This is a genomic window from uncultured Porphyromonas sp., from assembly GCF_938046015.1.
In the GTDB taxonomy this organism is placed as follows: Bacteria; Bacteroidota; Bacteroidia; order Bacteroidales; family Porphyromonadaceae; genus Porphyromonas.
In genome coordinates, this window is sequence record NZ_CALIXW010000004.1 from 1 (window position 1) to 44,432 (window position 44,432).

The window sequence follows — 44,432 nt, forward strand, 5'->3', positions numbered from 1 at the left end:
AATAAGAAACTGAAATGCCAGGTTTATTAGGAAAGAAAATCGGAATGACATCCGTTTTCAGTGCCGAGGGGAAGAACGTCCCATGCACTGTTATTGAAGTAGGACCTTGCGTAGTGACGCAGATCAAGTCTCTGGAAAAGGACGGCTACGAAGCTCTTCAGCTGGGCTTCGTGGATGCTAAGGAAAAGCACACGTCCAAGCCCCTTCAAGGCCACTTCCAGAAGGCCGGCGTCGCTCCCAAGCGCCACTTGGCCGAGTTCAAGGGTTTCGACTGCTCTCAGTACAATCTGGGAGATGTGATCGACGTCAACTTCTTCGCTGACACGGTCTTCGTAGACGTCGTCGGTACGTCGAAGGGTAAGGGTTTCCAGGGTGTAGTCAAGCGTCACGGCTTCGGCGGTGTCGGTCAGACGACCCACGGTCAGCACAATCGCCTCCGTGCTCCCGGTTCGGTCGGTGCGTGCTCCTACCCTGCGAAGGTCTTCAAGGGGACGCGCATGGCGGGCCAGATGGGAGCTGAGCGCGTGACCGTTCAGAACCTCGAAGTGATCAAGGTAATGCCCGAGCACAACCTCCTGCTCGTCAAGGGGAGCGTGCCTGGTGCTAAAGGTTCAATCGTTGCAATCGAAAAGTAAATGGAACTGAGCATATATAATATCAAGGGAGAAGATACCGGTCGCAAGATCGTCCTCGATGACGCGATCTTCGCCATCGAGAAGCCAAACGACCACGCCATCTACTTGGACGTAAAGCAATACTTGGCCAACCAGCGTCAGGGTACGCACAAGTCTAAGGAGCGTAGCGAGATCTCCGGTAGTACGCGCAAGCTCATCCGCCAGAAGGGCGGTGGCGGTGCTCGCCGTGGGGATATCAACTCGCCCGTGCTCGTCGGTGGTGGTCGTGTCTTCGGCCCCACGCCCCGCGACTACAGCTTCAAGCTCAACAAGAAGCTCAAGGCGCTGGCTCGTCGCTCCGCGCTGACCTACAAGGCTCAGAAGCAGGAGATCATCGTGGTGGAGAACTACGACTTCGCTGCCCCCAAGACTAAGGACTTCATCGCCCTCACGAAGGCTCTGAAGGTCGAAGGTCAGAAGGCGCTCTTCGTAGTAGAAGCCCTCACGGACAACCTCGTCCTCTCTTCGCGCAACATCCGTACGGCTCGCGTGATGAACGCCTTCCAGCTGAACACCTATTCGGTGCTCGACTGCAAGAAGCTCGTCCTGAGTGAAGCGGCTGTAGCTGTGATCAACGAACAGTTTAAGGCATAATAAAGGAGATACGAAGAATGGGAATCATCATCAAGCCCGTAATCACGGAGAAGACTACTGCCCTGACGGAGAAGAAGGCTGAACGCTACGTCTTCCGCGTCTCTCCCGATGCCAACAAGATCGAGATCAAGAAGGCTGTCGAGGCTCTGTATAATGTAAAGGTCGAGAGTGTAAACACCGTAAACTATAGCGGCAAGCGTAAGGCTCGCTATACGAAGAGTGGACTCATACGCGGCAAGTTCGCTGCGTTTAAGAAGGCGGTCGTTACCCTCCAGGATGGTCAGACCATTGACTTTTACGCTAATATCTAAGTAAATAATGGCAATACGTAAACTGAAGCCCACTAGCCCGGGGCAAAGACATAAGGTTATTGGTGCGTTCGATAACATCACTGCCAGCGCACCAGAGAAGTCTCTTGTCGTAGGTAAGAGAAAGTCCGGTGGTCGTAACAACACCGGTAAGATGACCATGCGCTACATCGGTGGTGGTCACAAGCAGAAGCTGCGTCTCATCGACTTCAAGAGAAACAAGGACGGTATCCCTGCTACGGTCAAGAGCATCGAGTACGACCCCAATCGTACGGCTCGTATCGCTCTGCTGTACTACGCCGACGGTGCGAAGGCCTATATCCTCGCTCCCAACGGCCTGCAGGTAGGTCAGACAGTGATGTCGGGTGCTGAAGCTGCTCCCGAAGTAGGGAATAGCCTGCCACTGGCTAACATCCCTGTGGGTACGATCATCCACAACATCGAGCTTCGTCCAGGTCAGGGAGCCAAGATGGTCCGCTCTGCGGGTGTCTTCGCTCAGCTTACCTCTCGTGAAGGTCTTTATGCGGTCATCAAGATGCCTTCGGGTGAAACCCGTCGCATCCTCTCCGCATGTAAGGCTACCATCGGTGCCGTAGGTAACTCCGACCACGCGCTGGAGCGCTCCGGTAAGGCTGGTCGCAGCCGCTGGCTCGGTCGCCGTCCTCACAACCGTGGTGTCGTCATGAACCCTGTTGATCACCCAATGGGTGGTGGTGAAGGTCGCGCAAGCGGTGGTCACCCACGCTCTCGTAAGGGTCTCTACGCTAAGGGTCTCAAGACGCGTGCTCCTAAGAAGCACTCGTCGAAGTACATCATCGAGAGACGTAAGAAGTAATCTGATTAAAGCAAAAGAACTATGAGTCGTTCACTAAAGAAAGGTCCATATATCAACCTGAAGCTCGAGAAGAAGGTCTTGGCGATGAATGAATCTGGCAAGAAGGTCGTCATCAAGACTTGGGCTCGCGCCTCGATGATCAGCCCTGACTTCGTCGGTCATACGATTGCCGTACACAACGGGAACAAGTTCATCCCCGTGTTCATCACGGAGAACATGGTCGGTCACAAGCTAGGGGAATTCTCCCCCACGCGTACCTTCCGTGGTCATGGTGGCAACAAGAAGAAGTAATTCGGCTGGAAGTAATTCACACTTCAGACCTCTGAACTAAGTAAGATTAAAGAAATGGGTGCAAGAAAGAAAATATCAGCCGAAGGAAGAAAGGAAGCCCTGAAGTCCACGTACTTCGCTTCCCTGCGCAACGTCCCCACCTCGCCTCGCAAGATGCGTCTGGTGGCTGACCTGGTGCGCGGTATGGAAGTAGGTCGTGCCCTCGGGGTACTCAAGTTCTCTAACAAGGAAGCTGCAGCACGCGTGGAGAAGCTCCTCCGCTCGGCTATCGCTAACTGGGAAGAGAAGAACGGACGCAAGGCCGAGGATGGCGAGCTCTACATCTCGCGCATCTTCGTCGACGGAGCAGCTACGCTCAAGCGTATGCGCCCCGCCCCTCAGGGTCGTGGGTATCGCATCCGCAAGCGTTCGAACCACGTCACGATCTTTGTCGATTCAATAACCAATAAAGAGAACTAAACCAGATGGGACAAAAGATTAATCCTATTAGCAGTCGTTTGGGATACATCCGTGGATGGGATTCCAACTGGTATGGCGGTCGTAAGTACGGTGAGAAGCTTCTCGAAGATAGCCGTCTGCGTCGCTACCTGAGCGTCCGTCTGGCTAAGGCAAGTGTCTCTCGTATCGTTATCGAGCGTGCCCTCAAGCACGTCACCATCACCATCTGCACGGCACGTCCTGGTGTCGTCATCGGTAAGGGTGGACAGGATGTAGATACGCTCAAGGAAGAGCTGAAGAAGATCACCAACAAGGATGTTCAGATCAACATCTTTGAAGTACGTCGTCCAGATATCGACGCTGCGATCGTTGCTGATAACATCGCTCGCCAGCTCGAGGGGAAGATCGCGTACCGCCGTGCAGTCAAGGGCGCCATCGGCGCTGCTATGCGTGGTGGCGCAGAAGGGATCAAGATACAGATCTCTGGTCGTCTGAATGGTGCTGAAATCGCTCGCTCCGAGATGTACAAGGAGGGACGTACTCCTCTGCACACGCTCCGTGCCGACATCGACTACGCTCAGGCTGAAGCTCTGACGAAGGTCGGTATCCTCGGTATCAAGGTGTGGATCTGCAAGGGCGAAGTCTACGGCAAGCGTGATCTCGCTCCTTCGTTCACCAACCCCCAGCCCGGCCAGGCAGGTCGTCGTGACGGCCGTGAGCGCCGTGACGGTGGTCGCCGTGACCGTCGTGACGGTCGTCGCGGGGGCAATCGCTAACGTATAAGAACAGAAGACAGCAATGTTACAACCTAAGAAAACCAAGTTTAGAAGAGTCCAAAAGGGTCGTGCTAAGGGCAACGCTCAGCGTGGCAATCAGCTCGCCTTCGGTTCTTTCGGGATCAAGTCCCTCGGCACACGCTGGATCACTGGCCGCCAGATCGAGGCTGCTCGTATCGCGGTGACGCGCTACATGCAGCGTCAGGGTCAGGTATGGGTACGCATCTTCCCAGATAAGCCCATCACCAAGAAGCCTGCCGACGTCCGAATGGGTAAGGGTAAGGGTTCGCCCGAGGGCTTCGTCGCCAACGTTACTCCAGGTCGTATGCTCTTCGAGATCGAGGGTGTATCCTTCGAGATCGCTAAGGAAGCACTTCGCCTAGCCGCTCAGAAGCTCCCCGTAACTACCAAGTTCGTCGTCCGTCGTGACTACGATATGTCCAACACCAACCTGTAATAGAAGAGATGAAGTTAGCAGAGATCAAGGCGCTCACCACGCCCGAGCTACAGGAGCGTGTGGTAGCTGAGGAAGCAGCTTACAACAAGAAGCGCATCGACCACGCGGTCACGCCAGCTGATAGCCCAGCTGAGATCCGCCGTATGCGTCGTACGATCGCTCAGATGAAGACCGTTCTTCGTGAGCGTGAACTCAACAATAATTAATGTGTCCTCCCGATGGAACAGAGAAGATTAAGAAAAGAACGTGTAGGCGTTGTTTCTTCCAATAAGATGGACAAGACCATCACGGTCGCGGTCAAGTGGAAGGAGAAGCACCCTATCTATGGTAAGTTCGTCAACAAGACGAAGAAGTACCATGCTCACGACGAGAAGAACGAGTGCAACATCGGTGATACTGTCCGTATCATGGAGACTCGCCCTTTGAGCCGTACCAAGAGATGGAGATTAGTCAATATTATCGAAAGAGCTAAGTAGTATATGATCCAGCAAGAATCAAGACTCGTAGTAGCTGACAACAGCGGTGCTAAGGAAGCCCTCTGCATCCGCGTCCTCGGAGGTACGCGTCGCCGCTATGCCTCTGTCGGTGATATCATCGTAGTAGCCGTCAAGAGCGTCATCCCCTCCTCGGATCTGAAGAAGGGTGTCGTCTCTAAGGCTGTCATCGTCCGCACGAAGAAGGAAGTACGTCGTCCCGACGGCTCCTACATCCGCTTCGATGACAACGCTTGCGTCCTCCTGAACGCCGCTGGCGAAATGCGTGGTAGCCGTATCTTCGGTCCTGTAGCTCGTGAGCTGCGCGCCACGAATATGAAGATCGTTTCTCTCGCGCCTGAAGTCCTCTAATCCTAAAGACGAAGAAGAAATGAGTAAGTTACATATCAAGAAGGGCGACCAGGTCGTCGTCCTCAGTGGTGCTGACAAGGGCAAGAAGGGCCGCGTCCTCGAGGTCCTCGTCGACAAGCAGCGCGCTATCGTCGAGGGTATCGCCATCGTCGCTAAGCACGCTAAGCCCAGCGCAAAGAACCCTCAGGGGGGTATCGAGAAGAAGGAAGCTCCTATCCACATCGCTAAGCTCAACGTCCTAGATCCTAAGACGGGTAAGGCTACGCGTGTAGGTCGTCGCCTCAATGACGAAGGGAAGCTCGTACGTTATTCCAAAAAGTCAGGAGAGGAGATCAAGTAATGAGCAACACTGCAAGTCTTAAGAACGAATACAAGGAACGCATCGTTCCTGCCCTGATCGAGCAGTTCGGCTACCAGTCCCGCATGCAGGTGCCCGTCCTCAAGAAGATCGTCATCAACCAGGGGCTTGGTATCGCTACCGCTGATAAGAAGATCATCGACGTAGCTATCGCTGAGCTCTCCGCCATCACCGGTCAGAAGGCTGTCGCTACGGTCTCGAAGAAGGATATCTCCAACTTCAAGCTCCGTAAGAAGATGCCTATCGGTGTCATGGTGACGCTCCGCCGCGAGCAGATGTACGAGTTCCTCGAGCGCCTCATCCGCATCGCCCTGCCTCGTATCCGTGACTTCAAGGGGATCGAAAGCAAGTTCGACGGCCGTGGTAACTATACCCTCGGTATCAGCGAGCAGATCATCTTCCCCGAGATCAACCTCGATGGCATCACGAAGATCCTGGGTATGAACATCACCTTCGTGACCTCCGCTCAGACGGACGAAGAAGGCTATGCGCTGCTCAAGGAGTTCGGCCTCCCATTCAAGAACGCTAAGAAAGGCAACTAATATACTATGGCAAAGGAATCAATGAAGGCACGCGAGGTAAAGCGTGCGAAGCTCGTCGCTAAGTATGCTGCCAAGCGTGCTCAGCTCAAGGCCGAAGGTAACTACGAAGCGCTTCAGGCTCTGCCTAAGAATGCTTCGCCCGTACGTCTGCACAACCGCTGCAGCATGACGGGTCGTCCTAAGGGCTACATGCGCCAGTTCGGTATCTCTCGTATCCAGTTCCGTGAGATGGCTTCTGCCGGTCTCATCCCTGGTGTGAAGAAGGCTAGCTGGTAATAGTGCCTTATCCCCAATGATAGCGCCCCTCACTCCGCCGTACGGCAGGGTGAGGGGCGCTTCCTTTTTCCCTCCTTCCTATGCTTATCAAGAAGCGTTTCCTCTATGCGCTCCTCTCGCTTGTCCTCCTCGTGGGGGCGGGAGCGAGCTGCTATTATGTCTACGCCCAGACGCTGGAGCGTCGCGGCTGTACGGGTAGCAAGTCCTGCCGTGTGTGCAAGAACTGCCGCTACTGCCGCCACTGCTCTCTGCCAGGGAATAGCTGCGGTGTCTGCCGTCGCTAAGCTCAGCCGTCAGCCCAGCCTTCTCTAGCTTCTCAGCTTTGCCCTCCGCTTTTCCCTCTCTTTTCCACGCTACATATATATAGGGCCTCTCTTAGCTCACCTCCCTCGTTTGCTACGTGTCTCAGGCTTCGTCTCGATGGGCCAAGCCCCCGAATAGGACTGGCCTTGAAGCGTCCGTGCTGTCCCAGCCTAGCGCTCTTGCTCGGCTCTAGAGGCTGGGCAGCGTCTTTAGGAGACGTGAGGAAGGTCGGCAGCGTCGGGCGTAGCCCAGCAGGCTGCCTCGGGTAGAGTTCTTCGGATAGGATGGGGCGGAGTAGGGGGGCGGCAGACGCGGAATACACGGGGCTAGCGCCTCGGGCAGCGTGGTGCGGTGCGGCCTCCGAGCCTTTTGCGTATCTTTGTGGTGCTAAGTGGCGCCTTTACAGGCGCTCACCGCACGTCTGTTCACTATACTAGACTAGGATAAGACCTACCGAATGATTACCTTCTTTCGCCAGCCTCAGCGCGCTACCCTCTACGTGGTAGAGAGCCAGGAGGCACTAGATCCCACCTCCCTTGATCGTCTGATATGGCTCTTCGCAGGGGCCGAGCCTCTGGCCGAGCGCGAGCTCAAAGGACACTTCGTCGGTACGCGCCGCGAGCTGGTGACCCCCTGGAGCACCAATGCCGTGGAGATCGTCCGCAATATGAACATCCCCGGCGTGAAGCGCATCGAGGAGTTTACGGAGGTCGCCACGGCGGACGCCGCCTACGACCCCATGCTGCAGCACCGCTATGAGGGGCTAGATCAGTCGGTCTTCGTCACGGATTTCAGCGCGGCGCCCATCGCCTCCGTTACGGATATCCGTGCCTACAATGAGGCTGAGGGCCTCGCCCTGAGCGAGGACGAGATCGTCTACCTCGAGGAGCTGGCGCAGCGCCTAGGGCGTCCGCTCACCGATAGCGAGCTCTTCGGCTTCTCGCAGGTCAATAGTGAGCACTGCCGTCACAAGATCTTCGGCGGTACCTTCGTCCTCGATGGTGAGGAGCAGGAGCGCTCGCTCTTCTCCATGATCAAGGACACCAGTGCTGCCAACCCTAACCACCTAGTCTCTGCCTACAAGGACAATGTCGCCTTCATCGACGGACCACAGGCGCTGGAGCAGTTTGCCCCCGCCTCTGGGGATAAGCCCGACTACTTCGTCCGTAAGTCTATCGACAGCGTGCTGAGCCTCAAGGCCGAGACGCACAACTTCCCCACCACTGTCGAGCCCTTCAACGGCGCAGCCACCGGTACGGGCGGCGAGATCCGCGACCGTATGGCGGGCGGCCGTGCGAGTGTGCCCCTGGCGGGTACGGCCGTCTATATGACCAGCTACCCCCGCAGTGAGGCAGGGCGTAGCTGGGAGCAGCATACCGAGGCGCGCCCCTGGCTCTACCAGACGCCGCAGCAGATCCTCACGAAGGCCTCCAATGGGGCGAGCGACTTCGGGAATAAGTTCGGCCAGCCGCTGATCTGTGGCTCGGTCCTGACCTTCGAGCAGGACACGCCCCAGGCACGCTATGGCTTTGACAAGGTCATCATGCTCGCTGGGGGCGTCGGCTATGCCCGCCGCAGCGATGCGCAGAAGGGCACGCCCAAGCCTGGGGAGCAGGTCGTCCTCCTTGGCGGGGACAACTACCGCATCGGTATGGGCGGTGGCGCCGTCAGCTCGGTCAATACGGGGCAGTACGCGGGTGCCATCGAGCTCAACGCTGTCCAGCGCTCCAATCCCGAGATGCAGAAGCGCGTCCAGAACGTCATCCGCACCCTCTCCGAGGGCGAGGACAATCCCATCATCTCCATCCACGACCACGGCGCGGGTGGGCACCTCAACTGCCTCTCCGAGCTCGTCGAGACGACGGGCGGGCACTTCGACCTCACGCGCTTCCCCGTCGGCGACGAGACGCTCTCCGACAAGGAGATCATCGGCAACGAGAGCCAGGAGCGTATGGGGCTGCTGGTGGAGAAGGAGGCGCTGGAGCGCATCGCCCGCATCGCCGAGCGTGAGCGCGCGCCTATGTACGTCGTCGGGGAGACGACGGACGACATGCACCTGACCTTCGAGAACGGTCGCGGCGAGCGTCCCATCGACCTGGCGCTCTCAGATATGTTCGGCTCGGCGCCGAAGACCTATATGCGTGATAGCCGTCAACCCCAGGAGCAGCCCGCGCTCCGCTACGAGCCCAACCAGCTGGAGCAGTACCTCGATGCCGTGCTGCAGCAGGAGGGCGTGGCCTGTAAGGACTGGCTGACCAATAAGGTCGACCGCTCCGTCACGGGGCGCGTGGCGCGCCAGCAGTGTCAGGGCCCGCTGCAGCTGCCGCTGAGTGACTGCGGCGCTATGGCAGTGGACTTCCGCGGCCGCTCGGGTATGGCGACCTCCATCGGGCACGCCCCAGCCGCCGCGCTGGTCGACCCCGTAGCAGGCTCGCAGCTGGCGATCGCCGAGGCGCTGACTAATATCGTCTTCGCCCCCCTGACCTACGGGCTGGAGGGCGTCTCGCTGAGTGCCAACTGGATGTGGCCCTGCCGCAATGCGGGCGAGGACGCTCGTCTCTACGACGCTGTAGAGGCGGCTTCGGATCTGGCGATCTCGCTCGGCATCAACATCCCCACGGGTAAGGACTCGCTGTCCATGACGCAGAAGTACCCCGACGGCTCCAAGGTGCTCAGCCCCGGCACGGTCATCATCAGCGCGATGGCTGAGGTCTCGGACGTCAAGAAGATCCTCTCGCCCGTGCTGCGCCTCGATCCCAAGTATCCCGTCTACCATATCGACTTTAGCTTCGCTCCGCTGGCGCTGGGCGGCTCTGCCCTGGCGCAGGCCCTCGGGCAGCTGGGGGACGAGACGCCCTACATCGCCGAGCCCGAGTACTTCCGCGAGGCCTTCGCCGCTGTGCAGGAGGCCCTCCGCCGCGGCATCCTCGTGGCGGGGCACGACATCTCGGGCGGTGGGCTCATCACGGCGCTGCTGGAGCTCTGCTTCAGCCACACTGAGGGCGGGCTCTCCGTCGACCTCTCGGCCTTCCCCGAGAGCGACTGGGTCAAGCTCCTCTTCGCCGAGAACCCTGGGGTGCTCGTGCAGACCAGCGACCCCGAGCAGCTGGAGGCGCTGCTGCGTGATGCCAGCCTCGGCTTCGTGCGCCTAGCTACACCTGTCCTCGGCAGCCGCACGCTCGCGCTGCATCAGGGCGGCCGCAGGCTCGAGCTGGATATCGACCAGAAGCGTGAGCTGTGGTACCGCTCCTCCTACCTCATGGATCAGCATCAGAGTGGCGAGGAGCTGGCTTGCCAGCGCTTCGAGCACTACAAGGAGCAGCCGCTGCGCTTCCGCTTCCCCGAGGGCTTCGACGGTAAGCTCGCGAGCCTCGGCCTCGATCCCGACCGCAGTGCGAAGGCACCCGTGCGCGCCGCGATCCTGCGCGACAAGGGGACGAACGGCGAGCGCGAGATGGCCTATGCCCTCTGGCTGGCAGGCTTCGACGTCAAGGACGTGCATCTGACGGATCTCATCTCGGGCCGTGAGACGCTCGAGGAGGTGCAGCTCATCGTCTTCTGCGGGGGCTTCTCCAACTCCGACGTGCTGGGCTCGGCCAAGGGCTGGGCTGCGGGTATCCTCTTCAATGAGCGCGCCAAGGCTACGCTGGACCGCTTCTATGCGCGTCCCGATACGCTCAGCCTCGGGATCTGCAACGGCTGTCAGCTGATGGCCGAGCTGGAGCTGCTCTACCCCGAGCACGAGCTGAAGCACAAGATGGAGCACAACGACTCGCACAAGTTCGAGAGCGCCTTCGTCAGCCTCACCATCCCCGAGAACCACTCTGTGATGCTGGGCAATCTCGCTGGCAGCGAGCTCGGCGTATGGCTGGCGCACGGGGAGGGTAAGTTCGACCTGCCCTACAGCAGTGACCGCTACCACGTCATCGCCCGCTATGCCTACGAGGGCTACCCTGCCAACCCCAACGGCTCGCCCGAGGGGATCGCGGGGCTGTGCAGCGCCGACGGCCGTCATCTAGCGCTGATGCCGCACCCCGAGCGAGCGATCTTCCCCTGGCAGTGCGGCTACTACCCCGAGGGCGAGCGTGCTAGCCATGAGGTGACGCCCTGGATGCAGGCCTTCCGCAACGCCTACGACTGGTGCCTCGCGCATCAGGCAAAGGCCTAGCCTCCCGAGCGACTAAACAAAGAGCCCTGCGGGGCGGAGCTGCTCCAGCAGCCTCCGCTCCGCAGGGCTTCTTTTATGGGCTGAGCTGCCGCGCCCGCGCGTACGGTATACTCCGCCTCGCTATACTCCGCCTCGCTGTTCGCTAGCCTCCCGTGCGCCTGCTTGCCCCTTATGGGCTAAGCCCCTATAGGGGCGACTCTTTTCAAAGCCCAGGGTGCGTAGCCCTGCAAGGGCGACCAAACCCTGGGTTATTTGGATAAAGAAGTATAGAGCCCTACAGGGGCGATCCTCCGAAGTCTCGTGGTGCTGAGGCAGCCTACCGTCTGCGTGCTTATTCGTCTTATGGGTCGCCCCTGTAGGGCTCTTGGGGGATTTGGGAGGGGCTTGACCCAGGGTTTGGTCGCCCTTGCAGGGCTACGCACCCTGGGCTCTGGACGGATTGCCCCGCTAGGGCTTGCGAGCCTGTTCGTAGACAGTCGGTGTGGAGGGCGCTGCTGGCATGTCGGAGCACGCTGTTCGCTAGCCTCCCGTGCGCCTGCTTACCCCTTATGGAGCTAAGCTCCCATAGGGGCACCCCTATTCAAAGCCCAGGACTACGCACCCTGGGCTCTGGACGGATCGCCCCGCTGGGGCTTGCGGGCCCGTTTGTAGGCAGTCGGTGTGGAGGGCGCTGCTGGCATGTCGGATCTCGCTGTTCGCTAGCCTCCCGTGCGCCTGCTTGCCCCTTATGGAGCTAAGCCCCTATAGGGGCGACCCTTTTCAAAGCCCAGGGTGCGTAGCCCTGCAAGGGCGACCAAACCCTGGGTTATTTGGATAAAGAAGTATAGAGCCCTATAGGGGCGATCCTCCGAAGTCTCGTGCTCGGCACACTGACTGTTATCCTTCAGCGAGCTGACTGACGGCAGTGACGCCGCCCACGGACGGCAGTCAGAGCCGTGAGGGATATCCCTCGCAGCGGGGGCGGCTAGCTGTCGGCTCGGGGAGGGCTCGCGCAGCTTGTGCTGCGGGCGAGCTTTCGGCGCTCCTTACGGCCTCGTGCCGCTCAGCTCGAGAGGGGGGCTGGAGGAGCTTGAGGCGGCCTCGGAGGGCGCTGGGAGTGTATAGATGTGTTAAATAATGTACGCCTGGGAATAAATTTATAGTTGGTTCGTTGGGGCCTCCTGAGCGCTTTGGGGCACGGCGCGCGACTTTGGGGGCTACTTGGGGACTTCCCTAGGAGGGTGGTAAGGGTGTGATATTAAGTGTTTTTACTTATCATCAAAATTTAATAAATCCAATCCTTCGGCGCGGCTTTGTATTGCTACAAATTTGTCTAAATTTGGCATAAAAGGTTTGCAGAGCAGGATGCCGGGATTTAACCATATTATACAAATGGTGCCGCCTAGAGGCTGGCGTACCACGGAGCCCTTAGGGGCAGTGCCGCGGTATAGCTACCCACGAGGCGGCTTTCTCTATCTGTAGACCTCGGTCGTACAACTACACTAAAAGCAATCAATCCACACTAACACCTCTACAACATGAAGTATCTCTTACGAGTACGATCACTAGTGGCTGTCCTGGCCACTTTAGTGATGCTCCTCGCTAGTCCTTCGCTGGCCTGGGCACAGGGGATCACCGTCAAGGGGACGGTCACCGATGCCAAGAAGGAGGCCCTGCCTGGGGTCTCGGTCCGCGTCAAGGGCACGTCTAACGGAGCACTGACCGGCATGAAGGGCGAATACTCCCTCAAGGGAGTGGCCAAGAATGCCACCCTGGTCTTCTCCTTCATCGGGATGAAGACGCAGGAGGTAGCCCTCTCAGGTCGCACGACCCTCGATGTCGTGCTGAGCGAGGACGCCAAGATCACTCAGGAAGTCGTCGTCGTCGGCTATGGTGCGCAGAAGCGTGTCAACCTCACGGGAGCCGTCTCGCAGCTCGACTCCAAGGCGCTGGCAGCTCGCCCCGTGCAGAATGTCGGTCAGGCACTGCAGGGGATGATCCCTGGGCTCAACCTCTCCGTAGGTAATAGCGGGGGTGCGCTGAACAGCAAGCTGAACATCGACATCCGTGGTACAGGTACGATTGGCTCGGGCTCCAACGCTAGCCCGCTCATCCTGATCGACGGCTCGGAGGGTGATATGAACGCTCTGTCGGCCAGCGATATCGAGAACATCTCTGTCCTGAAGGATGCCTCCGCTAGCTCCATCTACGGCTCGCGTGCTGCCTTCGGGGTAATCCTCATCACGACCAAGAGCGGCCGTGAGGGCAAGCCCCGCGTATCCTATACGGGTAATGTGCGCTTCGCTACCGCGACGCAGATCCCTGAGATGATGGACTCGGAGATGTTCGCCAAGTACTTCAACGCCGCAGGGGCCAACTCCGGGAACGGGGTCGTCTTCAACGACGCAGCGATGAAGCGCATCCTGGCCTACAAGGCTGGCCGCAGCGAGAAGGGTGATGAGTTCGGTACCGAGTGGAACGATCGTGACCAGAACTGGGCGCTCTATACCAACGCCTGGGCTAACACCAACTGGTTCGACGAGATGTACCGCAAGAACGCCCCCACGCAGGAGCACAACCTCTCCGTCTCGGGTGGCTCGGGCAACGTGAACTACTACGTCAGCGGTGCTGTCCTGGATCAGCAGGGGATCATCCGCCACGGCTCCGACCTCTTCAAGCGCTACAACCTCACGGCCAAGATGAACATCAAGATCCTCCCTTGGCTGACCCTCGGCTACACCAACCGCTGGACGCGCGAGGAGTACTCCCGCCCCAGCTACATGACGGGCCTCTTCTTCCACAACATCGCCCGCCGCTGGCCGACCAACCCCGTACGTGACCCCAACGGGCACTACGTCGCCGGGAATGAGATCATCCAGATGGAGGATAGCGGGATCGACCGCACGCAGAAGGACTACTCCGCACAGCAGATCACCCTCGAGGCGCGACCCATCGCAGGCCTGATGCTGCGCGCTGAGAACAACTACAACATCACCTCGGCCAATAACCACTGGGACGTACGCGCCATCTATAGCCACGATAAGAAGGGCGAGCCTGTCCTCACCAGCCGCGAGGGTGGTGACGCGGGTCGTACCTCTGTCCATGAGGACGCCTACAAGACGAACTACTTCAACGGCCGCTACTACGGGGAGTATCGTCACCTCTTCGCCGACAAGCACGACGTCAAGGTCGTAGCTGGTCTTGACCTTGAGATCAATAAGTATCGCGACCTCGGCGGTACCAAGCTCGACCTCATCACCAATGACGTAGCGACCGTCAACACCGCTACCAACGACAAGCCTAGCCTCTATGGCGGCTACACGCACTGGGCTACGATGGGGTACTTCGCACGTCTCAACTACGCCTACGACGAGCGCTACCTCTTCGAGTTCTCCCTCCGTCGCAACGGCTCCTCCCGCTTCATCGGCGACAAGCGCTGGGCGACCTTCCCCGCCTTCTCGCTCGGGTGGAACATCGCCAACGAGGCCTTCTTCGCTCCCCTCAAGCAGCACGTCTCCATGCTCAAGCTCCGTGGCTCCTGGGGTACGCTGGGGAACACTGAGGTGAAGGCCCTCTATCCTTGGTTCCTCGCCCAGCCCGTCGGTACGGCCAACTCTCAGTGGGTCCTCAACGGCGAGCGACAGAATACGTCCAACTCCCCTGGCCTCGTCTCCAGCTCACTGACCTGGGAGCGCATCGAGTCCTGGAACGTCGGGCTGGACTTCGGCGCCTTCAACAACAGACTGCAGGGACAGCTCGACTACTTCAACCGCACCACGCGCGACATGGTCGGTCCTCCTGCGCCCAAGCCCTTCACCATCGGTGCTGGCCTGCCTCAGGTCAATAACGCTACCCTCGTCTCTAAGGGCTGGGAAGCTGAGCTCCGCTGGCGCGACAACATCGGTAAGGTGAACTACGGCGCTCGTCTCGTCCTCTCGGATGACATCCAGACCGTCACCGAGTACAACAACCCCACCGGTAGCCTCAGCACCTGGTACTCGGGTAAGCGTGTCGGCGAGATCTGGGGCTACACCACCGTCGGTATCGCCAAGAGCAATCAGGAGATGACCGATCACCTCAAGGAGAATAAGCCCACCTGGGGCTCCAACTGGCAGGCTGGGGACATCATGTACAAGGACCTCAACGGCGACAAGACGGTCTCCGACGGCGCCAGCACCCTCGACAATCATGGTGACCTCGGTATCCTGGGCTACAACGTACCCCGCTACAAGTTCGGTCTCAACCTCGACGCCTCGTGGAATGGTATTGATGTCTCCCTCTTCCTGCAGGGCGTAGGCCATCGCGACTGGTTCGACGCTTCGCCTTACTCGGTCGGTGCTACCAGCGCTGGGCAGTGGCAGGCAGCGGGCTTCAAGGAGCACTGGGACTTCTTCCGCCCAGAGGGTGACCCCCTCGGTGCGAACCTCAACGCCTATCTGCCCCGTCCGCTCTTCAGCGCCGGTGGCAAGAACATGCAGACGCAGTCCCGCTACATCGTGAACGCTGCCTACATGCGTATCAAGAACCTCCAGATCGGCTACACGCTGCCTACCTCCCTGACGACCAAGTGGGGTCTGAGCCGCGTACGTGTCTACACTTCAGCGGACAATCTCGTGACCTTCACCAAGATGCCTAAGATCTTCGACCCTGAGGCTACGGGTGGTGACTGGGGTCCTGGTAAGATCTATCCACTGCAGCGTGTCATCTCCTTCGGGCTTAACGTCAATATCTAATCCTGACTACGATGAACCTATATAAGAGTACTAAGAAGGCGCTGGTGCTAGCACTGGCTACCCTGGCTACCACTTCGTGTAACGTCCTCGACCGCGATCCGCTGGACCAGGTCGGGCCCAAGGCCTACTACAACACGGCCGACCAGCTGAGCACCTTCCCCATCAACTACTACGCCTCCATCTTCCAGGGACATGGTAGTGGTCGCTGGAACGCAGGGATCGCCCTCTATGATAACGGCACGGACAACCAGGCCGGCACCCAGCCCAACCGCCAGACCTTCAGCAATGACCAGTGGAAGGTCGGGAGCACGGGGCAGCCTGATATCTCCTCGATCCGCAATGTCAATGTCTTCCTCAGCAACGTACTGCCGAAGTACGAGGCGGGGACCATCACGGGGAACGCCGACGACATCAAGCACTACATCGGCGAGGCCTATGTCATCCGCGCCATGCTCTACTTCGACGTGCTGACCTCCTACGGCGACTTCCCCATCCTCGACGAGACGAAGATCCTCAAGGATACGGACGATCAGCTGATCCTCGAGGCCTCGCGCCGTATGCCGCGTAATGAGGTGGCACGCTTCATCCTCAAGGACCTGGACAAGGCCATCTCGATGCTGCGTGCTAGCTACCCAGCGAACCAGCGCCTGACGAAGCTCGCCGCTCAGCTCCTCAAGAGCCGTGTCGCCCTCTATGAGGGGACCTTCGAGCTGCACCACCGCGGTTCGGGTCGTGTGCCAGGCGATGCTAACTGGCCCGGCAAGGACAAGGAGTGGAACGCAGGCAAGACCTTCAACCAGCAGGCCGAGGTAGAGTTCTTCCTCACCGAGGCTAAGAACGCTGCCAAGATAGTGGCCGATGCCGTCCAGCTGACGGAGAACAGCCACAAGATGAACCCCGACCTGCCGAACTTCAGCGGCTGGAACCCCTACTACGAGATGTTCGCATCGCGTAGCCTGGCGGGCTACCCGGAGATCCTGCTGTGGCGCCAGTACAACAAGGAGCGCGGTATCGTGCACCTCGTCTCCCACCAGCTGATCTCGGGGACCAACTCGGGCTGGACGCGTGGGCTCGTCGAGTCCTTCCTGATGAAGGATGGTAAGCCCTACTACGCCAAGACGGGTAGCTACACCGACGCCACGCTGGAGGATGTCAAGAAGGACAGAGACGAGCGCCTGTCGCTCTTCCTCTTCGATGAGAAGACTCCCCGCTTCTACGACACGGAGAAGCGCGAGGTACGTGCCTACGAGTTCCCCAATATGATCGACAAGCCTGAGGTACGTGATGTCACGGGCTACGCGCAGCGCAAGTACTACAACTACGACCCCGCCATGCGTGCTGGCTCTGAGATGAACGACGTCTCGGGTGTGCCCATCCTGCGTGCCTCCGAGGCTTACCTCAACTACATCGAGGCGAGCTACGAGCTGACCAAGACGCTCGACGCCGATGCGCGCAAGTACTGGGATGCCCTGCGTAAGCGTGCCGGCATCACGGGATCGATCGACGAGACGATCGCGGCTACGGATATGAGCAAGGAGGCCAACGTCAACCGTGCCTCTTACGACTGGGGTGCCTTCTCCGCAGGGCAGCCCGTGGACAAGACGCTCTACAGCATCCGCCGCGAGCGCCGCTGTGAGTTCGCTGGCGAAGGCATGCGCAATGAGGACCTCGTCCGCTGGTGTGCTATGGACCAGGTGAAGAACTATCAGATCGAGGGCGTCAACATCTGGACGAAGATGTACACCTACCCTTACTTCATCGAGCGCGACAAGCAGGGTAACTTCGTCAAGGAAGGCGGCCAGTACAAGAGCCGTATCGTCGCCGATGGCACCTCTAAGTCCAACCTCTCGGCGCGCAGCCTCGGCGTGTACCACCGTCCCTATCAGATTATCTCCAAGGAGAACAACAACGTGATGTACGACGGCTACACCTTCTACCTCGCGCACTACCTCGCGCCTGTCACCATACAGACGATGGAGCTCTGCTCGCCTACGGGTAAGGTCGACGCCAGCTACTTCTACCAGAATATCAACTGGCCGACCAGCGCGGACAAGCCCTATGCGCTGAAGTAAGCACGAGCGTATAGTCCCTATACTAAGGACGCGCCCTCAGGCATGCCAGCCCTCGAGCTGACGCCGCCTGGGGGCGCGTCCTCTTTGTATCCTGTCCCTTAGTTCCCTGTATCCTAGCCTTTGCTCCTTTTTCTCCTCCCTTGCTTCGGCCGCACCTTGCCCCTCCTGGTCGAGGTCTCGGCGGAGGGCTCCCAGCGCTTACTCGGGGGGAGGGCCAGCGTGCTCGTCGCCTGCATTTGTCTTGCTGAGGGATATCCTTCAGCGGGCTGAGGGATAGCTGTGATGCCGCCCACTGCCGTCCCTCAGCCCGCTGACGGATAGCCCTCACGGCCCCTACCCTTAGCACGAGGCGCCGCGGCCCTTGGCCTAGCTGAGCGCGAGGGGCTTGGGGCGAGACCTTGGGGAGGCTTGCCGACCGCGCTCCAGCTAGCTCTATTGCTCGAGCGGCAGGGGAGGGAGGCTAGGCTAGGGGAGGGGTGTCGCGAGTCATCGAAGAGGCGCTCCGAGCGCTTCGCCTACGCCTCCTTCTTAGGCTAATGCTAGACGGGAAGGGCCGTCCGTCCACGCTCTGTCGCACCTTCGTCCGAGGGTAGAGTGCGCCTAGGCACTGGGCAGAGCTGTATTCATTTGCTGAAGTGCGTTTTTTTTACTTACTTTGCAAACCGATTGTAGGGTCCTGTGTCCGAGAGGATCGGTCCCGCAGTCGCCCAAGCGTTTGAACCAAACAAACTAAATATAAAGAGTAATGTCAAAGATTTGTCAGATTACAGGCAAGAAGGCCATGGTCGGCAACAACGTCTCGCACTCCAACCGCAAGACGAAGCGCCGCTTTGATGTCAACCTGTTTACCAAGAAGTTCTTCTGGCCAGAAGAAGGATGCTGGGTCGCCCTCAAGGTCTCGGCCGCTGGGCTCCGCATCATCAACAAGATCGGTCTCGATGCTGCTATCCGTCAGGCTGCAGATAAGGGCTATCTAAGTGAAATCAAAGTAAAGTAGGGAGATAAACGACATGGCAAAGAAAGCTAAGGGCAACAGAGTGCAGGTCATCCTCGAGTGCACCGAACACAAGGAAAGCGGTCTACCCGGTACGTCCCGCTACATCACGACCAAGAACAGAAAGAACACGACAGAGCGTCTCGAGCTGAAGAAGTACAATCCCATCCTCAAGCGCATGACTGTTCACAAGGAAATCAAGTAAGGATAAGGAGATAAGACAATGGCAAAGAAAGCAGTCGCATCGTTCAAGAAGGCTGACGGCCGTACCTACTCTAAGGTAATCAAGATGGTCAAGTCCCCTAAGACGGGCGCTTACGTCTTCCAGGAAGAGATGGTACCCAACGAAGCTGTCAAGGAGTTCTTCTCCTAAGCCGACATTCCCCCTCCCACACAGACCTTAGTCCCTCAAAGGCCTATGCTGTGTGTATAGCTACCCTAGAAGAGGCTGTCCCATACTGCGGGCAGCCTCTTCTGTGTAGCTCCCTAGCCCTCCTGCCCAGTGCCGCGCCTGAGCGCGCTCGGTAGGGCAATCACCCCTATCCCCTCGATCCCTCCGCACCTCCCACATCCCCTCCCGATATGTCGGCTACAGCCACCCCTCATACCGAGCGCACGGAGCGCCTTGCCCACGAGCGTATCCCTAGCCTCCTCCTCCACTATGGTATCCCCGCCGTCGTGGGGACGATGGTCAACGCCCTCTACAGCGTCGTAGACCGCGTCTTCATCGGTCAGGGCGTCAGCGAATTCGCCATCACGGGCCTCGCGCTGACCTTCCCCATCATCATCTTCATGCAGGCCTGGGGCATGCTCATCGGCGTGGGGGCCTCCTCCCGCGTGTCCATCCTGCTCGGCGAGGGGAAGCATGACGAGGCCGAGCGTATCCTGGGGAACGGCCTCCTGCTGACGCTCGTCACGCAGCTGGCGACCATCATCCCCGTGATGATCTGGCTGGAGGACCTCCTGCGCCTCCTGGGGGCGAACGATAGGACCCTCCCCTTCGCCTACGACTACCTCAAGATCATCATCCCGGGGAATATCTTCTCCACCCTCAGCTTCAGCTTCAACGCCATCATGCGTGCCTCGGGCTACCCCTACAAGGCCATGGTGACGATGCTCATCGGAGCGGTGCTGAATACCCTCCTCGACGCGCTCTTTATCTACGGCTTTGGCTGGGGAATCGAGGGTGCTGCCTGGGCTACGGTCATCGCCATGGCGGTGTCTATGGCCTTCGTGATGCACCATTTCCTAAGTGCCAATAGTGAGGTGCACTTCCGCCGCCGCAATCTACGCTTCTCCTGGCAGCAGATCAGCTCCATCCTCTCGATCGGGATGTCGCCCTTCTTCCTGCAGCTCCTCAGTAGCGGTGTGGCCTTCCTGATCAATAAGACACTGGCCGACTACGCCGAGAGCCCGCTGATGGCTGACCGTGCTGTGGGCGCCTATGGGATCATCAATAGCGCGGCGTTGGTGGGCTTCATGTTTATGGTGGGCATTGCGCAGGGGATGCAGCCCATCGTGGGCTTCAACTATGGGGCGCGTGCCCTACCTCGTGTGCGGCAGACCTTCCAGATCTGCTCGACGACCAACCTCGGTATAGGGCTGCTGATGACACTCTCGGCCGTGGTGGTGCCAGGACTTATCTCCTCGCTCTTCACCAGTTCGCCCGAGATGATCGAGGCCTCGGTGCATGCGCTGCGCCTCTGCCTCTATGGCTTCGCCTTCGTGGGCTTCCAGGTGACGGCCACGCAGTTCTTCCAGAGCATAGGCTTCGGCGGGAAGGCGCTCCTGCTGAGTATCTCGCGTCAGACGCTCTTCCTCATCCCCGCGCTCTTCCTCTTCCCTCGCCTCTGGGGGAGTACGGGCGTGTGGCTGGCGCTGCCCTTCTCCGATATCTGTGCCGGGGTACTGGGCATGGCGCTGATGTACTACCAGTTCCGCATCTTCGACCGTCAGTTCGGCGAAGGGCGCTAGGCCCAGGCGCGCTGGCTGGGCCCGGTGCTAAGCATCATTACTCCTATGGTCTACATCTATTCGGTACTCTGCTGCCTCTTCCTCTTCCCCTATCTGGGCTGGCGCGGAGGCCAAGCCCTCGGCGCGCGGGCACGCCGCCTCTTCTGGGGGCTACTGGCGACGATCTTCGTCCTCTTCTTTGTGGGTCTGGCGACGCATCGCCTCTTCCAGGCAGACTGGATGAGCGCCGTGATGAATGGGATGGTCTACATCTTCTTCTCCACGCTCTATGTAGCGGGGGTGGTCTTCCTGATCAATGGGCTGCGGCGCCTGGACGCGCGCTACTGGGGCTGCTATGCGCGCCTTGGGCTGCGTGGGCAGCGGTGGCTCAAGCAGGGCCTTTTCGCAGGGCTCGTCCTGCTCTTCTTCGGCCTCATGGTCGTAGGCCATCGCAATGTCCGCTACCCGCAGGTAGTGCACCGCCGCATGGTGCTCTCGCGGCTGACGCCCGCGGGGGCTGAGCCGCGCCAGCGTATGAGGCTGGTCTTCTTCTCTGACCTACATATCGGCGAGGCGATGACCCCTGACTACGTAGGCCGCGCCGTAGACCTCATCCTTGCCCAGCACCCCGACGTCATCCTCTCGGGTGGGGACTTCATCGACCACCTCAGCGAGTACGCCTATGACCCGCGGGTGATGAAGCTGATGCGGCGCCTCAACGCAGGCGCTCCCAGCGGTGCCTACTACGTGCTGGGCAATCATGAGTACCGTGCCGACACGATGGCCAATATCCGCTACGTGGCGGAGACGGGTGCCACGCTCCTGCGCGATAGCACCGCTCTCATCGTCAGCCCGCAGGGCGATAGCCTGCGCCTGATCGGCCGCGACGATGCGGTCAATGAGGCACGCCGTCCGCTGGAGTCCTTCTTCAGCGGTACGCCCAGCAGCCTCCCCACCATCCTCATGGAGCACACGCCGAAGTCCATCGACAGCCTCAGCCTCTATCCCATGGACCTCATGCTCTGCGGGCATACGCACGGCGGACAGATCTGGCCAGGACAGCTGCTGGTCTGGGCGCGCGTCGGTATGGCCTCGGGCCTGCGCCGCGAGGGAGAGCGTGAGCTCTATATCTCGCAGGGGATCGGTTCGGCGGGGGCTACCTACCGCATCGGTACCCGCAGCGAGATCGTTGTCTACGACCTCTGGTGGTAGCGTGCTGAGGGCGGGCTGTATCATCGCTCAATAGCACTATCTTTGCGCTAGGGCTCCTTAGCCTCAAGCATTCATTCACATAATTATCAGAGAGATTATGGACAAGCAAATGGTGGACCTCTTCCTTGTCATGAAGCAGAAGTATTTCGCCGCCGAACACCTGCCCTACATCCGTGAGCGTCTCATGCAGCTGACCGATGAGCAGTTCCACTCGATCAATGGGGTCGAGCTGATGGACCCTACGGTCATGCTCCTCGTCTCGATCTTCGGCGGCTACCTCGGCATCGATCGCTTCCTGCTGGGGGATATCCCGATGGGCGCGCTCAAGCTCATCACCGCTGGTGGCTGCGGGATCTGGACCGTCATAGACTGGTTCCAGATCCAGGATAAGGCTCGCCAGAAGAACTTCGAGACCATCGCACAGTACTTCTCCATCCTCTCCTAGCGGGCGCTCCGAGACGCATCATGCGGCGCCGGCCTGCCCTACGTCTTAGTCCCTATCTCACACGCCTCAGGCGGTGGGCTAGGGACTATTGGCTTATAGGCCTAGGGCTGCTGCTCCTCATCTATGCCCTTGTAGACCCCGCGCTGGGCTACTTCCCCAGCTGTCTGATCTATCGCTCGACGGGCCTGCGCTGCCCTGGCTGCGGGACGCAGCGGGCGCTGCATGCCCTCCTCGGGGGGCGGCTGGGCGAAGCCCTCCATTATAACTACTTCCTCCTCATCATGCTCCCCCTGGGGCTGCTCTACCTAGCCCTGCCGCGCTACGGGGAGCGCTGGCCGCGGATGGCGCGTCTGCTGCGCCACCCCGTGACGCTCCTCCTGCTGGCGCTCTTCACGCTTGGCTGGGTCGTCCTGCGCAACTGCTATGGGCTCTAGCCCGCAGGGGCTCTACGCGCGGCCGCTCCTGGCCTTGATCGAGGCCCCCATAGTTCCTGCCCTTCCTTATGCCTTAGCCCGCGCGCTGCTGATGGATATCCCTCAGCGCACTGACTGCTATCCCTCGTGACGCTGACTGACGTCCCTCAGCCGCCTGAGGGATATCCCTCGTGGAGCTCGGACAAGGCTGCTGCCGCGCTAGGCTGCTGCTGGGTCTTGACTGGAGTAGGGACGAGGCTGTACTAGGGTAGGGGAGGGAGGGCTGCTCCGTCTGCGCTGGAGGCCGCATGGAGTGCCTGGAGCTGTGTCTCAGGGAATAGCATTATCTTTGTGGCTTCTTAGTAAGCTATCTTCGTAATAGACCGTATAGAATAGTAACGATACAAAGATGAAAGAAGTAGTACTTCATGGTCGCACCTTCGAGCCCTATCTGACGGGCGAGCAGGTCAGTGCTGCCGTCAGAGAGCTGGGGCTGCGCCTAAAGAATGACTTCAAGGATCGTGATCCGCTCTTCGTCTGCATCATGAACGGCTCCTTCATGTTTGCCTCCGAGCTGATGTACACCATTGACGAGGAGTGGGAGGTAGCCTTCGCACGCTACAAGAGCTACGAGGGCACGCAGAGCACGGGTCGGCTCCAGGAGCTGTTGCCCGTCACTCAGGACCTCAAGGGGCGCGTCGTCGTCATTGTCGAGGACCTCATCGACACCGGCTATACGGTGTATTGCCTCAAGAAGCTCTTCCTCGAGCAGGGCGCAGCCGAGGTGCATATCGCCGCCATGCTCCGCAAGCCCGAGGCTGTGAGCTGCGACGTCGACACCGACTACGTAGCCATGGACATCGAGAATAAGTTCATCCTCGGCCACGGCCTCGACTACGATGAGTACGGCCGCATGTACAAGGACATTTACCAACTCAAAGACTAAACATCATACCCACGATGCTGAATTTAGTGATCTTCGGAGCCCCAGGCTCTGGTAAGGGAACGCAGAGCGAGGTGCTCATCGCTCAGTATGGCTTCGACCACCTCTCCACGGGGGATATCCTCCGCGCTGAGATCAAGGCCGAGAGCGAACTAGGGAAGGCTGCCAAGAGCTATATCGACGCAGGGCAGCTCGTCCCCGACAGCCTCATCATCGACATGATCGAGAAGGTGCTCCAGGAGCGCCAGCCCAAGAAGGGCCTTATCTTCGACGGCTTCCCCCGCACGGTGCCTCAGGCCGAGGCGCTGGATGCGCTGCTCGCCAAGCACGCTACGGCCGTGCACGCCGTCCTCGACCTACAGGTCGCTGAGGACGAGCTCGTAGAGCGCCTCCTCAAGCGCGGCCAGGAGAGCGGTCGTAGCGATGACAATCTCGAGACGATCAAGAAGCGCCTCGAGGTCTACCACGCACAGACGGCGCCCATCGCCCAGTACTACGCCCAGAAGGGCGTGCACCACGCCATCGCAGGCAGCGGTGCCATCAGCGACATCACAGCGCGCATCGCTGCGGTGATCGACGCACTAGGCTAAGCCCCCTCATCTCGGCCCTTCCCCGAGCGGGGAGGGGCCAGACCACTACGGTTGGAGGACAAGGCGCGGCATCCGAAGAGTAGTCGTCCTCGCTCCCGAGGGGCTACGCCTCGGATGCCCGCCTTTCCTTATTATCAATGTATAGCCGACTATGGCAGAATCAAACTTCGTAGACTACGTCAAGATCTACTGCCGCTCTGGTAAGGGCGGTCGCGGCTCGACGCACTTCCGACGCGAGAAGTACATCCCCAAGGGTGGCCCCGACGGCGGCGACGGTGGTCGCGGCGGGGACATCTACCTGCGTGCCAATGAGAACTATTGGACGCTGCTGCACCTCCGCTACCAGCGCCACGTCATCGCTACCAGCGGTGCCCCCGGCAGCGGCAAGCGCTCCTCGGGTGCCGACGGAGAGGATCAGGTCATCGAGGTGCCCGTGGGTACGGCGGTCTACGATGCCGAGACGGGCGAGTTCATCACCGACCTCAACCGCAACGGACAGACCGAGCTCCTGCTGAAGGGCGGTCGTGGCGGGAAGGGGAATACCTTCTTCAAGACAGCCACCAACCAGGCGCCCCGCTACGCACAGCCTGGCGAGCCCGCCCGTGAGCGTACCATCATCCTCCAGCTCAAGATGCTGGCGGACGTAGGCCTCGTAGGCCTGCCCAACGCTGGGAAGTCCACGCTGCTCTCCGTCCTGACGGCTGCCAAGCCCAAGATCGCCAACTATCCCTTCACCACGCTCGAGCCCAACCTCGGCATGGTGCGCTACCGTGACGATCGCTCCTTCGTCATGGCCGACATCCCCGGGATCATCGAGGGCGCCGCTGAGGGCCGTGGCCTGGGGCTGCGCTTCCTGCGTCACATCGAGCGCAATGCCCTCCTACTCTTCATGATCCCCGCCGACACCGAGCACATCGCCGACGAGTATCGCCTGCTGCTCGGGGAGCTGGTCAAGTACAACCGCGAGCTCGTGGAGAAGCGCAAGGTGCTGGCCATCACCAAGTGCGACCTCATCGATGAGGAGATCCAGGGCTGGCTGCTGGACGAGCTCCACAAGGAGCTGGACACGGATCTGCCTATCGTCTTCATCTCCTCGGCCGCACACATGGGCCTCACCGAGCTCAAGGACCTGCTGTGGCAGGAGCTCAATCGTGAGACCAAGCACCGCCCCGAGAGCCTCATCCAGCAGACCATCGACGTCACCAGCCTCAGCTGGGAGGACGAGGATGAGGAGCTGCCCGAGCTGGAGGAAGAGGACGAGTGGGACGAGGAGTGGGACGAAGGCGAGGAGCTGGAGTTCGACTGGGACGATCTGCCCGAGGCCGAGGCCTCAGAGATACGCTAGCTTGCCCGCTAGGCGTTATTTACTTACCTTTGCTAGCCCTCCCCTTTGATGGGGGACGGCTGTGATCACCTAATAAAGATAGATTATGAAACGATTTGCTTTTATCCTCAGCGCGCTCCTGCTCTTCGTGGGGATTGCCCTAGCTCAGGCTACCAAGGGGGCAGTCATCTCGGCGCCTGTGACGGAGTTCGACTTCGGCACGATCCTCGAGGCTAATGGTAAGGTCTCGCATACCTTTATCATCAAGAATATCGGCGACGCTCCGCTGATCATCACGCGCGTCTCCACGCCCTGCTCCTGCACCACGCCCGAGCATACCCGCGAGCCCATCGCCCCAGGCAAGGAGGGCAAGGTCGTCGTGACCTACAACCCCGCAGGCCGCCCCGGCCCCTTCTACAAGAATATCGCCGTCTACAGCAACGGCAAGGACGGCGGCTTCACCCTCCGCATCAAGGGCGAGGTGAAGTAAGCCCAAGGCGAGGTGAGGTAAGTCCCTCGCCACCCCGTGAGGCTCCGCCGACTCTCCCTCTAGCTGAGGCCTCATAGCCTCTCCCTCAGGGTCGAGATGCTTCCCTTGCCTCCGCTCCTTTAATAACGAACGCCCCCGCGAAGCGCCGCTGCCCAGCAGCCGCTCCGCGGGGGCGCTCCTTTTGTCCCTGCCGCCTCGCTCCCTCGTGCCCCTCCCCTCGGCCTCCCCGCTCCCGCGCTTGCCAAGGTCTAGGTGGTGATTGCCTCCCGTTTATGTGCCTCCGCAGTAGCGATCCAACCCTACTAGGTCCACGATGTCCTTATTTTGGACTTCGGGGTAGATTAATTATTTTTGCATCGGTGATGTTACCCCGTAAGGGGACGTCGCCCCGATTGAGCCCTACCCCCTTCTTGGGGTGGGGCTTAATTTTATATATCGCCGTTGTGATTGGCCGCCCGCCAATGTACCTTCGCAGTGACCATTCAACCAAAATAGAAGAGGCAAGTATATGAATACTTGCCTCAGCCGTGGTGCGCAGTTTTACCTGCGTCCCTAACTCTCTCGAGCTGTCACAAATGTAATCAATAATTTGGACCATGAAAGGTCTGGACTTCTAGCGTCAGCTCCGAGAGTTTTCCTGGGGATGAGGCGCGAGCTGAATGACCGAGCCTGGTAAGGTGGACGTCTAGGTCAAGAACCTCTTTGCCGACAACTTCTCTAGGTCGGGCCTCATCGACGCAGGGCTGTACCCCCAGCTGTAGGCCAAGTGCCAACTGGGTGTTGACACATCAGCACGCGACCCTATACTCAGCCTCTATAAGCGATACCCCCTGATACGTGCGAGCCTTGAGGGAGTGTGTAAGGAGAAGACTTCGTGTGGGGTGCGGTAGCCTCCTTGCCTTCGTGCTTGCGCTGGGGGGAAGGAGTCTTGGCGGCGGACTGAGGCTGAGGCTAGGGCTGGGTGATGCGCCCTGCTCTTCGTATCTTTGTAGTCCTCATGATCATATATAGACGGAAGTAGATGAAGCTAGGATTCTCTGTACGACCTATGCTGCTGGATAGCCTCAAGGGCTATAATCGGGGGATGCTGACGCGCGACCTCCTGGCAGGACTCATCGTAGGGATTGTCGCCCTACCTATGGCTATCGCCTTCGCCATCGCCAGTGGCGTCTCCCCAGAGGTGGGGCTGATCACGGCTGTAATCGGGGGCTTCGTGGTCTCCGCCCTAGGCGGTAGCTCGGTGCAGATCGGGGGGCCGACGGGCGCCTTCATCGTCATCGTGCTCGGGATCATCACCGAGTACGGCATGAGCGGGCTGCTCGTGGCGACGCTGATGGCGGGGATCCTCCTCGTACTGATGGGACTGCTTAGGCTGGGGACGCTCATCAAGTTCATCCCCTATCCCATTATCCTGGGCTTCACGGCAGGGATCGCGGTGACGATCTTCACCACGCAGATCAATGACCTCTTCGGCCTCGGCCTCACGAGCCTGCCTAAGGAGTTCGTCCCCAAGTGGGGCGTCCTGCTCTCGAGCCTTGGGCAGACCCATTGGCTGACACTCTCCGTAGGCCTCGGGAGTATCGTCATCATCCAGCTGACGCCACGGCTGACGAAGGTCATTCCTGGTTCGCTCGTGGCGATCGTCGTGATGACGATCCTAGGCTACGTGCTGAAGACCTACTGCGGCATCACCGAGCTGGTGACCATAGGTGACCGCTATCAGATCTCCACGAGCCTACCTCCACTCGTTGCTCCCGAGCTGAGCTGGGAGCTGGTAGAGCGCCTTATATCGCCCGCCTTCACCATCGCGCTGCTTGGTGCGATCGAGTCGCTCCTCTCGGCCAGCGTCGCCGACGGCGTCATTGGCGAGCGGCACCGCTCCAATACCGAGCTTGTGGCGCAGGGCGTGGCTAATATCATCGTGCCCTTCGTCGGCGGGATCCCCGTCACGGGAGCCATTGCCCGCACGATGACCAATATCAACAACGGCGGGCGCAGCCCCATCGCGGGGATGACGCACGCCGTGGTACTCCTTGTGACCTTCCTCTTCCTCATGCCGCTGATGGCCTATATCCCTATGGCCGTGCTGGCAGGGGTGCTGGTGGTCATATCCTATAATATGAGTGGCTGGCGCTCGGTGCGCGCTTCGCTTCGCGGGCCGAAGAGCGATGTGGCGGTGCTGGTGGTGACCTTCCTGCTGACTGTGATCTTCGACCTGACGATCGCCATCGAGCTGGGGCTGCTGCTGGCGATGCTGCTCTTCATGCAGCGCATGGTCGAGAGCACGCGTATCCTCGTCTCGCGCGGCGAACTGGAGCTGCATGCTGCGGGGGATGACGGCCATCAAGGCCAGAGCGAGCGGCTCACGCTGCCCGAGGGGGTAGAGGTCTATGAGATCGAGGGGCCTTTCTTCTTCGGCATTGCCAATCGCTTCGAGGAAGTGACGTCGGTGACGCAGGCCGCTCCGCCCGTGCGTATCCTACGTATGCGCTCGGTGCCCTTCATGGACTCGACGGCGGTGCGTAACCTCGGGATCCTCGTCGCGACCTCACAGCGTAGCGGCACGCGCCTCATCCTCTCGGGGGTCAACGAGCGTGTCCACAGCACGCTGCGCGCCACGGGGCTAGCAGATCTCATCGGAGATACTTATATTTGTCCGGATATCCATCGGGCACTAGAGGTGGCCTCAGTATATATAGTAGAAGGAAAGAAGGGATGAAGATAGGACAGAGCCTAGAGCTAGGACAGGAGCCGCTACTGCTGGCTCCGATGGAGGACGTGACGGATGCCGCCTTTCGGCTGATGTGCCGCCGCTTCGGTGCTGACCTAGTCTATACCGAGTTCCTCAGCGCCGATGCCCTCATCCGTCAGGTGGCGGGCACGACGCGCAAGCTCGCCATCGACCCAGAGGAGCGCCCCGTAGCCATACAGATCTATGGGCGTGAGGTCGCCCCTATGGTGGAGGCGGCACGCATCGCCGAGGCTGCGGGACCCGACCTGCTCGACCTCAACTTCGGCTGCCCCGTCAAGCGGGTAGCGGGCAAGGGCGCTGGCAGCGGGATGCTTCGTTGCCCCGCCCTGATGCTGGAGATCGTACGTGAGATCGTCAAGGCGGTGAAGATCCCCGTGACGGTCAAGACGCGCCTTGGCTGGGACCACGACAGTCGGATCATCGTCGAGCTGGCGGAGGCCCTACAGGACTGCGGTATCCAGGCCCTCACCATCCACGGCCGTACCCGTGCCCAGATGTACACGGGGCAGGCGGACTGGACGCTGATCGGCGAGGTGAAGAACAATCCCCGCATGCACATCCCCATCATCGGCAACGGCGATATCACGACGGGCGAAGAGGCTCGCCGCGCCTTCAATACCTACGGCGTGGATGCCGTCATGGTAGGCCGCGCGACCATCGGGCAGCCCTGGATCTTCGAGCAGATGCGCCACTACCTCACCACAGGCGAGCAGCTGCCGATGCGTGCCAAGAGCTACTACGTCGAGGTGCTGCGCCAGCTGGTGGACAATAACATCGCCAAGCTCGACGAGCGCCGCGGCATCCTCCACAGCCGCCGCCACATCGCCGCCAGCCCCATCTTCAAGGGCATAGACCACTTCCGCCCCGTGCGCATCGCCATGCTGCAGGCCACGACCCGTGAGACGCTCTTCGCCGAGATCGCCCGTGCCGAGGAGCTGCTGCTCGCCACGGGGGACTACTGGACAGAATAAGGACACACACGATCATAGACACATGACCAAGCGAATAGGACGACTACTGGGGCTGACGCTAGCCCTCTGCCTGCTAGCCAGCTGCTCAGGCCATAAGTCCAGCGACTTCATCGCCGAGGGCACCATCAGCGGAGCCGCCGACCAGATGCTCTACCTCGAGGAGACGATCTCCGAGGAGCCTCGCATCATCGACTCGGTGCACCTTGATAAGGAGGGGCACTTCTCCTTCCGCGGCGAGGGGCACAGCTACCCGATGCTCTACCGTCTGCGCCTCGGGGAGCAGCATATCCCCTTCGCGGCGGACTCGGCACGTCGCTTCAGCATCACAGCTGAGGCCTCGCGCCTCTTCGATAGCTACCGTATCACTTCGCCCGAGGACTACAATAAGCAGATCCAGGAGGTCTGCCGCCTCAGCAAGGCTACCAGCCGACAGCTGGAGCCCATGGTGCAGGAGGCCTGGGCGAATAGGCTCAATGCCGACTCGGCTCGGGCTCGTAGCTCGGAGCTCATCGCGGCGCTCAAGAAGCAGCTCACCGAGCGCTTCATCTACGCCGACCCCAAGAGCCCCGCAGCCTGCTTTGCGCTGCTGCAGACCATCGGATCGGGCAGCTACTTCTCCCCACTCAATCCAGACGACGCCGCGGCCTTCGCCGCCGTAGCCACCGCCTACGATACCTTCTACCCAGAGGCTCCCTATGCGGCACTGCTCAAGCAGGCTGCCCTCCAGGCGCGAGCCATTAAGCGTGGCAGCTGCGTGATCAACGAGCCTGGCTACGAGCTGCCTCAGCAGCCCGAGGTCGTCGCCTACCCCGAGCTCAGCTATCCTGATCGCACGGGGCGCACGGTCTCGCTCAAGGAGCTCGCGGCTCAGGGCCCTACGCTCGTTAGCTTCACCTCCTACGCTGAGCCTTGGTCACCCGAGCTCGTGGCGGAGCTGCGCCAGCTCCAGCAGGCACACCCCGAGCTGCGTATCTACGAGGTCTCGGTGGACGCCGATAGCTACTTCTGGAAGAACGCCACACGCACCCTCCCCTGGACAACTGTCCATGATGCCGAGGGTCGTAGCCTCGGTCTGTACAACGTGCAGCGCCTGCCCTCCTTCTACGCCATCCGCGGCGGAGACCTACAGCGCCTCAGTTCGCCGAGCGCCTTCTACCGCTAATACTCACCTCCCCGAGCTCTCCCTCCTATGTCAAAGAACTCTGTCGCGCACTATCAGCGCATCAATGGGCGTCGACTCCTGCCCTCCAAATACCGCGGGCACCGCTCCAGCTACGGGCGTCGTCGCCCCTGGGGACGCTACCTCCTGCTGCTTGTTCTGCTCCTTGTCCTCCTAGGGCTAGGTGCTGGGGGCTACCTCTATACGGCACCTGCAGGACGCCCCGAGGCCGATACGACCTACATCCTCGTAGCTCCAGGGGCGAAGTACCCTGAGCTCCGACAGCAGCTGCAGTCCAAGCTCTGGCTGCGCTATCCTCGCCTCTTCGGCTGGCTGGCGGACTACCGAGGCCTGAGCTCCGAGCCGCTGCGCCCCGGCCGCTACGCTATCACGCGCGATATGAATATGGCTGGGGTCATCGACGAGCTGCAGCACGGCGCGGACGTGCCCCTCGTGCTCCAGCCGGGGGCGCTGCGGACTAACGCCGAGATCCTCGACTTCTTCGCCGCCCAGCTCTGGGTCAAGCGCGATAGCCTGGAGGCGGCCTTCAGTGACCCTGCGCTCCTCTCCCGCTACGGCATGACCCGCGAGACGCTGCGTGCCCAGCTGATGCGCCAGCCGCTCACGCTGCGCTGGACGGCTACGGGCAGGGAGCTGCTGGACAGCATCCACAGCGGCTACCAGCGCTTCTGGCGCGGTGCGCGCAGTGAGGCCGCCCAGCGCCTGGGGCTCACCCCGCTGCAGGTGACGACGCTGGCCTCCATCGTGGAGAGCGAGTCGGCCAAGCGCGACGAGTATAGCCGCATCGCAGGCCTCTACCTCAATCGTCTCCGTCAGGGCATAAAGTTACAGTCCGACCCGACGGTGAAGTATGCCACGGGCAACTTTGCCCTCAAGCGCATTAAGGGTGAGCACCTAGCCACCGAGTCCCCCTACAACACCTACCGCGTCGTAGGCCTCCCGCCTGCCCCCATCGTGCTGCCCCACACGGCGACCATCGACAGCGTGCTGGCGGCCGAGGCGCATGACTACCTATATATGTGTGCCCGCGAGGACTTCTCGGGATACCACCGCTTCGCCGCACGCTTCAGCGAGCATCTGGTCAACGCCAAGCTCTACCAGCAGGAGCTCAATAAGCGCGGCATCAACTAAGTCCCCTCGATGAGTCAAGCCAAAGCCTGGACGGAGCGCACGAGACTGCTGCTCGGGGATGAACGTGTGGACGAACTCGCTGCCTGCCATGTCCTCGTTGTGGGGCTGGGAGGTGTCGGCGGCTACGCCAGCGAGCTCCTCGTACGTGGCGGCATCGGTCGCCTCACCATCGTCGACGCCGACACCATACAGCCCTCCAATATCAATCGCCAGCTCGTCGCCACGCATCGCCACATCGGCGAGCCCAAGGCGCGTGTGCTCGCCGAGCGCCTGCGGGACATCAACCCCGAGGTCCAGCTGGAGGTCGTCGAGGACTTCCTCAAGGATGAGAACATGGTCGAGCTGCTCGACCGCCATCGCTATGACTTCGTCGTCGATGCCATCGACTCCCTCTCACCCAAGGTCTACCTCATCGCCCTGGCGCGGGAGCGCGGGTTACCCATCGTCTCCTCCATGGGCGCGGGGGCGAAGAGCGATCCCTCCAAGATCCATCAGGCGGACCTAGCGCACAGCTACAACTGCTCGCTGGCCCGCGCCCTTCGCAAGCGCCTCCGTAAGCTGGGCATCAGCCGCGGCGTGCCCGTCGTCTTCTCCAGCGAGCTGCCTGATGAGTCGGCCGTGCTGGAGATCGAGGGCGAGCGCTGCAAGCGCTCCACCGCAGGCACTATCTCCTATATGCCGGCCCTTTTCGGCTGCCAGCTGGCGGCCTATGTGCTGCAGCATATCCACGCCTCATCCGCTATCCCCCCGCAGCATGCTCCTACAGGCAACTAACATACACAAGCACTTCGGCTCGCTCGAGGTGCTCAAGGGCGTCGACCTCAGTGTTGAGGCGGGCGAGATTATCTCTATCGTCGGCGCTAGTGGCGCGGGCAAGACGACCCTGCTGCAGATCCTCGGGACGCTGGAGCAGGCCGAGCCCGGCGCCTCGCTGCGTATCGAGGGCGAGGAGGTCGCCCAGCTCAGCGAGCGCCGACTGGCCGAGCTCCGCTGTCGCCGCCTCGGCTTCATCTTCCAGTCGCATCAGCTGCTGCCTGAGTTCACCGCCCTGGAGAACGTCATGATCCCTGCGCTGCTGCTGGGGCGCTCGCGCTCTGAGGCGAAGGCGCGGGCTCTCGAGCTCCTTAGCCGCCTCAGCCTCTCGGAGCGGGCGGGGCATAAGCCCAGCGAACTCTCGGGCGGCGAGAGCCAGCGTATCGCCGTGGCGCGTGCGCTGGTCAATGAGCCCGCCGTCATCTTCGCCGACGAGCCCTCGGGCAGCCTCGACACGGCCAATAAGGAGAGCCTACACCAGCTCTTCTTCGACCTGCGTGCCCAGCTGGGGCAGACCTTCGTCATCGTCACCCACGACTCCGAGTTCGCTGCGCGTGCCGACCGCATGATCGTCCTCAGGGACGGACGCATCGAGCAGGAGCTGCGCCGCGATAGCCTATAGCCAGAGACCGATATGCGACAAGGCGACCATCCCATAGGCAAGGCAGAGCGCATCGTCCTCATGCTGCTGGTCATCGTCCTAAGCTCTGCCCTCGCGCTCTACGCCTGGACGCAGTACCGCAGTCCTAGCCCAAGGGCGGTCGCTACCCTCGGGCAAGCTCCCTTAGCGAATAGTGCTGCAGCCTCCCAGCCTGCTCCCGAGCTACGGCGGGGAGCCCAAGCGGCACCCGAGCGGCGCGACTCCACCCAGCGCCTGGTGACGAGCCCCGACTACGTGGGCCCGCCTTCGGGGACGGAGCGCGTCGTAGCTAAGTATCAGCACTACGTTTCGCTGGACCTCAACACTGCGGACTCGCTGACGCTGCTGCGCGTCCCGGGCATAGGCCCTGCCTTCGCCCACCGCATCCTCTCCCTCCGTAGCCGCCTCGGGGGCTACTATACGGTGCTGCAGCTGCAGGAGGTCTATGGGATGGATGCCGACCGCTTCGTCCAGCTGCGGCCATGGTTCGTCGTCCGCACGCCCCCGCGCCAGTATCCGCTCCCCGCGCTGCGTGCTGACTCCCTGCCCTGGCATCCCTACCTCAACCGCGCGCAGCTGCAGGGGCTGCGCCTCGGGGTGCTGCGTCAGGGACGCCGCCTCAGCTGGCGCCACCTACGCCAGAGCCCTGCCTTCAGTCGTGAGGATAGTATCCGCCTGGCGCCTTACTTCCCCGACAGCCTTCACTCAGTACATTGATCACATCCTATAAGCTAGCTTATGTACCCTACGACACGTCTACGCCGTATGCGTATGACCCCTCAGCTGCGCAGCCTCGTCCGTGAGACGACGCTCAGCCCCTCCGACTTCATTGCGCCTCTCTTCGTCGTGCACGGCACGGGTATCCGTGAGGAGATCTCCACCATGCCTGGGCAGTACCGCCTCTCTGTGGACGAACTGGTGAAGGAGTGCACGGAGCTCTACCGCCTCGGCGTCCTCTCCGTCATGCTCTTCGGCATCCCCGAGCACAAGGACGAGACGGGTAGCGAAGCCTACAGCGACCACGGCATCGTCCAGCAGGGCATCCGCGCGCTGAAGGCGGCACTGCCCGAGCTCATCGTCATCGCCGATATCTGCATGTGCGAGTACACCGACCACGGACACTGCGGCATCCTGCACGAGCACTACACGGTAGACAACGACGCCACGCTGCCCTACCTCTGCCGTCAGGCCCTCTCCTTCGCCCGCGCCGGGGTGGACATGGTCGCCCCCTCCGATATGATGGACGGGCGTATCGCCGCCATGCGTGAGGCCCTCGACCGCGAGGGCTACGAGCAGCTGCCCATCATGTCCTACGCGGCGAAGTTCAGCTCCGCCTTCTACGGCCCCTTCCGTGACGCTGCCGACTCCGCCCCCGCCTTTGGCGACCGACGCAGCTACCAGATGGACCCTGCGAACATCCGTGAGGCCATGCGCGAGATCGAGAGCGACATCGCCGAGGGGGCGGATATCGTCATGGTCAAGCCCGCCATGCCCTACCTCGACGTCATCCGCTGGGCGCGCGATCGCTACGACCTGCCGCTGGCAGCCTATCAGGTGAGCGGTGAGTACGCCATGATCCAGGCTGCAGGGATGAACGGCTGGATCGATCGCGAGCGCATCATGATGGAGAGCCTGCTGTCGATCAAGCGTGCGGGCGCCGACCTCATCCTGACCTACTTCGCTCGCGAGGCAGCCCTGCTGCTACGTGAGGCTAAGTACTAGCGTGCTATGGCCTACCGACGACCGCTGACCACGCGGCAGATGCTGCTCTTCGCGCTGCTGTGGCTGAGCCTTGTGGGCTATACGCTGTGGATGCGCGGCGGGCGGCTGGACGGCCCTACGCTGCTCACGCTGCTGCTCTCGGCCGTCTTCGTCTTCTACCCGATCATCAAGAGCTGGCGCCAGCGCCACCCGCGTCGCTAGCCTAGCTACCCCCCCCCTTACGCACGCTCGAGGAGCGCTGCAGGTCACTGTCCCTCGGGGCAAGGCCTGCAGCGCTCCTCGCTTTTTACTAGCACGGCGCCCCTTGTGGCCTTGGGCGGGCTAAGCCTATTTGTCTGAAGGAGCTCAGCAGCCCCTCGAAGCACCTCGCACTTAGTCCTGCGGTAGGCTCGGCTAAGCCCCGCCACACGCGTCGCTTTGTCGCGTCGCTCTGAGGGATATCCCTCGGCGTGCTGACTGATACCCCTTAGCGTGCTGATGGATGTCCCTCAGACGCTTGACTGATATCCCTCAGCAGCGGGAGGTTGGGCTCGCGTTGCGCTAGGGCAGCTTCGGGCCTGCTGTCCCCCAGAGAGCGGGGAGGTGCTGTGGGGAGGCTGCATCCGCAGCTCGGAGCGGAGGGGGAGGGGCACTGGGCTGCTGTACGGCCTGCCTCGGGGGCATAGTGTGCTCGAAGTCTTGCTTTTCCCTGCCAAAATGCTTATATTTGTTAAACGTCCTCGGGCGCTCATGCAGATAAAGCGAATAGAATAGCACTAGATGACATTGGACCTCTTCTCCTTTGAGTTTTTCCTCCTCATGGGCTCGCTGCTCATCCTCGCCGGGATCCTCGCGGGCAAGGTGGGGACGCGCTTCGGCGTGCCTGCCCTCTTGCTCTTCCTCCTGACGGGTATGGCCTTCGGCAGCTCGGGGCTGGGTATTGAGTATAATGATGCAGGGCGTATGCAGGACCTCGGGATCCTCGCTCTGACGGTCATCCTCTTCACGGGGGGGCTGGAGACGAAGCTCTCCGACATACGCCCTGTCCTCGGCCCGGGGATCATGCTCTCGACGCTGGGGGTGCTGCTGACGACCTTCTGCCTTGGGGGCTTCTTCTACGGCATGGACCAGCTAGGCTGGGCGCCCGTGCACCTCTCCTTCCCCATCGCCCTGCTGCTGGCGGCGACGATGTCCAGCACGGACTCGGCCTCGGTCTTTGCGCTGCTGCGCTCACGCAGGATGCACCTCAAGGAGAACCTACGCCCCATCCTCGAGCTCGAGAGTGGGAGTAATGACCCCATGGCCTACATGCTCACCATCGCGCTGATCCAGTACATCACGGGCGGAGGCGAAGGGGCGTGGACGGACATCCTGAAGACCTTCCTCCTACAGTTCGGCGTGGGGAGCCTGCTGGGCTACGTGCTGGGGAAGCTGACGGGCTGGTTCCTCAATAAGGTGAACATCGGCAACGAGTCGCTCTATCCCATTCTGCTGCTCTGTCTGGTCTTCCTCACCTTCTCGGTCACGAGCCTGCTGCAGGGCAATGGCTACCTAGCCGTCTACATCATGGGCGTACTGGTGGGGAATAGGAAGATCGTGCACCGCAAGAGTATCTCCACCTTCTTCGACGGCATCACCTGGCTGCTGCAGATCACGCTCTTCATCACCCTGGGGCTCTTCGTCAACGCCAGCGAACTGCTGCCCATCACGGGCTTCGCGCTCCTCTCGGGCGTCTTCATGATCCTCTTCGCGCGTCCGCTGGCCGTGCACCTCTGCCTGCTCTTCTTCCCCCGCATCTCGATGAACGGGCGCCACTTCCTGGCCTGGGTAGGCCTGCGCGGCGCCGTGCCCATCATCTTCGCCACCTATCCACTGATGAGCCAGGTCGAGGGGGCGGAGACGCTCTTCAATATCGTCTTCTTCATCACCCTGCTCTCGCTGCTGATCCAGGGTACGACGCTGCCGCTGGTGGCGCGCTGGCTCAAGCTCGATGAGGAGATCAAGGAGGAGGTGAGCCTCTTCGGTGTCAAGATCCCCAAGCATACGGGGGCCCGCATGGAGGAGCGTCATGTCGATGCGCCCATGCTGGCGGGTGGCAGCCTGCTGATGGAGCTCGACCTGAGGGAGGAGGAGCTCGTCATCCTCGTGCGCCGTGGCGACCGCTATATGGTGCCTAAGGGCAAGCTGGAGCTCGCCGTAGGTGACATCCTCCTCATCGTCTCCGAGCACCACCTCTCCCGATGAAGCAGACCGCACCCGAGAGCCTCTACCGACAGATCCTCAGGCTCACCTATCCCAATATCCTCTCCAACATCACGGTGCCGCTGCTCATGATCAGCGACATCGCTATGGCTGGCCGTATGGCTGGCGGGGAGAGCATCGCTGCCGTCACGGTAGGGGCGGCGGTCACCTCCTTCGTCGTCGGGCAGTGGAGCCTGCTGCGTATGGGTACGACGGGCTTCACAGCGCAGGCGCGTGGCGCAGGCGACGTGGCGGCCCTCGGTCGGGGGCTGGCCTCGGGGAGCCTCATCGCCCTGGTGGTAGGGCTCGTGCTGGCGCTGGCGAGCCCGCTCTATGTAGCTCCCGTCGCCTCGCTCTTTGAGCGGGAGGGTGGGGCGCTGAGCCTTGCGGCCCAGGACTACCTCGGCTATGCCTTCCTCGGACTACCTGCGGCGCTGCTCCTCTATGTCTTCAACGGCTGGCTGGTGGGCATGCAGCAGATGAAGCTCGTCATGAGCGTCAGCATCGCCAGCAATGTGCTCAACATCACCTACAGCTACCTCCTAGCCTTCCCCCTCGGCCTCGGCGTCGGGGGACTGGCTCTCGGGACGGTGCTGGCGCAGTACAGCGCCCTCGTGCTGCTGGCCCTCGGAGGCTGGCGCCGCGAGCGGGAGGTGCTCAGTAGGCTACGCCTCAGCGATGCCTGGCACCCCGAGACCATCCTGCGCTACTTCCACGTAGGCAAGCACCTGATGCTGCGCACGCTGCTCCTACAGTCGGTGATGCTGAGCTTCGTCTATATCGGGGGGCGCATGGGGAGCGTGACGCTGGCGGCCAACGGCCTCTTGATGCAGCTCTTCAGCCTCTTCTCCTACTTCATGGATGGCCTAGCCTACGCCGCGGAGGCGCTGGTGGGTGAGGCCGTCGGGGCACGGGATAGGCGACGCCTCGGGGAGGTCATCCCTGCGGTCGTGCGCCTCGGCGCTGGGGTCGCGCTCTGCTTCGCCCTGCTGTATGCCCTCATTCCCGAGCCGCTGCTCGCGGCTCTGACGGACAAGGCCGATGTGCTGGCGCGTGCCGCCGAGGAGCGCCTGTGGATCGCCGTGGTGCCGCTGGCGTCCTTCCTCGCCTTCCTCGGCGATGGGATCATGGTCGGCGCCACGCGCAGCATCGACATGAGCCGCGCCGTGCTGGTGGGCCTGGTGGGCTACGTGCTGCTCTATGCCGCGACGGCCAGCTGGCTGGGTGTGGATGCGCTGTGGCTCTCCTTCGTCAGCTATCTGGCGCTGCGCAGCGGCTGGGTGCTGCGCGCTGCCCGTAGGCTCTACGCCTAGCCTCGGCCCTCACTCGGCTGCCCCTCCTAAGTCCTTACTATAGGGCTCTCGCCCGAAGCAAAGCGCCCCCACAGATCCGTGTGATCTGTGGGGGCGCTTGCTTTGTGCTGGCCTTCGAGGAGGCTCGGGCTCTGTGGGGAGCTCTTGGGGGCGGCTAGGGACTAGCGGGGGAACTTAGACCAGCGGCGCGTGCGACGTAGGTGCTCGAAGCGCTCCTTGAGGTAGCTCACCGCACCCTCGATCATCGTGTCGTAGCCGCGGATGGCCGCCTCGCGCTCGAAGCTGAGCGTGAGGTCGGGCTTGATCCCCTGCTCTATGTCGCCTCCCTTGGCGTCGTAAGTGCGGCTGGCGGAGTAGCGTACCGACCAGCCGTTGGGCAGCTCGCTACTCATCGGCAGCCCACCGCCGCCGCCCGTAGGCTGCCCCATGATAGTCACCAGCGGCAGCCCGCTCATCCTGAGGGTGAAGTCATTGGCCGCGCTGTAGACACCTCGGTCGACGAGCAGGACGACGGGGCGCAGCCAGCGCACCCCTCGATCTACGGGGCGTAGCCGCAGCTCTACGCGCGGGGCGAAGTCATCGTGCCCGGGGCCGCGCTTGTGGCTCATATAGCCTACCACGCGCTCGGCGTCGATGAAGTGACTGGCCAGGAGGTCAGAGTTCGTTACCTGCCCGCCGCCATTATCCCGTATGTCGATGATGAGCGCACGGCAGCCGCTGAGGCGGCTCAGGGCGGCGTTGATATTGCCCTCACTGAGGCCCTGGGCGAAGCTCGAGACGCGTATGTAGCCTATGCTGTCCTGCCCGTGGTCGTGGTGCTTGAGCCAGGTGTAGCTCAGCGCCCCAGCGATGCGGTAGTCCTGCCCGAGGTAGTCCTCGATGAGGCTGCTATTGCTCCCAGCGGGGTAGTCGCTCTTCCAGCGCCAGTAGCGACCTTGGTCGAAGGGTGTGATGAGGTTGACGTGCCCGTCCTTGAGCTCGGAGAGCAGCCCCGTCAGGACGAGGAAGAGCGAGTCGCTCGACATCTGGGCGCGGAGCTGGCTGCGCCACTTCAGCCGCATATCGGCCCAGCTGGAGTCCTTGGGGAGCTTGAGGTCGAAGTAGCAGTAGTTGCGGTCGAGCGTCTCCCAGAGGACGTCGAAGTTGCGGAAGCTATTATTCGTGAAGTCCTCCTCAGTGGAGCAGGAGCCCAGCCCCGAGATGAGGAGGAAGGCCGTCACGAGGACTCCGAGGAGGCGGGATCGTCTGTGGTGTAGCGGCATGGCTAGAAGGGGCTAAGTGGGGCGTAGTCGGTCTGTGCGCGGCGTCCCGAGAGGGGCAGCAGCTGGGTGGAGACCCCGACGAGTAGACCCTGCGTGAGGCTCGAGCGCTCGAGGGCATTGACCCGGAGGCGCTGTAGGTCGAGGCGGTAGCCAAGGCTGAGGGTTATCCAGTCCAGCAGCGGCAGGTCGATGCCCGCTACGAGCTGGCTGCGTAGGGCTGGCCCAGGGCCTCGGAGGTAGAGGCGTCGCTGCCAGGAGCTGTAGTAGTAGAGCTCGTAGTAGCTCTCGCCGTACTCTTGGCTGAAGGAGAGGCTGAGGAGGTCCAGCTCACCGTACAGCCTTAGGCGGGCGGGGAAGGAGAGGCTGGGGAGGCGGTAGCTATACAGGGCCGAGAGGCCAAGCCCGAGGGAGGCCTCGATGCTCACGGGATTATTGCCATTGCGGCTGCTGTAGCGTGCGCCTCCTCTCCCGACGAGAGCAGGGCCGAGGGCGAGGCGTCCGTAGCGTCCCTCCACGAGGCGGCGTAGGTAGCTGCGGTCGTAGCTGAACTGCAGGCCCCACATACGGCCGTTGCCAGCGGGATTGGTGCTCTGACTGAGGCCGAGGCTGAGGAGGCTGTGGTCCGTCCAGCGTGGGTCTACGCTGCGCTCGGGGCGTGCCAGCAGCTCGCTGAGGCCGCCACGGCGCTGCCGCCTATAGCCGTAGCTGGCAGACTGACTGACGAAGCCGAGCTGCGTGCCCCCGTAGCGCAGTGGGCTGAGGTAGCTGTCGCGCTGGATGATCCCCCCGAGGCTGAAGGAGCGCACCTGGCTGATGGGGCTGTGGGTGACCTCGCGGGGCTCGAGGAGGATGCTCTTGGCACGGTCTGTGCTGGGGAGGCTGTCGGCCTCGAGGCAAGGCTTAGGCTCGGCGAGCGGAGTACCCGCGGCGGTGAGCGCTCCGCCTAGGAGGGCGAGCAGCAGGCTCAGGATACGTCTCGAGCCGTGGGCTAGGGCTGGGTACTTAGGCCTCATCGCTGGGCTTAGGGCTAGGGGTGAAGTCGGTCTCGGCGAAGAGCTGGGCTTCTTCGCTTGGCTCGCTCGCTTCGTCCGCGCTGCCCTCCTCGGGCTCGTCGTCGAAGCTGGGAGAGGGCTTGAGGGGCTCCAGTTCGCGCAGCTCCTCCACGAGCTGCGGCGCCAGGCGCTTGCCTCGGGCGCGGATGCTCTTGACGAGGGCGAAGTCCTCGACCTCGAGGGTGGTCAGCTTCAGCTCGCCTCCCTTCTCCTTGCGCCCGTACTCGAGGATAGGATAGTAGGTGTCGGTGAGGAGCAGCAGCTTATTGCGCGTGTCCTCGCCGACGATCTGCTCGCGCTTGGCCTCGGGCTCGATGCTGAAGCGCTTGATGTACTGCAGGCGCTGCTCTGCGTCGTAGTAGACGGCCGTCCAGATCTTCTGCGGACGGTGCTTCTCGATGCGCAGTAGGTTCTCCTCGATATGGATGCTGTCGCTGAAGTCCGTCGTGTAGCACTCCCCTGTGTCGAGGATGATGAGGATGCGGTCGTGGGCGTGGAAGGAGCCGAGGTACTCGCCCTGACCATTGTAGTTGAGGCGCAGGACGTCGCGGTCGAACCACACGTCGCGCCCCCCGAGCGTCGAGTAACCCTTGCTGAGCAGCGTCACCGAGTGCACCTCGGCCTTGGTGACAAGGAAGCCCACAGAGCTGCGGCTCTTGATCGGCAGCTCGGAGAAGTCCTTCTCGAACTGGAAGAGGCGCTGCCGTGCGTTGCGTATCTTGAGCTTGATGGATACCTTCTCCGCCTCGCCATTGGCATTGGCTGAGAAGTACAGGATACGGGAGCCCTCCTTGCCGCGGGTAAGGTCATAGCTGCGGTCACGGATCACGGAGAGCACGTTGAAGCGCTTGGCATACACCGCCCCCGCCTTGCCGTCGCGATAGACTACATTATATATGGTGCGCTCGTCGCCTCGCTGGTAGCGCGCCACGTGGATGACCTCCTCGTGCCCGTAGAACTTCTTGTCCTCGACCTTGAAGACGCTGTAGCGTCCCGAGCGGAAGAAGATGATCAGCTCATCCATCGTAGAGCAGTTGCACACGAACTCCCCATCCTTCAGCGCCGTCCCGACGAAGCCCTCCTCGCGGTTGATATACAGCTTGGCGTCCAGCTCGGCTACCTTCGCCGCCTCGATCGTAGAGAAGCTCGTGATGCGCGTCCTACGGGGGTAGGCCGCTCCGTAGCGCGCGATGAGGTGCTCATACCAGCGGATGGTGTACTCCGTCATGTGCCCCAGGTCGTACTTCAGGCGGTCGATCTCCTCCTGGAGCTGCAGCATCACAGCCTCGTGGCGGGGGAGGTTGAAGCGCAGGATACGTGCCATGCGGATCTCTAGGAGGCGCTTGAGGTCGGCCTCCGTGATGGGGCGCAGCAGCTGCTCGGCGAAGGGCTCTAGGCGCCGCGCCACATGCGCCAGCGCCAGTGCCTCGCTCTCCGCGTCTTCGAACTCCCTATCCTTATAGATACGCTCCTCGATGAAGATCCGCTCCAGCGAAGCGGCCAGGTACTGCTCCTGACGCTCGCCGAGTAGGATCTGCAGCTCCTCGGTGAAGAGCTGCTTCGTCCTATCCACGCTGTAGCGTAGGAGCTGGCTGACGCTGGTGAAGAGCGGCTTCTCGTCTGAGATGACGCAGCAGTTGGGGCTGATGCTGACCTCGCAGTCGGTGAAGGCGTAGAGCGCGTCGATGGCCTTGTCCGAGGAGACCCCCGCCGCTAGGCTCAGGCGTATGTCGGTGCCGGCGGCCGTCATGTCGTCGACGCGACGGATGCGTATCTTGCCCTTCTCTACGGCCTTGAGGATGGACTCGATGAGGGAGGTGGTCGTCTTGCCCGCAGGCAGCTCGGTGATGCTCAGCGTCTTGGCGTCGATCTTGTCGATCTTGGCCCGGGAGCGCAGACTGCCGCCGCGCTCGCCGTCGTTGTAGCGCGAGACGTCGATCAGCCCGCCCGTGGCGAAGTCGGGATAGAGCGTGAAGGGCTCGCCGCGCAGGTAGGCGCAGGCAGCCTCGGCCAGCTCGGTGAAGTTGTGCGAGAGGATCTTGGACGAGAGTCCGACGGCGATCCCCTCGGCGCCTTGGGCTAGGAGGAGGGGAAACTTGACGGGCAGTGCCACGGGCTCATCCGTCGTGCCGTCGTAGCTCTTCTTCCACTCGGTCACGCGGTCGCTAAAGGCGGCCTCGAGGGCGAAGGCGCTGAGCTTGGCCTCGATGTATCGGCCAGCGGCGGCGGAGTCCCCCGTGAGGATGTTCCCCCAGTTGCCCTGCGTGTCGATGAGGAAGCCCTTCTGCCCGAGCTGCACGAGGGCGTCCTTGATGGAGGCGTCCCCGTGCGGATGGTACTTCATCGTCTCGCCGACGATGTTGGCGACCTTGATGAGCTTGCCCCGATCCATCTCCTTCATGCTGTGCAGCAGGCGGCGCTGTACGGGCTTCAGTCCATCATCTATATGGGGTACGGCACGCTCGAGGATGACGTAGGAGGCGTAGTCGAGGAACCACGTCTGGTACATCCGCGTCAGGCTGCTGAGCTCGGGGCGTAGGCCGGGGCTCTCGGTGCCCTGGGGCGTCTCGGGGTCAAGGAGCTCCTCTGTGGGCTGTAGCTCCTCGCCGATCTCTTCGTCGTGCTGTGCTGTCATCTGTGCATCTGGCTGATCTATCATAGCTACAAAGATAAGGAAACGTCGGCAGCGTAGCGACTCCGCTAAGGCTGTGCCGCGCTTGCCCTGAGGCCTATAGCCTCCCTGGGGCCAAGCTCCCCGCCCTCCGAAGGCCTCCCCCCGCCGCCTTCCGCTCCAAGCCCTGCCTCCTTCCCTTCCAAGCCTTGCCTCGCTCCTCCCAAGCTTTTCGCCCTCCTCCCCTAATACCCACAGAGACTCCCCGTCCAGCTCAGCTGCTCCTCCCTTACATCTAAACCCTCCCTCCTCTTACGCCCAAGACCTCCCGCCCCTTATCCCTTAGCCTTCCTTAGGGATATCCCTCAGGGCGCTGACTGATATCCCTCCCGTCGCTGAGGGACGTCCGTCAGCGACTTGACTGCTATCCATCAGCGAGCTCCGCCCTAGCCCTCCCCGCCGCGAGGGTATCTATAGGGCGGCTGTCTCGCTAGGTAATTGCCTATCTTTGTGACTGTACCCGAGTAGCTAAGTGTTAACCCCCAGCGCTCGGGGCAGCATGGATTGAAGCAATGAACAGAAGATGGACAATCGAGGAGCTCAAGACCTTGGGCCAGTCTCAGGGAAATGTCCAAGATCTGTCCAAAAAAGCAGAGCCAGAGTCCAGATTTAGCAGAGGGGATTTAAGTAAATAGGCTGGAAAATAGTTAGTTGCAAATGTCCAAAAAGTGTCCAATAAGTAGGCTGGTAAT

General features: G+C 61.4%; 43 protein-coding genes. 40 read left to right on the forward strand and 3 right to left on the reverse strand.

Going from position 1 to position 44,432, the window contains the following annotated elements; all coding sequences use genetic code 11:
- Positions 1-14: 14 nt before the first annotated feature.
- The 40 genes from rplC to Q0248_RS00490 all read left to right on the forward strand — a co-directional run bounded on the left by rplC (position 15) and on the right by Q0248_RS00490 (position 38,755).
- Positions 15-635, forward strand: a complete 621-nt coding sequence (gene rplC / locus Q0248_RS00295; protein ID WP_299318424.1) for a 50S ribosomal protein L3 — start codon at positions 15-17, stop codon at positions 633-635.
- A complete protein-coding gene (gene rplD / locus Q0248_RS00300) occupies positions 636-1,268 on the forward strand; it encodes a 50S ribosomal protein L4 (protein ID WP_299318426.1) in 633 nt (210 codons plus the stop codon).
- A 17-nt stretch (positions 1,269-1,285) separates the two neighbouring features.
- Entirely contained in the window at positions 1,286-1,579 is a 294-nt protein-coding gene (rplW, locus tag Q0248_RS00305) for a 50S ribosomal protein L23 (protein WP_211788484.1), read from the forward strand.
- Positions 1,580-1,586: 7 nt separating this feature from the next.
- Entirely contained in the window at positions 1,587-2,411 is an 825-nt protein-coding gene (gene rplB / locus Q0248_RS00310; protein ID WP_211788483.1) for a 50S ribosomal protein L2, read from the forward strand.
- 21 nt (positions 2,412-2,432) lie between these two features.
- Complete coding sequence (rpsS, locus tag Q0248_RS00315; RefSeq protein WP_009432244.1) at positions 2,433-2,702, forward strand: 30S ribosomal protein S19; 270 nt, start codon at positions 2,433-2,435, stop codon at positions 2,700-2,702.
- Between the two features lie 54 nt (positions 2,703-2,756).
- Positions 2,757-3,161: a 50S ribosomal protein L22 gene (gene rplV, locus Q0248_RS00320; RefSeq protein ID WP_299318430.1), complete on the forward strand. Its 405-nt coding sequence runs from the start codon at positions 2,757-2,759 to the stop codon at positions 3,159-3,161.
- 5 nt (positions 3,162-3,166) lie between these two features.
- The gene (gene rpsC / locus Q0248_RS00325; RefSeq protein WP_299318432.1) at positions 3,167-3,916 is read left to right on the forward strand and encodes a 30S ribosomal protein S3; all 750 of its coding nucleotides are present in this window, start codon (positions 3,167-3,169) and stop codon (positions 3,914-3,916) included.
- A 22-nt stretch (positions 3,917-3,938) separates the two neighbouring features.
- Positions 3,939-4,373: a 50S ribosomal protein L16 gene (gene rplP, locus Q0248_RS00330; RefSeq protein ID WP_009432248.1), complete on the forward strand. Its 435-nt coding sequence runs from the start codon at positions 3,939-3,941 to the stop codon at positions 4,371-4,373.
- Positions 4,374-4,381: 8 nt separating this feature from the next.
- Positions 4,382-4,579 (forward strand): 50S ribosomal protein L29, encoded by a 198-nt coding sequence (gene rpmC / locus Q0248_RS00335; protein ID WP_211788480.1) that lies wholly within the window; start codon positions 4,382-4,384, stop codon positions 4,577-4,579.
- Positions 4,580-4,591: 12 nt separating this feature from the next.
- Positions 4,592-4,849 carry a 30S ribosomal protein S17 gene (rpsQ, locus tag Q0248_RS00340; protein WP_044114910.1) on the forward strand — a complete coding sequence of 86 codons (258 nt, stop codon included), beginning with the start codon at positions 4,592-4,594 and terminating at the stop codon, positions 4,847-4,849.
- Between the two features lie 3 nt (positions 4,850-4,852).
- Positions 4,853-5,218 carry a 50S ribosomal protein L14 gene (gene rplN / locus Q0248_RS00345; RefSeq protein ID WP_299318434.1) on the forward strand — a complete coding sequence of 122 codons (366 nt, stop codon included), beginning with the start codon at positions 4,853-4,855 and terminating at the stop codon, positions 5,216-5,218.
- A 19-nt stretch (positions 5,219-5,237) separates the two neighbouring features.
- Positions 5,238-5,558 carry a 50S ribosomal protein L24 gene (rplX, locus tag Q0248_RS00350; protein WP_211788478.1) on the forward strand — a complete coding sequence of 107 codons (321 nt, stop codon included), beginning with the start codon at positions 5,238-5,240 and terminating at the stop codon, positions 5,556-5,558.
- Positions 5,558-6,118 (forward strand): 50S ribosomal protein L5, encoded by a 561-nt coding sequence (gene rplE / locus Q0248_RS00355; protein WP_299318437.1) that lies wholly within the window; start codon positions 5,558-5,560, stop codon positions 6,116-6,118. Before rplX ends, rplE begins: the two co-directional genes overlap by 1 nt.
- Before the next feature lie 6 nt (positions 6,119-6,124).
- Positions 6,125-6,394 (forward strand): 30S ribosomal protein S14, encoded by a 270-nt coding sequence (rpsN, locus tag Q0248_RS00360; RefSeq protein WP_021667372.1) that lies wholly within the window; start codon positions 6,125-6,127, stop codon positions 6,392-6,394.
- A gap of 80 nt (positions 6,395-6,474) precedes the next feature.
- Positions 6,475-6,678: a hypothetical protein gene (locus tag Q0248_RS00365; RefSeq protein ID WP_299318440.1), complete on the forward strand. Its 204-nt coding sequence runs from the start codon at positions 6,475-6,477 to the stop codon at positions 6,676-6,678.
- Between the two features lie 476 nt (positions 6,679-7,154).
- Positions 7,155-10,865, forward strand: coding sequence for a phosphoribosylformylglycinamidine synthase (gene purL / locus Q0248_RS00370; protein WP_299318442.1), 3,711 nt, complete (start codon positions 7,155-7,157; stop codon positions 10,863-10,865).
- A gap of 1,517 nt (positions 10,866-12,382) precedes the next feature.
- The gene (locus tag Q0248_RS00375) at positions 12,383-15,577 is read left to right on the forward strand and encodes a TonB-dependent receptor (protein WP_299318445.1); all 3,195 of its coding nucleotides are present in this window, start codon (positions 12,383-12,385) and stop codon (positions 15,575-15,577) included.
- An 11-nt stretch (positions 15,578-15,588) separates the two neighbouring features.
- The gene (locus tag Q0248_RS00380; protein WP_299318448.1) at positions 15,589-17,649 is read left to right on the forward strand and encodes a RagB/SusD family nutrient uptake outer membrane protein; all 2,061 of its coding nucleotides are present in this window, start codon (positions 15,589-15,591) and stop codon (positions 17,647-17,649) included.
- 745 nt (positions 17,650-18,394) lie between these two features.
- A complete protein-coding gene (gene rpmB / locus Q0248_RS00385; RefSeq protein WP_211788472.1) occupies positions 18,395-18,646 on the forward strand; it encodes a 50S ribosomal protein L28 in 252 nt (83 codons plus the stop codon).
- 13 nt (positions 18,647-18,659) lie between these two features.
- Positions 18,660-18,848, forward strand: coding sequence for a 50S ribosomal protein L33 (rpmG, locus tag Q0248_RS00390; RefSeq protein ID WP_211788471.1), 189 nt, complete (start codon positions 18,660-18,662; stop codon positions 18,846-18,848).
- A gap of 18 nt (positions 18,849-18,866) precedes the next feature.
- Positions 18,867-19,016, forward strand: coding sequence for a DUF4295 domain-containing protein (locus tag Q0248_RS00395; RefSeq protein ID WP_211788470.1), 150 nt, complete (start codon positions 18,867-18,869; stop codon positions 19,014-19,016).
- 209 nt (positions 19,017-19,225) lie between these two features.
- Positions 19,226-20,617 carry an MATE family efflux transporter gene (locus Q0248_RS00400; RefSeq protein ID WP_299318450.1) on the forward strand — a complete coding sequence of 464 codons (1,392 nt, stop codon included), beginning with the start codon at positions 19,226-19,228 and terminating at the stop codon, positions 20,615-20,617.
- Positions 20,618-20,662: 45 nt separating this feature from the next.
- On the forward strand, positions 20,663-21,808 hold the full coding sequence (locus tag Q0248_RS00405) for a metallophosphoesterase (protein WP_299318453.1): 1,146 nt from the start codon (positions 20,663-20,665) through the stop codon (positions 21,806-21,808).
- A gap of 97 nt (positions 21,809-21,905) precedes the next feature.
- Entirely contained in the window at positions 21,906-22,253 is a 348-nt protein-coding gene (locus Q0248_RS00410; protein WP_299318454.1) for a TM2 domain-containing protein, read from the forward strand.
- Between the two features lie 20 nt (positions 22,254-22,273).
- Positions 22,274-22,687 carry a DUF2752 domain-containing protein gene (locus Q0248_RS00415; protein WP_299318456.1) on the forward strand — a complete coding sequence of 138 codons (414 nt, stop codon included), beginning with the start codon at positions 22,274-22,276 and terminating at the stop codon, positions 22,685-22,687.
- Between the two features lie 388 nt (positions 22,688-23,075).
- Positions 23,076-23,612, forward strand: coding sequence for a phosphoribosyltransferase family protein (locus Q0248_RS00420; RefSeq protein ID WP_299318458.1), 537 nt, complete (start codon positions 23,076-23,078; stop codon positions 23,610-23,612).
- A gap of 14 nt (positions 23,613-23,626) precedes the next feature.
- Complete coding sequence (locus Q0248_RS00425) at positions 23,627-24,199, forward strand: adenylate kinase (RefSeq protein WP_211788463.1); 573 nt, start codon at positions 23,627-23,629, stop codon at positions 24,197-24,199.
- Positions 24,200-24,350: 151 nt separating this feature from the next.
- On the forward strand, positions 24,351-25,544 hold the full coding sequence (gene obgE, locus Q0248_RS00430) for a GTPase ObgE (protein WP_299318461.1): 1,194 nt from the start codon (positions 24,351-24,353) through the stop codon (positions 25,542-25,544).
- Between the two features lie 85 nt (positions 25,545-25,629).
- The gene (locus tag Q0248_RS00435) at positions 25,630-26,013 is read left to right on the forward strand and encodes a DUF1573 domain-containing protein (protein ID WP_211788461.1); all 384 of its coding nucleotides are present in this window, start codon (positions 25,630-25,632) and stop codon (positions 26,011-26,013) included.
- Positions 26,014-27,034: 1,021 nt separating this feature from the next.
- Entirely contained in the window at positions 27,035-28,732 is a 1,698-nt protein-coding gene (locus tag Q0248_RS00440; protein ID WP_299318470.1) for a SulP family inorganic anion transporter, read from the forward strand.
- A complete protein-coding gene (gene dusB, locus Q0248_RS00445; RefSeq protein WP_299318473.1) occupies positions 28,729-29,736 on the forward strand; it encodes a tRNA dihydrouridine synthase DusB in 1,008 nt (335 codons plus the stop codon). The genes Q0248_RS00440 and dusB overlap by 4 nt, the downstream gene beginning before the upstream one ends.
- 22 nt (positions 29,737-29,758) lie before the next feature.
- Positions 29,759-30,898, forward strand: a complete 1,140-nt coding sequence (locus Q0248_RS00450; protein ID WP_299318474.1) for a DUF4369 domain-containing protein — start codon at positions 29,759-29,761, stop codon at positions 30,896-30,898.
- A 27-nt stretch (positions 30,899-30,925) separates the two neighbouring features.
- Positions 30,926-32,047, forward strand: a complete 1,122-nt coding sequence (mltG, locus tag Q0248_RS00455) for an endolytic transglycosylase MltG (RefSeq protein ID WP_299318477.1) — start codon at positions 30,926-30,928, stop codon at positions 32,045-32,047.
- Positions 32,048-32,056: 9 nt separating this feature from the next.
- Entirely contained in the window at positions 32,057-32,821 is a 765-nt protein-coding gene (locus tag Q0248_RS00460; RefSeq protein WP_299318478.1) for a tRNA threonylcarbamoyladenosine dehydratase, read from the forward strand.
- Positions 32,802-33,482: an ABC transporter ATP-binding protein gene (locus tag Q0248_RS00465; protein WP_299318480.1), complete on the forward strand. Its 681-nt coding sequence runs from the start codon at positions 32,802-32,804 to the stop codon at positions 33,480-33,482. The genes Q0248_RS00460 and Q0248_RS00465 overlap by 20 nt, the downstream gene beginning before the upstream one ends.
- Positions 33,483-33,494: 12 nt before the next feature.
- Positions 33,495-34,217 carry a helix-hairpin-helix domain-containing protein gene (locus Q0248_RS00470; protein ID WP_299318481.1) on the forward strand — a complete coding sequence of 241 codons (723 nt, stop codon included), beginning with the start codon at positions 33,495-33,497 and terminating at the stop codon, positions 34,215-34,217.
- Positions 34,218-34,238: 21 nt separating this feature from the next.
- Positions 34,239-35,222 carry a porphobilinogen synthase gene (gene hemB, locus Q0248_RS00475; protein WP_299318484.1) on the forward strand — a complete coding sequence of 328 codons (984 nt, stop codon included), beginning with the start codon at positions 34,239-34,241 and terminating at the stop codon, positions 35,220-35,222.
- Positions 35,223-35,228: 6 nt separating this feature from the next.
- On the forward strand, positions 35,229-35,423 hold the full coding sequence (locus tag Q0248_RS00480; RefSeq protein ID WP_299318486.1) for a hypothetical protein: 195 nt from the start codon (positions 35,229-35,231) through the stop codon (positions 35,421-35,423).
- A gap of 558 nt (positions 35,424-35,981) precedes the next feature.
- Positions 35,982-37,445, forward strand: a complete 1,464-nt coding sequence (locus tag Q0248_RS00485) for a potassium/proton antiporter (protein ID WP_299318488.1) — start codon at positions 35,982-35,984, stop codon at positions 37,443-37,445.
- Positions 37,442-38,755: an MATE family efflux transporter gene (locus Q0248_RS00490; protein ID WP_299318491.1), complete on the forward strand. Its 1,314-nt coding sequence runs from the start codon at positions 37,442-37,444 to the stop codon at positions 38,753-38,755. Before Q0248_RS00485 ends, Q0248_RS00490 begins: the two co-directional genes overlap by 4 nt.
- Before the next feature lie 161 nt (positions 38,756-38,916).
- Here Q0248_RS00490 and Q0248_RS00495 read toward each other — a convergent pair whose 3' ends face one another.
- Genes Q0248_RS00495 through Q0248_RS00505 form a run of 3 tightly spaced genes read right to left on the reverse strand, consistent with a single transcriptional unit; the run spans position 38,917 to position 43,728 of the window.
- Positions 38,917-40,017 carry a S41 family peptidase gene (locus Q0248_RS00495; protein WP_299318494.1) on the reverse strand — a complete coding sequence of 367 codons (1,101 nt, stop codon included), beginning with the start codon at positions 40,015-40,017 and terminating at the stop codon, positions 38,917-38,919.
- A gap of 2 nt (positions 40,018-40,019) precedes the next feature.
- Entirely contained in the window at positions 40,020-41,030 is a 1,011-nt protein-coding gene (locus tag Q0248_RS00500; protein WP_299318497.1) for a hypothetical protein, read from the reverse strand.
- Complete coding sequence (locus Q0248_RS00505; protein ID WP_299318499.1) at positions 41,020-43,728, reverse strand: DNA gyrase/topoisomerase IV subunit A; 2,709 nt, start codon at positions 43,726-43,728, stop codon at positions 41,020-41,022. The genes Q0248_RS00500 and Q0248_RS00505 overlap by 11 nt, the downstream gene beginning before the upstream one ends.
- Between the last annotated feature and the right edge of the window lie 704 nt (positions 43,729-44,432).

Excerpts from the sequence above, each read along its gene's own strand:
- rplV (WP_299318430.1), top strand. The coding sequence starts at position 2,757 with ATGGGTGCAAGAAAGAAAATATCAGCCGAAGGAAGAAAGGAAGCCCTG.
- Q0248_RS00465 (WP_299318480.1), top strand. The coding sequence starts at position 32,802 with ATGCTCCTACAGGCAACTAACATACACAAGCACTTCGGCTCGCTCGAG.
- Q0248_RS00500 (WP_299318497.1), bottom strand. The coding sequence starts at position 41,030 with ATGAGGCCTAAGTACCCAGCCCTAGCCCACGGCTCGAGACGTATCCTG.
- Q0248_RS00400 (WP_299318450.1), top strand. The coding sequence starts at position 19,226 with ATGTCGGCTACAGCCACCCCTCATACCGAGCGCACGGAGCGCCTTGCC.
- Q0248_RS00440 (WP_299318470.1), top strand. The coding sequence starts at position 27,035 with ATGAAGCTAGGATTCTCTGTACGACCTATGCTGCTGGATAGCCTCAAG.
- rpmC (WP_211788480.1), top strand. The coding sequence starts at position 4,382 with ATGAAGTTAGCAGAGATCAAGGCGCTCACCACGCCCGAGCTACAGGAG.
- Q0248_RS00490 (WP_299318491.1), top strand. The coding sequence starts at position 37,442 with ATGAAGCAGACCGCACCCGAGAGCCTCTACCGACAGATCCTCAGGCTC.
- rplP (WP_009432248.1), top strand. The coding sequence starts at position 3,939 with ATGTTACAACCTAAGAAAACCAAGTTTAGAAGAGTCCAAAAGGGTCGT.
- rpsC (WP_299318432.1), top strand. The coding sequence starts at position 3,167 with ATGGGACAAAAGATTAATCCTATTAGCAGTCGTTTGGGATACATCCGT.
- rplN (WP_299318434.1), top strand. The coding sequence starts at position 4,853 with ATGATCCAGCAAGAATCAAGACTCGTAGTAGCTGACAACAGCGGTGCT.
- Q0248_RS00420 (WP_299318458.1), top strand. The coding sequence starts at position 23,076 with ATGAAAGAAGTAGTACTTCATGGTCGCACCTTCGAGCCCTATCTGACG.
- dusB (WP_299318473.1), top strand. The coding sequence starts at position 28,729 with ATGAAGATAGGACAGAGCCTAGAGCTAGGACAGGAGCCGCTACTGCTG.
- Q0248_RS00380 (WP_299318448.1), top strand. The coding sequence starts at position 15,589 with ATGAACCTATATAAGAGTACTAAGAAGGCGCTGGTGCTAGCACTGGCT.
- Q0248_RS00505 (WP_299318499.1), bottom strand. The coding sequence starts at position 43,728 with ATGATAGATCAGCCAGATGCACAGATGACAGCACAGCACGACGAAGAG.
- Q0248_RS00470 (WP_299318481.1), top strand. The coding sequence starts at position 33,495 with ATGCGACAAGGCGACCATCCCATAGGCAAGGCAGAGCGCATCGTCCTC.
- Q0248_RS00480 (WP_299318486.1), top strand. The coding sequence starts at position 35,229 with ATGGCCTACCGACGACCGCTGACCACGCGGCAGATGCTGCTCTTCGCG.
- rpmB (WP_211788472.1), top strand. The coding sequence starts at position 18,395 with ATGTCAAAGATTTGTCAGATTACAGGCAAGAAGGCCATGGTCGGCAAC.
- Q0248_RS00410 (WP_299318454.1), top strand. The coding sequence starts at position 21,906 with ATGGACAAGCAAATGGTGGACCTCTTCCTTGTCATGAAGCAGAAGTAT.
- rplC (WP_299318424.1), top strand. The coding sequence starts at position 15 with ATGCCAGGTTTATTAGGAAAGAAAATCGGAATGACATCCGTTTTCAGT.
- rplE (WP_299318437.1), top strand. The coding sequence starts at position 5,558 with ATGAGCAACACTGCAAGTCTTAAGAACGAATACAAGGAACGCATCGTT.
- Q0248_RS00435 (WP_211788461.1), top strand. The coding sequence starts at position 25,630 with ATGAAACGATTTGCTTTTATCCTCAGCGCGCTCCTGCTCTTCGTGGGG.
- Q0248_RS00425 (WP_211788463.1), top strand. The coding sequence starts at position 23,627 with ATGCTGAATTTAGTGATCTTCGGAGCCCCAGGCTCTGGTAAGGGAACG.
- Q0248_RS00415 (WP_299318456.1), top strand. The coding sequence starts at position 22,274 with ATGCGGCGCCGGCCTGCCCTACGTCTTAGTCCCTATCTCACACGCCTC.
- hemB (WP_299318484.1), top strand. The coding sequence starts at position 34,239 with ATGTACCCTACGACACGTCTACGCCGTATGCGTATGACCCCTCAGCTG.
- rpsN (WP_021667372.1), top strand. The coding sequence starts at position 6,125 with ATGGCAAAGGAATCAATGAAGGCACGCGAGGTAAAGCGTGCGAAGCTC.
- purL (WP_299318442.1), top strand. The coding sequence starts at position 7,155 with ATGATTACCTTCTTTCGCCAGCCTCAGCGCGCTACCCTCTACGTGGTA.
- obgE (WP_299318461.1), top strand. The coding sequence starts at position 24,351 with ATGGCAGAATCAAACTTCGTAGACTACGTCAAGATCTACTGCCGCTCT.
- rplD (WP_299318426.1), top strand. The coding sequence starts at position 636 with ATGGAACTGAGCATATATAATATCAAGGGAGAAGATACCGGTCGCAAG.
- rpsS (WP_009432244.1), top strand. The coding sequence starts at position 2,433 with ATGAGTCGTTCACTAAAGAAAGGTCCATATATCAACCTGAAGCTCGAG.
- Q0248_RS00405 (WP_299318453.1), top strand. The coding sequence starts at position 20,663 with ATGGTCTACATCTATTCGGTACTCTGCTGCCTCTTCCTCTTCCCCTAT.
- Q0248_RS00450 (WP_299318474.1), top strand. The coding sequence starts at position 29,759 with ATGACCAAGCGAATAGGACGACTACTGGGGCTGACGCTAGCCCTCTGC.
- Q0248_RS00485 (WP_299318488.1), top strand. The coding sequence starts at position 35,982 with ATGACATTGGACCTCTTCTCCTTTGAGTTTTTCCTCCTCATGGGCTCG.
- rplW (WP_211788484.1), top strand. The coding sequence starts at position 1,286 with ATGGGAATCATCATCAAGCCCGTAATCACGGAGAAGACTACTGCCCTG.
- Q0248_RS00375 (WP_299318445.1), top strand. The coding sequence starts at position 12,383 with ATGAAGTATCTCTTACGAGTACGATCACTAGTGGCTGTCCTGGCCACT.
- mltG (WP_299318477.1), top strand. The coding sequence starts at position 30,926 with ATGTCAAAGAACTCTGTCGCGCACTATCAGCGCATCAATGGGCGTCGA.
- rpmG (WP_211788471.1), top strand. The coding sequence starts at position 18,660 with ATGGCAAAGAAAGCTAAGGGCAACAGAGTGCAGGTCATCCTCGAGTGC.
- rplX (WP_211788478.1), top strand. The coding sequence starts at position 5,238 with ATGAGTAAGTTACATATCAAGAAGGGCGACCAGGTCGTCGTCCTCAGT.
- rpsQ (WP_044114910.1), top strand. The coding sequence starts at position 4,592 with ATGGAACAGAGAAGATTAAGAAAAGAACGTGTAGGCGTTGTTTCTTCC.
- Q0248_RS00395 (WP_211788470.1), top strand. The coding sequence starts at position 18,867 with ATGGCAAAGAAAGCAGTCGCATCGTTCAAGAAGGCTGACGGCCGTACC.
- rplB (WP_211788483.1), top strand. The coding sequence starts at position 1,587 with ATGGCAATACGTAAACTGAAGCCCACTAGCCCGGGGCAAAGACATAAG.
- Q0248_RS00460 (WP_299318478.1), top strand. The coding sequence starts at position 32,057 with ATGAGTCAAGCCAAAGCCTGGACGGAGCGCACGAGACTGCTGCTCGGG.
- Q0248_RS00365 (WP_299318440.1), top strand. The coding sequence starts at position 6,475 with ATGCTTATCAAGAAGCGTTTCCTCTATGCGCTCCTCTCGCTTGTCCTC.
- Q0248_RS00495 (WP_299318494.1), bottom strand. The coding sequence starts at position 40,017 with ATGCCGCTACACCACAGACGATCCCGCCTCCTCGGAGTCCTCGTGACG.